This window comes from Neisseria sp. HMSC061B04, from assembly GCF_001836705.1.
Classification (GTDB): domain Bacteria; phylum Pseudomonadota; class Gammaproteobacteria; order Burkholderiales; family Neisseriaceae; genus Neisseria.
Map to the genome: position 1 here is coordinate 117,955 of NZ_KV830180.1, position 56,175 is coordinate 174,129.

The 56,175-nt window shown below is 49.5% G+C and carries 61 protein-coding genes and 1 tRNA gene (1 of these 62 only partly in view); 44 read left to right on the top strand and 18 right to left on the bottom strand.

The features are described from left to right. The 10 genes from HMPREF2661_RS11755 to HMPREF2661_RS11760 all read left to right on the top strand — a co-directional run. The coding region (locus HMPREF2661_RS11755) for a major capsid protein (protein ID WP_283140439.1) at positions 1-666 on the top strand (666 nt) is incomplete at its 5' end. A gap of 45 nt (positions 667-711) precedes the next feature. Further along, on the top strand, positions 712-978 hold the full coding sequence (locus tag HMPREF2661_RS03435; RefSeq protein WP_070822349.1) for a Gp49 family protein: 267 nt from the start codon (positions 712-714) through the stop codon (positions 976-978). Beyond that, positions 979-1,311 (top strand): capsid cement protein, encoded by a 333-nt coding sequence (locus tag HMPREF2661_RS03440; protein ID WP_063068500.1) that lies wholly within the window; start codon positions 979-981, stop codon positions 1,309-1,311. Positions 1,312-1,313: 2 nt separating this feature from the next. Further along, complete coding sequence (locus tag HMPREF2661_RS03445; protein ID WP_063068501.1) at positions 1,314-1,580, top strand: hypothetical protein; 267 nt, start codon at positions 1,314-1,316, stop codon at positions 1,578-1,580. Further along, positions 1,580-2,008 carry a gp436 family protein gene (locus tag HMPREF2661_RS03450; RefSeq protein ID WP_070822350.1) on the top strand — a complete coding sequence of 143 codons (429 nt, stop codon included), beginning with the start codon at positions 1,580-1,582 and terminating at the stop codon, positions 2,006-2,008. Before HMPREF2661_RS03445 ends, HMPREF2661_RS03450 begins: the two co-directional genes overlap by 1 nt. 2 nt (positions 2,009-2,010) lie before the next feature. Then, positions 2,011-2,514: a Gp37 family protein gene (locus HMPREF2661_RS03455; RefSeq protein WP_070646946.1), complete on the top strand. Its 504-nt coding sequence runs from the start codon at positions 2,011-2,013 to the stop codon at positions 2,512-2,514. Continuing rightward, on the top strand, positions 2,514-3,908 hold the full coding sequence (locus HMPREF2661_RS03460) for a phage tail sheath family protein (RefSeq protein WP_070822351.1): 1,395 nt from the start codon (positions 2,514-2,516) through the stop codon (positions 3,906-3,908). Before HMPREF2661_RS03455 ends, HMPREF2661_RS03460 begins: the two co-directional genes overlap by 1 nt. An 11-nt stretch (positions 3,909-3,919) precedes the next feature. Continuing rightward, the gene (locus HMPREF2661_RS03465) at positions 3,920-4,435 is read left to right on the top strand and encodes a phage major tail tube protein (protein ID WP_063068503.1); all 516 of its coding nucleotides are present in this window, start codon (positions 3,920-3,922) and stop codon (positions 4,433-4,435) included. Positions 4,436-4,537: 102 nt separating this feature from the next. Further along, positions 4,538-4,834: a phage tail assembly protein gene (locus tag HMPREF2661_RS03470; protein ID WP_049322394.1), complete on the top strand. Its 297-nt coding sequence runs from the start codon at positions 4,538-4,540 to the stop codon at positions 4,832-4,834. 22 nt (positions 4,835-4,856) lie between these two features. Continuing rightward, positions 4,857-4,997 carry a GpE family phage tail protein gene (locus tag HMPREF2661_RS11760; protein ID WP_234398622.1) on the top strand — a complete coding sequence of 47 codons (141 nt, stop codon included), beginning with the start codon at positions 4,857-4,859 and terminating at the stop codon, positions 4,995-4,997. Here HMPREF2661_RS11760 and HMPREF2661_RS03480 read toward each other — a convergent pair. Next, positions 4,994-5,200 (bottom strand): hypothetical protein, encoded by a 207-nt coding sequence (locus HMPREF2661_RS03480; protein WP_049322395.1) that lies wholly within the window; start codon positions 5,198-5,200, stop codon positions 4,994-4,996. The two genes, HMPREF2661_RS11760 and HMPREF2661_RS03480, sit on opposite strands and share 4 nt — an antisense overlap. A gap of 37 nt (positions 5,201-5,237) precedes the next feature. On the opposite strand from HMPREF2661_RS03480, the gene HMPREF2661_RS11765 reads away from it, so the two are divergent. The 15 genes from HMPREF2661_RS11765 (at position 5,238) to HMPREF2661_RS03550 (ending at position 18,305) form a co-directional block, all read left to right on the top strand. Then, positions 5,238-5,447 carry a hypothetical protein gene (locus tag HMPREF2661_RS11765; RefSeq protein WP_283140440.1) on the top strand — a complete coding sequence of 70 codons (210 nt, stop codon included), beginning with the start codon at positions 5,238-5,240 and terminating at the stop codon, positions 5,445-5,447. Positions 5,448-5,540: 93 nt separating this feature from the next. Next, positions 5,541-7,508, top strand: coding sequence for a phage tail tape measure protein (locus HMPREF2661_RS03485; protein WP_283140441.1), 1,968 nt, complete (start codon positions 5,541-5,543; stop codon positions 7,506-7,508). Continuing rightward, positions 7,508-8,404 (top strand): phage tail protein, encoded by an 897-nt coding sequence (locus tag HMPREF2661_RS03490; RefSeq protein ID WP_070822352.1) that lies wholly within the window; start codon positions 7,508-7,510, stop codon positions 8,402-8,404. The genes HMPREF2661_RS03485 and HMPREF2661_RS03490 overlap by 1 nt, the downstream gene beginning before the upstream one ends. Beyond that, positions 8,401-8,619 carry a tail protein X gene (locus tag HMPREF2661_RS03495; RefSeq protein WP_049322398.1) on the top strand — a complete coding sequence of 73 codons (219 nt, stop codon included), beginning with the start codon at positions 8,401-8,403 and terminating at the stop codon, positions 8,617-8,619. The genes HMPREF2661_RS03490 and HMPREF2661_RS03495 overlap by 4 nt, the downstream gene beginning before the upstream one ends. Before the next feature lie 27 nt (positions 8,620-8,646). Then, on the top strand, positions 8,647-9,741 hold the full coding sequence (locus HMPREF2661_RS03500; RefSeq protein WP_070822436.1) for a phage late control D family protein: 1,095 nt from the start codon (positions 8,647-8,649) through the stop codon (positions 9,739-9,741). Further along, on the top strand, positions 9,725-10,333 hold the full coding sequence (locus tag HMPREF2661_RS03505; protein ID WP_070822353.1) for a phage baseplate assembly protein V: 609 nt from the start codon (positions 9,725-9,727) through the stop codon (positions 10,331-10,333). Before HMPREF2661_RS03500 ends, HMPREF2661_RS03505 begins: the two co-directional genes overlap by 17 nt. Before the next feature lie 78 nt (positions 10,334-10,411). Continuing rightward, a complete protein-coding gene (locus HMPREF2661_RS03510; RefSeq protein ID WP_070822354.1) occupies positions 10,412-10,789 on the top strand; it encodes a GPW/gp25 family protein in 378 nt (125 codons plus the stop codon). Continuing rightward, positions 10,780-11,946 (top strand): baseplate assembly protein, encoded by a 1,167-nt coding sequence (locus HMPREF2661_RS03515; RefSeq protein ID WP_049322401.1) that lies wholly within the window; start codon positions 10,780-10,782, stop codon positions 11,944-11,946. The genes HMPREF2661_RS03510 and HMPREF2661_RS03515 overlap by 10 nt, the downstream gene beginning before the upstream one ends. After that, entirely contained in the window at positions 11,939-12,517 is a 579-nt protein-coding gene (locus HMPREF2661_RS03520; RefSeq protein WP_070822355.1) for a phage tail protein, read from the top strand. Before HMPREF2661_RS03515 ends, HMPREF2661_RS03520 begins: the two co-directional genes overlap by 8 nt. Positions 12,518-12,519: 2 nt before the next feature. Beyond that, positions 12,520-14,934 carry a tail fiber domain-containing protein gene (locus tag HMPREF2661_RS11400; RefSeq protein ID WP_234398621.1) on the top strand — a complete coding sequence of 805 codons (2,415 nt, stop codon included), beginning with the start codon at positions 12,520-12,522 and terminating at the stop codon, positions 14,932-14,934. Continuing rightward, a complete protein-coding gene (locus tag HMPREF2661_RS03535) occupies positions 14,931-15,554 on the top strand; it encodes a hypothetical protein (RefSeq protein ID WP_070822357.1) in 624 nt (207 codons plus the stop codon). The genes HMPREF2661_RS11400 and HMPREF2661_RS03535 overlap by 4 nt, the downstream gene beginning before the upstream one ends. A 2-nt stretch (positions 15,555-15,556) precedes the next feature. Then, complete coding sequence (locus HMPREF2661_RS03540) at positions 15,557-16,024, top strand: hypothetical protein (protein WP_070822359.1); 468 nt, start codon at positions 15,557-15,559, stop codon at positions 16,022-16,024. A gap of 1 nt (position 16,025) precedes the next feature. Then, positions 16,026-17,237 (top strand): PspA/IM30 family protein, encoded by a 1,212-nt coding sequence (locus HMPREF2661_RS03545; RefSeq protein WP_070822361.1) that lies wholly within the window; start codon positions 16,026-16,028, stop codon positions 17,235-17,237. A gap of 139 nt (positions 17,238-17,376) precedes the next feature. Continuing rightward, a complete protein-coding gene (locus HMPREF2661_RS11405; protein WP_107831888.1) occupies positions 17,377-17,484 on the top strand; it encodes a Com family DNA-binding transcriptional regulator in 108 nt (35 codons plus the stop codon). Positions 17,485-17,534: 50 nt separating this feature from the next. Next, positions 17,535-18,305, top strand: coding sequence for a DNA adenine methylase (locus tag HMPREF2661_RS03550; protein WP_063068511.1), 771 nt, complete (start codon positions 17,535-17,537; stop codon positions 18,303-18,305). Between the two features lie 293 nt (positions 18,306-18,598). Here the strand turns inward: HMPREF2661_RS03550 and HMPREF2661_RS03555 are convergent, their stop codons facing one another. From HMPREF2661_RS03555 to mltG, 3 genes are all read right to left on the bottom strand, one after another. After that, positions 18,599-19,879, bottom strand: coding sequence for a malic enzyme-like NAD(P)-binding protein (locus HMPREF2661_RS03555; protein WP_084824302.1), 1,281 nt, complete (start codon positions 19,877-19,879; stop codon positions 18,599-18,601). A gap of 265 nt (positions 19,880-20,144) precedes the next feature. Further along, entirely contained in the window at positions 20,145-20,771 is a 627-nt protein-coding gene (tmk, locus tag HMPREF2661_RS03560; RefSeq protein ID WP_049322891.1) for a dTMP kinase, read from the bottom strand. Between the two features lie 67 nt (positions 20,772-20,838). Then, a complete protein-coding gene (gene mltG, locus HMPREF2661_RS03565) occupies positions 20,839-21,834 on the bottom strand; it encodes an endolytic transglycosylase MltG (protein WP_003747285.1) in 996 nt (331 codons plus the stop codon). A 115-nt stretch (positions 21,835-21,949) separates the two neighbouring features. Here mltG and ampD point away from each other — a divergent pair, with 115 nt between their 5' ends. The 4 genes from ampD to galU all read left to right on the top strand — a co-directional run bounded on the left by ampD (position 21,950) and on the right by galU (position 27,559). Beyond that, positions 21,950-22,516 (top strand): 1,6-anhydro-N-acetylmuramyl-L-alanine amidase AmpD, encoded by a 567-nt coding sequence (gene ampD / locus HMPREF2661_RS03570; RefSeq protein ID WP_049322890.1) that lies wholly within the window; start codon positions 21,950-21,952, stop codon positions 22,514-22,516. Between the two features lie 177 nt (positions 22,517-22,693). Continuing rightward, a complete protein-coding gene (locus tag HMPREF2661_RS03575; RefSeq protein ID WP_049322889.1) occupies positions 22,694-23,962 on the top strand; it encodes a cell division protein ZipA C-terminal FtsZ-binding domain-containing protein in 1,269 nt (422 codons plus the stop codon). Positions 23,963-24,102: 140 nt separating this feature from the next. Continuing rightward, positions 24,103-26,571, top strand: coding sequence for an NAD-dependent DNA ligase LigA (ligA, locus tag HMPREF2661_RS03580; protein WP_070822363.1), 2,469 nt, complete (start codon positions 24,103-24,105; stop codon positions 26,569-26,571). Between the two features lie 124 nt (positions 26,572-26,695). Further along, entirely contained in the window at positions 26,696-27,559 is an 864-nt protein-coding gene (galU, locus tag HMPREF2661_RS03585; protein WP_070822365.1) for a UTP--glucose-1-phosphate uridylyltransferase GalU, read from the top strand. A 53-nt stretch (positions 27,560-27,612) separates the two neighbouring features. Here the strand turns inward: galU and HMPREF2661_RS03590 are convergent, their stop codons facing one another. Further along, complete coding sequence (locus HMPREF2661_RS03590) at positions 27,613-29,106, bottom strand: TrkH family potassium uptake protein (RefSeq protein WP_070822367.1); 1,494 nt, start codon at positions 29,104-29,106, stop codon at positions 27,613-27,615. Positions 29,107-29,281: 175 nt separating this feature from the next. Between HMPREF2661_RS03590 and HMPREF2661_RS03595 the strand changes: the two genes are divergently transcribed. The 3 genes from HMPREF2661_RS03595 (at position 29,282) to HMPREF2661_RS03605 (ending at position 30,316) form a co-directional block, all read left to right on the top strand. Continuing rightward, positions 29,282-29,557, top strand: a complete 276-nt coding sequence (locus HMPREF2661_RS03595; RefSeq protein WP_003747294.1) for a type B 50S ribosomal protein L31 — start codon at positions 29,282-29,284, stop codon at positions 29,555-29,557. After that, positions 29,557-29,682: a type B 50S ribosomal protein L36 gene (gene ykgO, locus HMPREF2661_RS03600; RefSeq protein ID WP_003685279.1), complete on the top strand. Its 126-nt coding sequence runs from the start codon at positions 29,557-29,559 to the stop codon at positions 29,680-29,682. Before HMPREF2661_RS03595 ends, ykgO begins: the two co-directional genes overlap by 1 nt. Before the next feature lie 241 nt (positions 29,683-29,923). Then, positions 29,924-30,316 (top strand): MliC family protein, encoded by a 393-nt coding sequence (locus HMPREF2661_RS03605; RefSeq protein ID WP_070822369.1) that lies wholly within the window; start codon positions 29,924-29,926, stop codon positions 30,314-30,316. Between the two features lie 218 nt (positions 30,317-30,534). Here HMPREF2661_RS03605 and HMPREF2661_RS03610 read toward each other — a convergent pair whose 3' ends face one another. The 4 genes from HMPREF2661_RS03610 to HMPREF2661_RS03625 form a co-directional block, all read right to left on the bottom strand. Further along, the gene (locus HMPREF2661_RS03610) at positions 30,535-30,909 is read right to left on the bottom strand and encodes a DUF5071 domain-containing protein (protein ID WP_070822440.1); all 375 of its coding nucleotides are present in this window, start codon (positions 30,907-30,909) and stop codon (positions 30,535-30,537) included. A 294-nt stretch (positions 30,910-31,203) separates the two neighbouring features. Next, positions 31,204-33,996 carry an isoleucine--tRNA ligase gene (ileS, locus tag HMPREF2661_RS03615; RefSeq protein WP_070822371.1) on the bottom strand — a complete coding sequence of 931 codons (2,793 nt, stop codon included), beginning with the start codon at positions 33,994-33,996 and terminating at the stop codon, positions 31,204-31,206. 138 nt (positions 33,997-34,134) lie between these two features. Beyond that, positions 34,135-35,061, bottom strand: a complete 927-nt coding sequence (gene ribF / locus HMPREF2661_RS03620) for a bifunctional riboflavin kinase/FAD synthetase (RefSeq protein WP_070822373.1) — start codon at positions 35,059-35,061, stop codon at positions 34,135-34,137. A gap of 123 nt (positions 35,062-35,184) precedes the next feature. Further along, complete coding sequence (locus tag HMPREF2661_RS03625; RefSeq protein WP_049322884.1) at positions 35,185-35,574, bottom strand: hypothetical protein; 390 nt, start codon at positions 35,572-35,574, stop codon at positions 35,185-35,187. Positions 35,575-35,734: 160 nt separating this feature from the next. Between HMPREF2661_RS03625 and HMPREF2661_RS03630 the strand changes: the two genes are divergently transcribed. The 4 genes from HMPREF2661_RS03630 to dapC all read left to right on the top strand — a co-directional run bounded on the left by HMPREF2661_RS03630 (position 35,735) and on the right by dapC (position 40,333). Then, positions 35,735-36,610, top strand: a complete 876-nt coding sequence (locus HMPREF2661_RS03630) for a YoaK family protein (protein WP_049322882.1) — start codon at positions 35,735-35,737, stop codon at positions 36,608-36,610. A gap of 219 nt (positions 36,611-36,829) precedes the next feature. Further along, positions 36,830-37,510, top strand: a complete 681-nt coding sequence (locus tag HMPREF2661_RS03635) for a YiaD family glycine zipper/OmpA-like lipoprotein (RefSeq protein ID WP_003747310.1) — start codon at positions 36,830-36,832, stop codon at positions 37,508-37,510. A gap of 340 nt (positions 37,511-37,850) precedes the next feature. Then, a complete protein-coding gene (locus tag HMPREF2661_RS03640; protein ID WP_070822374.1) occupies positions 37,851-39,023 on the top strand; it encodes an NAD(P)H-dependent flavin oxidoreductase in 1,173 nt (390 codons plus the stop codon). A gap of 122 nt (positions 39,024-39,145) precedes the next feature. Beyond that, on the top strand, positions 39,146-40,333 hold the full coding sequence (dapC, locus tag HMPREF2661_RS03645) for a succinyldiaminopimelate transaminase (protein ID WP_070822376.1): 1,188 nt from the start codon (positions 39,146-39,148) through the stop codon (positions 40,331-40,333). A gap of 63 nt (positions 40,334-40,396) precedes the next feature. Here dapC and HMPREF2661_RS03650 read toward each other — a convergent pair whose 3' ends face one another. The 7 genes from HMPREF2661_RS03650 to HMPREF2661_RS03680 form a co-directional block, all read right to left on the bottom strand. Further along, positions 40,397-40,567 (bottom strand): rubredoxin, encoded by a 171-nt coding sequence (locus HMPREF2661_RS03650; protein WP_003747315.1) that lies wholly within the window; start codon positions 40,565-40,567, stop codon positions 40,397-40,399. 84 nt (positions 40,568-40,651) lie between these two features. Beyond that, entirely contained in the window at positions 40,652-41,743 is a 1,092-nt protein-coding gene (locus HMPREF2661_RS03655; protein ID WP_070822378.1) for an acyl-CoA dehydrogenase family protein, read from the bottom strand. A gap of 80 nt (positions 41,744-41,823) precedes the next feature. Beyond that, a complete protein-coding gene (locus HMPREF2661_RS03660; protein ID WP_070813840.1) occupies positions 41,824-42,372 on the bottom strand; it encodes a carboxymuconolactone decarboxylase family protein in 549 nt (182 codons plus the stop codon). A gap of 149 nt (positions 42,373-42,521) precedes the next feature. After that, positions 42,522-42,944 (bottom strand): YidB family protein, encoded by a 423-nt coding sequence (locus HMPREF2661_RS03665; RefSeq protein ID WP_003684921.1) that lies wholly within the window; start codon positions 42,942-42,944, stop codon positions 42,522-42,524. A gap of 165 nt (positions 42,945-43,109) precedes the next feature. Then, a complete protein-coding gene (gene ruvX / locus HMPREF2661_RS03670; RefSeq protein WP_003680463.1) occupies positions 43,110-43,565 on the bottom strand; it encodes a Holliday junction resolvase RuvX in 456 nt (151 codons plus the stop codon). Next, on the bottom strand, positions 43,558-44,106 hold the full coding sequence (locus HMPREF2661_RS03675; protein WP_003680465.1) for a YqgE/AlgH family protein: 549 nt from the start codon (positions 44,104-44,106) through the stop codon (positions 43,558-43,560). Before HMPREF2661_RS03675 ends, ruvX begins: the two co-directional genes overlap by 8 nt. A 27-nt stretch (positions 44,107-44,133) precedes the next feature. Continuing rightward, positions 44,134-44,679 (bottom strand): CreA family protein, encoded by a 546-nt coding sequence (locus tag HMPREF2661_RS03680; protein ID WP_070813839.1) that lies wholly within the window; start codon positions 44,677-44,679, stop codon positions 44,134-44,136. 173 nt (positions 44,680-44,852) lie between these two features. On the opposite strand from HMPREF2661_RS03680, the gene HMPREF2661_RS03685 reads away from it, so the two are divergent. The 4 genes from HMPREF2661_RS03685 to HMPREF2661_RS03700 all read left to right on the top strand — a co-directional run bounded on the left by HMPREF2661_RS03685 (position 44,853) and on the right by HMPREF2661_RS03700 (position 50,877). Beyond that, a complete protein-coding gene (locus HMPREF2661_RS03685; protein WP_070822380.1) occupies positions 44,853-46,760 on the top strand; it encodes a peptidoglycan DD-metalloendopeptidase family protein in 1,908 nt (635 codons plus the stop codon). A 214-nt stretch (positions 46,761-46,974) separates the two neighbouring features. Further along, positions 46,975-48,447 carry a S41 family peptidase gene (locus HMPREF2661_RS03690; protein WP_070822382.1) on the top strand — a complete coding sequence of 491 codons (1,473 nt, stop codon included), beginning with the start codon at positions 46,975-46,977 and terminating at the stop codon, positions 48,445-48,447. A 95-nt stretch (positions 48,448-48,542) separates the two neighbouring features. Beyond that, entirely contained in the window at positions 48,543-49,919 is a 1,377-nt protein-coding gene (gene radA / locus HMPREF2661_RS03695) for a DNA repair protein RadA (RefSeq protein ID WP_070822384.1), read from the top strand. 151 nt (positions 49,920-50,070) lie between these two features. Beyond that, entirely contained in the window at positions 50,071-50,877 is an 807-nt protein-coding gene (locus HMPREF2661_RS03700) for a DUF4198 domain-containing protein (protein ID WP_003685136.1), read from the top strand. A gap of 55 nt (positions 50,878-50,932) precedes the next feature. Here HMPREF2661_RS03700 and HMPREF2661_RS03705 read toward each other — a convergent pair whose 3' ends face one another. Both HMPREF2661_RS03705 and HMPREF2661_RS03710 read right to left on the bottom strand, forming a co-directional pair. Then, positions 50,933-51,493, bottom strand: a complete 561-nt coding sequence (locus tag HMPREF2661_RS03705; protein ID WP_070822386.1) for a pseudouridine synthase — start codon at positions 51,491-51,493, stop codon at positions 50,933-50,935. Between the two features lie 80 nt (positions 51,494-51,573). Beyond that, positions 51,574-51,666: transfer RNA gene (locus HMPREF2661_RS03710), tRNA-Ser, on the bottom strand. A gap of 200 nt (positions 51,667-51,866) precedes the next feature. Here HMPREF2661_RS03710 and HMPREF2661_RS03715 point away from each other — a divergent pair. The 4 genes from HMPREF2661_RS03715 to HMPREF2661_RS03730 form a co-directional block, all read left to right on the top strand. Next, a complete protein-coding gene (locus HMPREF2661_RS03715; protein WP_234398620.1) occupies positions 51,867-52,379 on the top strand; it encodes a hypothetical protein in 513 nt (170 codons plus the stop codon). A gap of 48 nt (positions 52,380-52,427) precedes the next feature. Continuing rightward, complete coding sequence (locus HMPREF2661_RS03720) at positions 52,428-53,045, top strand: 4'-phosphopantetheinyl transferase family protein (RefSeq protein ID WP_070822388.1); 618 nt, start codon at positions 52,428-52,430, stop codon at positions 53,043-53,045. 93 nt (positions 53,046-53,138) lie between these two features. After that, positions 53,139-55,457, top strand: coding sequence for an MMPL family transporter (locus HMPREF2661_RS03725; protein WP_070822390.1), 2,319 nt, complete (start codon positions 53,139-53,141; stop codon positions 55,455-55,457). Positions 55,458-55,590: 133 nt separating this feature from the next. Then, on the top strand, positions 55,591-56,175 hold the start of the coding sequence (locus tag HMPREF2661_RS03730; RefSeq protein ID WP_070822392.1) for an NAD(P)/FAD-dependent oxidoreductase. 654 nt of this gene lie beyond the right edge of the window; 585 of the gene's 1,239 nt are visible here — the first part of the coding sequence; its start codon is at positions 55,591-55,593; its stop codon lies beyond the right edge, outside the window.

Consider the following 56,175-nt stretch of genomic DNA (forward strand, 5'->3'; position numbering starts at 1 on the left):
GTGGATTACCGTGAGCAAGCGGAATCGCTGTTTAACGAGCAAGCCAAAGCTACCCGTCGCGCTACCAAGGGTGTGCAACTGCGCCAAGAAATCGAAACGGCTGCTTTGCTGCAGGCGAAATCTGCTTATCAGAGTGGCCACACTAAAGATTTGGCGGCCACGAAAAAGTGGAGTGCCGATAATTCAGACCCGCTGGCCGATATTGAAAGTGCACGTGAAACCGTCCGTGCAGCTTGCGGTGTGCGCCCCGGCGTATTGGTAGTAGGTGCCAGCGTATTGTCTCAACTCAAGCGCAATAAGGCTCTCCTCGCCTCCCTGTCCGCCAATGACCGTAAATCTCTGTTGACTGTCGAGCAGTTGAAAAACCTGCTGGAACTGGATGACATCATTGTCGGTCAGGCTGTTTCATCTGTTGCAACCGGCAAACCCACCAAGGATGTTTGGGGTAAATTTGCCAGCCTGATTGTTCGACCCGATTTGGTTTCAGACGGCAATGACGAAGGCGAACCTGCATTCGGTTATACCTTCCGCCGCCGTGGCATGCCTGTGGTCGACCGTTATGAAGAAGTTGGCGGCAAAGTCGAATACGCCCGTTATACCGATATCCGCAAAGCGGCTGTGGTGGGTAGTGCGTGCGGTTTCTTGTTTGAAAACGCAGTAGATTAATTGACAAGGCCGTCTGGAGTGCCTAGACGGCTAGGGAGAAAAAATATGAGCTTAAAGATTACACCTCAAGAAATCGAAAACAAGATTGCTCAGGCTGATTATCACCGTGTGGGTGAGACAACTGCAATCGTTTGCTCGTTGACCCTGAAATCAGGTTTTGTCGTGATTGGTAAGGCGGCTTGTTTTAGCCACGATATTTTTGACGAACAGATGGGCTGTGAATTGGCATACCAGGATGCTATTCGCCATCTGTGGGAATTGGAAGCTTATCGTTTGAAAGAAAATGCAGTTATGCAGAAAGTAGAGGTTTAAATGGCTCAAACCAAACAAGTGGTACTGGTAACTACCATTACCGCAACAGGCGCGATTGTGAAAAACCGCTTTGTTAATTTTAAAGGCGCACAGGCTAAAGCCGGCGAGGCCGTTTTGGGTGTTGCTCCATATGATGTTGAAACTGGTGATACTGCTGCAGTCGATGTGGTCGGTATTGCTGTTGTCGAATCAGGTGGCGCAGTGGCTATCGGTGCCGAAGTAGGTGCGGACGCACAAGGCTGTGCAGTATCCGGTGCGGCAAAAATTGCCGGTACGGCTCTGACTGCTGCAACCGCCGCAGGTGAAACTGTTCGTGTATTGTTGAAAGGTTAATCATGGCTAAGGTTTATATCGCAAACACTGCATTGATTCTTGAAGACGAAGCCGGTAAGCAATTCCGTGTGGAAGCAGGTGAAGCAGTTGAGTTGACACCTGAACAATACGAATCAGTGGCCGCTCATGTGACGCCGACGGCAACTACAGGCGAAGAGCTGGATGCACAACAGGCAGAAGCTCAAGAGAAAACGCCGTCTGAATCTAATCCGACTGAAGATCCTGAGTCCAAAACCAAAACGCAACGCAAAACAAAGGCGGACGCGTAATGTACTACATCAACGCCGAGAATATGCTCAAGGCTATGAGTAAGCCGGAATTGGTGCAGTTGACCAACGATGAGCCGCGCGCGACTGACCCTGACTGGGATGTGGTCGATGAAGCGATTCGGTATGCCTGTGATTTGGTTGACGGCTACTTGCGCGGACGCTACCCGCTGCCGCTCAAGTCAGTGCCGACTGTGTTGCCGCCATTGTGTATCAACATTGCCCGCCATTTCCTGCACTCGCGCCGCATCAATCGGGCGGAGTTTCCGAAAACGTTGGAGACTGCCTACAACGCGACTCTGAAAACGTTAGAAGCCATCCGCGACGGAAAAATACATATCGGCGTTGATACTTTGGACAAAGAGGCGCAGCCGGAGCCAGGTGCGTATCACACGCGTGGCGGTTCGCGTATTGACATGATGGGGTATTGATTGTGAGTGCGACACGTCCTGTTATTGACGCGGTAGTTGAGCATTTGCAGACGGCCATTCCATGGGTCATCGTGGAAGCGTTCCCCGAAAGACCGTCTGAATACCAGTTTATCCACCCGACCGGTGCGATTTTGGTTGGCTACGGTGGCAGTAAGTTCACTGATTTGGAACATTTGGGCAACATTGCCCAGCAGCGCGACATGACACTGGTGTTAACCGTTATCGGCAGCAATCTGCACGGCGATGAAGGCACACTAGCAATTTTAGACGAAGCCCGGTTGGCGATTGTCGGTTTCCGCCCTCCAAACTGTCTGCCGTGTCATTTATTGCAAGAGCGTTTTTTAAACGAAGATGCCGGTGCATGGCAGTATGAGCTGACCGTTCAGACGGAAACTCAACAAGTCGAAGTTTGTAAGCCCAATACCAATCCCTTGCTCATTAAGGTGCATGGCCGCTTGAATGGAAATGCATTAAACCCTGATTTAAAACCTAAGGAGAATTCATAATGGCAGCAGCCTATCATCATGGTACGGAGACCATCCGTATTGACGGTGGTTCTAATCCTGTCTATACCGTTGACGGTGCGATTACGGCTATTGTCGGTACTGCACCAGTCGGTGCGGTCAACGAATTGACTGTGTGTCAAACCAAGAAAGACTTTGCACAATTTGGCGGTGAGCTGACCGGTAAAGGCTTTACATTGCCTGACGCGGCCAATATTTGGACACGTTATGCTTCTGGTGTGGCTTATGTGATTAACGTGTGCGATCCCGCACGCCATAAGACCCAAGTACAGAGCGAAGTATTGACCGTCGACAGCAATACCTTGACGGCCTATACCGCCAAACCTGCACTTCTGGCCGGTTATGCCCTGACTGACGGCGCAGCCGCACTGATCGAAGGCCAGCACTACACGATCAATGCGCTAACCGGCGAGATTGTGTATAAAACCAAACCGACCGCCCCGAAAATCAGTTACAGCTACGTAGACCCGACCAAAGTAACAGAGGCCGACATCATCGGTGCATATGTCGCAGCTACCGGAAAGCGCACGGGCTTGGAGCTGCTCTCAGAAGGCTACAATCGCCAAGGTGCAGATGCCAAAATCATTATTGTGCCGAATTACGACAAAACGGCTACCGTCGCCGCCAAAATGATTACTGTGGCCGACAACCTGAATGCAATTGCCTATATCAACGCACCTGAAGGCACGACCTTGAGCAAAGCTCTCGAAGGCCGTGGACCATTGGGTACGATTAATTTTCAGACATCAAGCGACCGTGCCGAGTTGTTTTTCCCGCATGTGATCGGTCTGTTGGGTATGGAATCACTGGCTACCCACGCTGCCGGTCTGCGCATGAAGACCGACGTTGAGCAGGGTTATTGGTTTAGCAAATCCAACCGCGAACTCTTGGGCGTAACCGGCGTGGAAATCGGTCTGACTGCTCGCGCCGACGACCCGCAGTCCGAAACCAACCGCCTCAATGAAAAAGGCATTACTACCGTCTTCAATAGCTATGGTACTGGGTATCGTATGTGGGGCAACCGTCTTGCCTGTTTCCCAACTACTTCTCACATCAAGAACTTTGAGGTAGCCCAACGTACCGGCGACTTGATTGATGAGTCCATCCGTCGCGCTGAGCTGCAATATGTCGACCGCCCGATTGACGAAGCCTTGCTCGACAGCCTGCTGGAAACCGTCCGTACCTACATGAGTACGTTGCCATCCATCGTCGGCTTCTCTCTGAGCTTGGACTACGACTACGATTTAGTCGACGCATTCAGCAAAGGCCAAGTCCCCATCGTATATTCCTACACACCGAAAATCCCGGCCGAACGTCTGACCAATACCTCGGTCATGACCCGAAAATATCTGGCCAACTTGGTCAGCGGCAATTAAGGAGCTGAAACATGGCGCAATTAAATGCAATATACAATGCCAACGTCTATATCGACGGCAATAATCTGTTGGGCAAGGCCTCTGAAATTACCGCGCCCGAAGTCGAGTACACCATGGATGAAGTCACCGGCTTGGGTCTTTTCGGCACCATCAAGCTGCCTAGCGGCATGGAAGCATTGGAATCCGAAATTAAATGGAACAGCTTCTATCCCGAAGTGGCTGCGCGTAGTAAAAATCCGTTTAAAGCGGTGCAGCTGATGATTCGTTCCAACCTGCAAACATTCGACGCAGCAGGTTTGCAGAAAGAAGTGCCGATGGTCACTACTATGACCGGCACATTCGGCAAAGATGCGTTGGGTGGCTTTAAACCAAAAGAAAAGGCAGAGTTTTCCAGCACCTTCCATGTAAATGAAGTACGCCAAGTCGCTGATGGTCGGGAGCTCTTCTACTACAACTCCTTCAATAATATTCTGCGCGTGGACGGCGTAGATGTATTAGCACAGATGCGTAAAAACATCGGTGCATAAGTATTAAAACACATTAAAAGCCGGTTCAGACGGCCTTTGGCAGAATTGCTGTATCTTTCTTGGGTACAGCAATTTTTTATTGATTTTCAAAAGGATTAAATGATGACTGAAGCACAAAAACTGCAAGAAAACTTGGGTGCAACCAAAACTGTAAAGCTTAAATATCCTGTACGTTTGGCGACGGGCGAAAACCTGACCGAACTGAAACTGCGCCGTCCGCGTGTGGGTGATTTGCGTGCTGTGGCGCACTTGAGCAGCGATGCCGAGCAGGAGTTGACGATTTTCGCGCGCATCACAGGTTTGGTACCTGAAGATTTGGACGAGCTGGATTTGTATGACTACAAACAGGTGCAAGACTGGTTTCGTCGCTCGCAAGAAGACGAAGCCGCTGCTGAGTAATGAAGAAGCTGATGAGCAGCTTTTGAATGCTGTTGCTGATTTGGCTTGGTGGTTTGGCTGGAGCGTACAAGAGGTGTATGCCATGCCGCTTGATGAGTTTGAAGACTGGCAAAAAGAAGCAGCCCGCCAAATCAAGGCGGGCTACAGGAAGTCTTTAATTTAGTTTCGGGTAAAAAATTTATAGAGAATACCCAAAAAGGCGATGAGTAATATTACTGGGATTAAAGTGAGCGGAGCGAAAATGCCGTAAGCAATCCCCATCGCCCAATTTCCTTTAATGCTACCGATTATGAATCCTAGAAGGATTGCTGCTGAAACCAGTTTTTCAGCTGGGAAATCGATAGCAAAATCAAAAAATTTATTCATTTTTAAATCCCTCAATATCTACTTAGGATAATAAATCATGTCCGCAGATTTGGCAATCGGTGTAAAGGTCGGTTTTGCTGCCGGTGCAGCGATTTCAGGTCTGAAAAATCTTAAAGGTTCAATCAAAAGTCTGAATGACGAACAACAACGCTTGTCTGCACGGCAACGTTTGATTGGTCAGACTTTGCAAAATCCGCTGCGGATGTCACGGCAACGCGTAAATGAATTACGGCGTGAATATACCTAACTTGGCACAGCTATCGATAAAGTTCGTAAAAAACAACTCAAACTTTCCAATATTGATACAAAACTTGGTCATCTGAAAGAACAGCGTGGAAAAATGCGCGAACAGGTAATGTCAGTTGTATCAATTGGTGCGACGGCTGTTGTCCCGGTCAAATTGGCCATGGACTTTGAATCTTCAATGGCTGATGTGAAAAAAGTCGTGGACTTTGATACACCACAGCAATTCAAGCAAATGGGCAATGATATTCTTGCCCTAACCCGCAAAATTCCAATGGCGGCAGAAGAATTGGCCGCTATTGCTGCTTCGGGCGGTCAACTTGGTATAGCTCGGAACGATATTATTGGCTTTACGGAAACGATTGCCAAGATGTCGGTTGCTTTTGATATGTCCGCAGATCAGGCCGGTGAAAGTATGGCTAAGCTGGCCAATGTCTATAAGATTCCTATTGAGCAGATTGGTAAGCTTGGCGATGCAATTAACCATTTATCCAATAATAGCCCCGCAAAAGCTTCAGATATTGTCAATGCATTAGGACGCGTCGGTGGTGTGGCCAAGCAGTTTGGATTGACTGAGCTACAGACTGCCTCTTTAGCAAATACTTTTATCAGTTTGGGCAAGTCTCCCGAGGTTGCCGGTACGGCAATTAATGGAATGCTGACCAAGTTGATGACTGCCGACAAACAAGGAAAAAAATTTCAAGCAACATTGCAGATGATGGGTCTGGAATCAAAAGATTTGAAAAAAGCGATTTCCGAAAATGGGGAACAAGCTTTACAGGATTTTTTGAAGACGTTGAATAAGCTTCCCAAAGAACAACAAATGGGTGCATTGGTTGATTTATTCGGATTGGAGTACGCGGATGACATCGCAGTCTTGGCTGGTAATGTAGATCTTTATGAGAAATCAATCAGAGCTTTAAAGGATACAGGAAAAGATGGCAAGTTGAGTTTCGAAGGTTCGATGAGTAAAGAGTTTGCTGCTCGCTCAGAGACTACAGCTGCCAATTGGGAAATCTTTAAAAACAGCTTGAAAGAGTTGGGGATTGTTATTGGCTCGACATTACTACCAGCGATTAATTCTTTAATGTCATCTATCGCGCCTATTATTCATAGTATTTCTGATTGGGCGGCTGCCAATCCTACATTGACCCGTACACTGATTGGTTTTATAGGTGGTTTGGCCTTATTTAAAACCACGCTCCTTGGCGGTATGTTTATCGTCAATATCTTCCGCACGGGGATTTTACAGATTACCGGCCTGTTCATGCGTTTAGGTATGTTCTTGATGGCCAATCCTATTGGTATCGCTATAGGTTTGTTAGCTGTTGCTGCATATTTGCTTTATGACAATTGGTCTGCTGTCGTTGGTGGCGCAAAGGCATTATGGCAAAGCTTGGTAACCTTTTTCAGCGGTTTATGGGCTCAAATTACTGCATTTTTTAATAGCGGTATTGGCAATATTGCTGCCACGATTCTCAACTTTTCTCCAATGGGATTGTTCTATCGTGTCTTTTCCGGAGTGTTGAGCTGGTTTGGGGTAACGCTACCATCGACATTCACTGGTTTCGGCCGCATGTTGATTCAAGGATTAATTAACGGCATTAAATCGGCGGCGGCAGCTGTATATAACACAATTGCATCTATCGGTAATTCGATTAAGGCAAAATTCCAGGCGGTAATGGATATCCATTCTCCAAGTCGTGAATTCCGCCGTTTTGGTGGCTTTATCACTCAAGTTTTGGACATCGGTATCCGTCGCACGGCCAGTCGGCCAATCGGTACTATCGGCACATGGGCAGGCCGTCTGAAAGACAGTTTTACGAACCGTGTCGGTCAGTTACGTGCTGATGTTGCTGCGCGTGTATCCGGCCATCGTGCAGATTTCGAGCAGGCGAGGCAAGCTGCGTCCGCCCCTGGCGGGGTGACCATCCATTTTAATCCGACCATCAACGCGCCAGGTGGTAACCCTGCACAAATTCAAACGGCCTTGCAAATGGGTTTGCGCGAATTTGAAATGCTGTTTCAACGTATGATGGCCGACCGTGAACGGAGGGCTTTCTGATGTATGCAATGTTGGGCGATGTACGGTTTGAAACCTTGCAAAGTTTTTCCAGCCTGGAAGCGCAGCACTCGGCCAAGTTTGCCAAGCATGAAGTGCTTAAGGGAAGACCACGCCTGCAGGCGATGGAAAATGAGCTGACCACGCTGAGATTTGGGTTAAAGCTGCATTGGATGTTGGGTAATCCCGACACGGCCTACAAGGGCTTACTGGCTGCTCTGGAGGCGCAGCAGGCAGTGTCGTTGGTTTATGGTTCAGGGCGATTTGTCGGTTGGTTTGTAATTGAAAGCCTGACCGAGCGCACATTGATTCAGGATAGCAAAGGCCGTACCGCCGCGCGTGAGCTGGATGTGGAGCTGACCGAGTTTGTCGGCGACCCAAATAATCCGCTGCCAACACCAGCGATTATCAGCGGCAAACAAAATCCATTACTGTCCCTGCTGCCCGAGTCGGTTCAGGCACAGGCGTCTGAGGTAATCAAAGCGGTTGAGACAGGAGTAAAAATTTATAGGGCTGCAGAAAGTGGCATTGAACAAGTGCAAGGCATTATTACAGCGGCGAAAGAGCTAAAAAATGATCCTGCCGGACTTTTGCACTTGGTCGGTGATGCACTTGGTGTTGCTGCGCCGGTTCTACAAAACTTGAACGGCATTGGAGAAGTGACGGCTGTTGTTGGTGACTTGACGAGCGCAACAAAACTGGCAGAGCAGCTCGGTATGGCTGGAAATGCACTTGGTAATACGGTTGCAAGCCTAAGATCGGGTTATGAGAGCGGTTCAGTCGGAAGTTGGTTGGATGCCGCCGGGTCATCCATTATGACGGCAACAGAGGCGATGGCGAATGGGGCGTCAGCAGTTGAAACTTTGACTGGATGGCTTGCAACACGGAGTGATTCATGAGTGCAGTTTTACGTTATATAACTAAAGACGGTGACCGCTGGGATTTGATTGCCCATAAGCACTACGGCAATGCGCTACTGATTGACGGCCTTATTGCGGCAAATCCGCATTTGCCGTTGGCTGAAGAGTTTGTCAGTGGTTTGACAGTATTTGTTCCAGTATTGGAAAGCAAACCTAAAAACAATCAGGCCGATTTACCGCCTTGGCTGCGTTAAGGCCGTCTGAAAAGGAAGACCATGAATATTTCGTCTTTATTGTCCGGCTTGGCCGTGCAAGGCGGTTCAGGCGGTACACACCCGGTAACCAAGCCGGATTTCACACTGAGCTACGAAAACAAAGACATCACCGGCGACATTGCACCGTATCTGATTTCCTTCGTTTATACAGATTATCTTGAGGGGCAATCTGATGAACTGCAGGTAGAATTTGAAGATACCGACGGCCGCTGGTTGCGTGGCTGGTATCCTGAGCAAGGCGATGCACTTTCGTTGAGTTTGGGCGACCAATTTACCGGTTTGGTGGCATTGGGCAGCTTTGAAATCGCTGAAATTGAGTATAACCATCCTCCGTCAACGGTAAGCATGAAGGCTTTGTCTGCAGGTATCAGTAAAGCAAGCCGTACCTTAAAAGGTCGTGCGTATGAAAATACCACGCTTGCAGAGATTGTTCGTCAAGTGGCAGGCCGTTTGAAATTGCAGCTTACCGGGCAAGTTAAAGACATCAAAATAAAACGCGTAACTCAGTATCAGGAACGCGACGTTGAGTTTTTAAGCCGGTTGGCCAAAGAGTATGGCCACACCTTCAAAATTGTCGGGGATAAGCTGGTGTTTGCCGATAATGCTGCCCTGAAAGAGCGTGAAGCCGTGGTGGTGTTGAGTCCGGAAGATATGATGAGAATTCGTCTACGTGACTTGATTAAAGGCGTGCCAACCCAGGTTGAGATGCGCGGTTATGACCCGAAAACCAAAAAAACGGTGTCTGCTAAGCGGAAAACAAAACCTTTACGCCCAAAATCTAAACGTGGCCACACTGGTGACACCTTGAAAATAGTGCCGAATAAAGGAGAGAGCCAAGCGCAGCTTAATGCTCGTGCCGATGCCAAACTGGCTGACGCACAAGACGATCAATGTGCCGGAAACATCACCTTGTTCGGCAACGCGCTGCTGGTTGCAGGGCAAACCGTTAGGCTGAAAAACATGGGTAAGTTTTCCGGTAAGTATTTGGTTAAACAAGCACGGCATGAATATCGCAGCAGTAGCGGCTATACGACCGAACTGGAGGTTAAGATGATTGAGTATATTGAAGACGAGGAGAAAGTAGATGTCTCAAACGCATGATTTTACGGCGACTCTACAATTTGGCATGGTATCGGCGGTAGATGAAGCCGGTCATAATCTGCGTGTTAAAATTCCTGCATTGGAAGATATGGAAACCGACTGGCTACCGATGAGCACACCAGCCGCCGGCGGTAATCAGTTTTACAGCTTGCCCGACGAAGGTGAGCAAGTTGTCTGCTTGCTGGACGCTCGCGGCGAAAACGGCTGTGTGATTGGCGCAATTTACAGCACGGCCGACAAGCCTCCTGCAAGCAGTAAAGACAAATGGATACGCCGATTTAAAAATGGCACTGTGATTGAGCATGACCGTGCCAGCGGGGATGTTTCTGTTCAGACTGACGGAGTGGTTAAAATTAAAGCTGGAGCCAAAGTGTCTATCGAAACTCCAGAAACGATGGTTAGCGGAAATACGACAGTCAATGGATTGTTGGCTTATACAGCTGGTCTGTCAGCAGTTAATTCAGGTGGTGGTGATGCTGCAAATATTGAGGGTACTATGGTAGTGAATGGTGAGATTATCCTCAATGGGATTCCTTTGTCCCAACATAAACATCCCGGGGACTCTGGTGGTAAAACTGGTTTACCTGAATAGTCTTTAATCCGTTTTAAAATCAGTTTTCGACGGCCTTTCATAAAATCCCTGTATTCATTACGGATACAGGGATTTCTTATGCAATTCGACACGCCGATTTCCAAACACTGGCAGCTCGCCCCCGGCGACAGCGGCTTGGCTCAGGGCGTGGACGATATTGATCTGTGTATTCATAACATTTTGTCTACGAGAAAAGGCTCGGATGTAACTCGTCCGGACTTTGGCAGCAACCATTTCGATTACATCGACACGCCGGAAGACGTGTTTGTGCCAAATATCGTACGTGAAGTCGTATTGGCTATTCAGACATGGGAAAAACGCGCCGGCGTCGAAGACGTAACCTTTAGCGGCCACGCCCCACACATCACCATGACCGTCCGCTGGCGTGTGGCTGATGATGTATCGGGCGAGGTCTATAGCACGGCTGTGAATTTGGAGAATGCAACGTGGATTTAAGCAATTTAAAGCGTGAAGACGTCAAGGTCGTAGATGATGATTTGCAGACGATTTTGGCCGATACCATTGCTAGATATGAGCGCGACAGTGGCAAAACCTTGCAACCGGCTCATATCGAACGTTTGCTGATTAATGTGTACGCCTACCGTGAAGCATTGACTCGTCAGCAGGTGAATGAAGCCTACCGCCAACAGCACGTGCGCTTTGCGACCGGTTTGATGTTGGATTTATGTGGCGACGATGTGGCCACGCCACGATTGGAGGCACAACCTGCTCTGACAACATTGCGATTTTCGTGTGATGCCAACTTGTCTGCAGAACAGGTTTTTATACCGGTTGGTACTCAAGTCAGCGTAGGTGAACTGACTTTTAAAACGACCACATCGGCAACTTTGTCATCCAGCCGTAATACGGTCGATTTACCGGCGCAATGCACAATAACCGGAACAGCCGGAAATGGCTGGACAATCGGTCAAATCAATACTTTGGTCAAGCCACTGCATGATGAGATTGATGTTGAGGTCAGCAATATTACTGTATCGTCCGGCGGAGTTGTTATTGAGAGTGACGACTCCTACCGAGAGCGTATTTTGCTTGCCTTTGAAGCATTTTCAGTCGGAGGACCGAGAAAGGCTTACGAGTATTACGCGCGCAGGGTTTCACAAGCGATTGTTGGTGTCCACGTCGGCAACGATGTTGATTCTTCCGGAAACGCGATTGGCGGCACAGTAGCCGTTACGTTGCTGACGACTGACGGACTGCCCGGCCAAGAATTGATTGACAAGGTATCAGCGGCATTGAGCGATGAGACGGTACGTCCACTCTGTGACACTGTGATCGTGCGTGCGCCAGAAGTGGTGGAATACAAAATTGATGCCCGCTTGGTGCTGTTCAAAGGAGCTGATTCGAAATCGGTCTTAGCTGCTGCCAGCGCGGCTTGGTCAGACTATGAAACCGCCCGCTATTCCAAGCTCGGCAAAGATGTTGTGCCTTTGGATATTCAGACGGCCTTGAAGGTAAGCGGCGTGTACAACGTCATTTTGTCCAATCAGTATGGCGAATTGCGCGACAGCGATGTCATTTTGATTGCACCTAATCAATGGGCGCGGTGCGTGTCATTTGGGCTGTCCGTCGATATGGAGCAGCAGGATGGCTAAGCTCAAATATGCCTTAATTATGGACCAAGACCCACGATTTACGCGTTTGGCTAATCTCAGTAATGGTTACAGACGACTCACACTCACTAAGCTCATTCCACGTTTGCTTGAGCAAGTAGATGATAAACACCTTGAGCTATTGGCCGAGAGCCGAAGCATGGTTGGCTCAGACGGTTATTGGTTGGCCAAAGACAATAAAACCCGTCGCAAGCTCATTAAAGATGCCGTATTTTTGCACCGCCGCAAAGGTACACCTTGGGCAGTACGTGAAATTTGCCGCCGTTTGGGTTTCGGCGAAATCGGTCTGATTGAAGGGCTTGGTGGCCAAATCTACGACGGCAGTATTAATCACAAAGGCATTTATATGTATGGCGACCACCGTTTGTGGGCGCATTACTCAATTACTTTCAGTCGACCTATTACCAATACAGAAGCCCGTCTGTTGCGGGAAACACTTCCGGCCTTTGCACCAGCACGCTGCGTGTTGGTGCGTTTGGACTATCAGGACACGCCGCTTTATTACAACGGCAAAGTCAATTTTGACGGCGATTACAATTTCGGAGCAGCTTAAAGATGGCAACAATACAAGAAAATAAAGTCACCCCAGAATGGGTGGACGATTTATATCAAATCGAAATGACCGACCCAGTTATGGGAGGGGCAGATGGTGTAGCGAATCGCCAGGCCAAGCAGTTGGGAGCGCGAACACAGTGGTTGAAGAAGAAGTATGAAAATCAAGAAGATGAATTTAATAAATATAAAAAATCCGTTGAATCAGCTACAGAGCTCAAAGCGGGGGTTACTAAACTAACTTCTGACATCGTGAGACATAAGGATGATGGTGGTTATGCAGTCACTCCTCAAGCTGTTGTGGATTACCTCGCTTCCCAAAGTGCATCAGTCAAAGATGTAAATGAATTAAGAAACTACGAAAGTAACAGTTTATATGTCAATGTGAGTGGTTATTACGCGTCTACCCCTGGTATTGGTGGTGGGCTGTTTGTCGCAGCCCCAAATGACAAAACCAGTGTCGACAATGGCGGTACCATTATCGTTGCCTCCAACGGTATGCGTTGGCACCGTCTGCATTTTGGTGCCTTAAGTTTACGTGATTTTGGATATGACTCCAACCGCAACAATGAAGTTGCCGCATTTAACGCTGCTGATACTGCTGGTTTAAATGTGGTGATGGATTGTTTAGGATTGACTATTGATGTTGGCAATAACTATCCGCATGGCAATAAATATACAAACGGAAAATTTAACATCAACGGAAAAATTGTTGATGTGCAATATCAGACACCCCGCACGGGCATTGGCCGTTTCATTACTGGTTCTGGTGCAGCGGCCAACCTCAAATCGAATGAATGGACTGGTGCAGGTTTAATCGTTATTGGCGAAGGCGCAATGGAGCGGATGGAAAAATGCGTTTCCTCAATCGCTATTGGCGACCGTGCGCAGGGCTTTTCGAAAGTAAGCAGGGACAATATTGCTATTGGGCCTGACAGCTTAATCAACGTACAAGCTGAAACAGAATGGTATGACCAGTCAAAAATGGCTGGTACCCGCAACATCGGCATTGGTGGTAATGCTGGCCGTGCAATCACAAGTGGCTTTTCAAATGTCGCGATTGGGCGAAATGCCGGGCAAGGATTAGGCGTAGGATCATCAAATATTGCACTTGGCGCAGGTGCGATGGCTGGTACTGCTCCAGTCGGATTATCGGGCGACATCGAAGTTTTCTGGCCATCCCAAACCTCAAAAACAATCGCAATCGGCGAAGCCGTACTGCAATCATATCAAGGCCGCTCAGCTCAAACTGCCATTGGCGGGAGCGCGGCGCGAAATACAAAAATGGCCGAAAAAGTTACCGTAATCGGCGCGGCGGCAATGGAGAACCTGGAAAGAAACCGCGCTCCAAATGGCGGAGATGTTGTCTGGACGGGAACCGAAGTAGGTACCTACGCTCAATCTGGAAAAAGTATTACGCTTACATTTCCCAACATTCGCGATGCGCAAGCGACTTATTGGGTTGGCATACGCCTTACATCAGGCACGGCGCAAACCTTACAAAACGACGTCGTACCGGCTCAGGTTGTATCGGTGAACGGCAATACATTCACCATTCAAAGCTCTAAAGAGCTGACCGCCACCGGCGCAGCTGAGCTGAAATACGTCTATTCTGCAAATTCAGCTGCTACTAAAAACGAAGAGTTGACCATCATCGGCTCAAACACGATGAATAAGGCTTTGACTGCAGGATATTCAACAATCATCGGCGCCGACGCTGCATTGACGGGAGAGAATTATCAAAAAACGACCGCAATCGGGGCGTCATCATTGCGAACAGGCACCCATATTTCAACCACCGCTATTGGGTATTGGACAATCCCTACGGCAAGCAGTGAGCAATGCGTTGTTATTGGTGATAGTGCCGGGTATCGAAATGTCCAAGGCGATATTTTAAAAGGCAAAATCACAAACTCCATCGCCATCGGCTATGGCGCGCGACTAAACGGTGACAACGAAATCCAAATTGGCACGACGGGGCAAACTTTATACGCGCCAACAGCCGTGAACATCCGCTCAGACGGCCGCGATAAAGCCGACGTCAAACCGCTGGAAAACGGCCTGAAATTTGTCATGAAATTAAAGCCGGTCACAGGCTACTACGACCGCCGCGATGCTTATGTTGACGAATTGTTTGCCGATTTCCCAGAAGAAGAACGCGCAGCCAAAGTGAGTGAATGGTGGAAGAACCCAACAAAAGACGGCCGCCATAAAGAAGACCGTTTGCAGCATTGGTTTATCGCCCAGGACATTGCCGCGCTGGAAGATGAATATGGCCGCCTGCCAATGGTAAATGAAAAGAACGATACATACACAATTGAATACGAAACGTTCATTCCAGTTTTGACTAAAGCCATTCAAGAAATGGCCGCAAGAATTGAAACATTAGAAACCGAAATCAAGGAATTGAAAAAATGACAAGATGTGTAATTGATTCAGACGGCCTGTTTGTCGAAGAGCAATATTTTGATGACGGTCGCCAAAGTATCGAAGCCGAATTACCGACGTTGAAAGAATTTCAAGCAGCAAGATGGACGGGAGAAAAATGGGAGATTATTCCCGATTATCGTGGCGTCTTGGTATTTACCAAAGATGGTGAGCAAATCTGGCAACAAATTGGCAGCCTGCCAGACGGCGTCAGCCTGACCCCGCCTGAATCGGCAAATATTGACGGCGTAAAATCCGGAAAACTCGTTGCATTAAATGCTGCCGCTCAGGCTTTTATTAACAAGCACGCCGGTATCGACAGCGTACCTGAATTTGAGTTTGCAAGTTGGTCAATTCAGGCTTCCGAAGCAAAAGCTTGGCAGCTAAATAAAAACGCGCCAACTCCGGTGCTTGACGGTATTGCCACAGCTCGCGGTATTCCCGCTGATGTGCTTAAGTCTGCTGCTTTACGTAAAACGCTGGCCTATGAGCAACTTGCCGCCCATGTGGCAGGCCAGCGCCAAGCACTGCAAAGCAAGATTGAGGCTGCTAAAAAACAATCTGATTTAGACAAAATCGAGATTGCATTCTCCTTGCCGGAGGCTGTCTGAAAATGGCAAAAGTCTATTTGTCTTTATATAAAGGCCGCAAGACGATAAAAACGCCCAAGGACTTGGCTTTCCGTATCATCGAATGGGTAATACGCAAAGTTACCGGCGGTCAATATTCTCACTGTGAAATTGCGGTGCCGGTAGCGTTTTCAGACGGCCTCTTTGATTGCTATTCATCATCTTTTCGTGATGGTGGTGTGCGCTGCAAACGTATGCAGCTTCCTGCCGAAAAGTGGGATTTGATTGCGCTGGATAATCAACAAATCGTCATGGAACGTCTGTTTTCTTTGTGGAGAAACACTAAGGGGAAACGCTATGATTTATTGGGTGTGTTATGCGTGACATCGTTTTTCCGTCGTTTTTTGAGGCAGTCGGCAGATAAATGGTTCTGTTCGGAATGGTGCGGGGAAGTAATGGGAGTGGCCGAGCCATCATTATGTTCGCCGGTTGACTTGAGAAAGGCCGTCTGAAATGCAGCCGAAAACAAAAAACTTCACTCTTTATCGCGGCGACACGCACTTGTTTAAGGTGAGATTGACCGCTGAATCAACTCCGTTGGATTTGTCTCAAACGCATTTTCAAATGGATATCGTGGCCGGGGATGGTTCGGTAGTTCGTCCTGAAATCAAGGTTGCGGACAATTTGGTTGTATTACTATTTCCGGCCGCCTTAACCCGTAGTTTAACCTGGCTTCGTGCATCTTATGACTTACGTGCGGTTTGCGGAAATGTGGTTAAAACCTATCTGCAAGGCGAGATTCAAGTTAAACCGAGTGTAACGAATGTTGTTGTTGATTTGTCGGATGATGAGCCGGCCGCAGAGACAGTTAATGTTGATGTCAGCGGTCAGGCAATTATTGTGTTGCCGTCAGCTGGTAGCACAACTGATTCTGCGGTTATTGACGGTTTATTGGCCAAGATTCAGCAGCTTGAGGTAGCCGTTAAGGAGGCCGATGAGAGCTCTGAAATCGCAGCATTGTCTGAACAATTGGCCGTTGCTCAAGCGGCAATTAAGTCTGCTGGTTCATTAGAAGGCCGTCTGAAGTTATTGGAAAGTAGCAGTGCGAATATTTCTGAACAGGCGGTGGAACTGGCGAAACAAAAGGCTGAGCTGGATAAGGCATTGAATAAACTGGTTGAGTCTGATGCAACAGTTTCTGCTTTGAAGAGTCAATTGGAGATCTTGCGTATCCAGTTTGATTCAGCCAAGGGCAGTGATGAGATTGAAGCCCTACATCTGAAAATTTCTAAAGTAATGGCCGACTTGGAAGTTGCAAAGCAGTCCGCCTCCGCAGCAGAAGAAAGTGAGGAGTTGGCTGCGTTACAAAAGAAAATCGAAGACCTACAGACATTATCGGAAACACAGAGCAGTATTACTGCTGAAATTGCAGAACTCAGAAGACTTCTCGGTTTACGTAAATGTGAAAAGATTCATTTGACCCAAGATTTATGGGCAGATGGCGGATATACATGGTTGGAGGCTAAGTTCAAGAATACTTACAATGATCCAAAGGTATATCTGGCTCTTGAACATAAAACGATGGTCGTCTTGTTCCTCAATCATAACTTTGGGGCAAAAACTGACCGTAGCGTCAGGATTCGCACTAATTATGACAAGCCTAAGATTGACGTTGATTACTCTGTCTTCTTATATGTAGAAGAATGGAGCGATTCAACCAGTTAAAAGAGAAACGGCTGCGCGGCGGTGTCCTCCCACCGTTCTCCGCGCCAGCCTCAGCAGTCCAGACCTGCGTTAGCCTTTTTTACCGTACCTCGCGCGAGGCACGGTGATTCTATCACTAACGATAAGGGAACTGTGAAAAATGAAATGCCGTTGCAAAAATTGTTTTAAACTTTTGGCTGTTGGCCGTGGCTGCTTTGAAATTAAGTGCCCACGCTGCAAATTGCTGAATCAATTTAAAACGGAGTAATTCAAATCTGAGTGCCTTTGAGTACCTATGCTTATATATAAGGAGTAGTTATGACTCAAAAGCCTCTGCCTATCGTCCCATGGATGGGTGGCAAACGCCGTTTGGCAAAACATTTGTTACCCATGTTCCCCGAGCATACTTGTTACGTTGAGCTGTTTGCCGGTGGTGCAGCATTATTCTTTATGCGACCGCAACCAGCAAAGGTTGAAGTATTGAATGACTTGAATGGTCAACTTATCAATCTATATCGTGTTGTACAGCACCATTTTGATGAATTTGTGCGCCAATTCCAATGGACACTAACCAGCCGAGAAGTATTTGCAAGACTCCAATCAACACCTCCTGACTGCATGACCGATATTCAGCGTGCCGCACGTTTTTTCTATCTGCAACATAATGCCTTTGGAGGCAAAATTTGCGATCAGCACTTTGGAACAGCTACAACTGGTAAGGCATGGAATGCAGCTCAAATTGCAGATAAACTTCAAGTTGCTCGTAATCGGTTGAGTGGCGTATATGTGGAAAATGAATCATGGGAGCGTTGTTTTCAACGGTACGACCGAGAGCATACATTTTTCTACGCAGACCCACCGTATTGGCAAACTGCAGGTTATGATCGTTCATTTGATTGGTCTCAGTATGAGCTGCTGGCCAAAATGATGCGCGAATGCAAGGGTAAAGTCATGCTCTCTATCAACGACCACCCAGATATCCGTGAATTGTTTAAAGGCTTCCGAATTACCGAACTGAACCTGGTATATTCTATTAGTCGAGATAAAACACAAAAAACAAGTGGAGAGCTAGTTATCTGCAATTGGTAAAAAGCGACGGTATCGTCGCGTTATAGAAAAAATCCTGCCTAAGATTGGCAGGATTTGAAAATAGCTTTCACATTATGAAATAAAAGAACATTTCATTTTTCTCAAAAAATCGTCTGATTTATCTCGGCGCGCTTCAAGCAATTTATATTTCCACGCCCATTTTGAATCGGCAGCTTGCCATGTTCATCATTTCAGCCGTTTCATTAAACCCTCTATAAAATATGCGACAAACAAAAATGCCGTCTGAAATACAACTTTCAGACGGCATTTTCAATCAAATACTACTTACCGGATTACAATTTCAAACCGGCCAGTTTAGCAGCATACGCATCCAAATCGGCGATTGGACGGGTAGCCACGCCACTTTCCATTGCCGCTTTAGCAGTAGCTGTAGCAACGCGAGGCAACAGGCGGGAATCGAATGGGGTAGGAATCAGGTATTCCGCACCGAATTCAAATTTCTTACCGTAAGCAGCAACCACTTCTTCAGTTACCTCTTCCATCGCCAAATCAGCCAAAGCGTACACGCAGGCACGTTTCATTTCTTCGTTGATGGTGGTCGCGCCGACATCCAATGCGCCACGGAAGATAAATGGGAAGCACAATACGTTGTTCACTTGGTTCGGGAAGTCTGAACGGCCGGTACCGATGACCACATCCGGACGGGTTTCTTTTGCCAATGGAGGCAGGATTTCCGGATTCGGGTTTGCCATGGCGAACACGATTGGTTTTTCGTTCATGGTGTTCAGCATTTCAGGCGTCAGCAGGTTTGCACCGGACAGACCCAAGAAGATGTCTTTACCTTTAACGGCATCGGCCAATACGCGTTGGCCGTTGTCTTCAATGGCGTAGAACTGTTTGGACTCGTCCATACGGTCTTTGTCTTCGCGGGTTTTGTAAATCACGCCTTTGGAGTCGCAAACGGTCACGTTTTCGCGTTTCAGACCCAAATCCAGCAATTGGTTCAAGCAGGCAATCGCGGCCGCACCTGCGCCGGAGCACACCAAAGTCGCTTCTTCAATTTTACGGCCGGTATGACGCAAAGCGTTCAACACAGCGGCGGCGGTGGTGATAGCGGTACCGTGTTGGTCGTCGTGGAATACGGGGATTTTGCAGCGTTTGCGCAATTCGCGTTCGATGTAGAAGCACTCGGGCGCTTTGATGTCTTCAAGGTTGATACCGCCGAAAGTCGGTTCCAAAGAAGCGATGATGTCCACCAGTTTTTGCGGGTCTTTTTCATCGATTTCGATATCGAATACGTCAACACCGGCGAATTTTTTGAACAATACGCCTTTGCCTTCCATAACAGGTTTGCCGGCCAATGCGCCGATGTTGCCCAAACCCAACACTGCGGTACCGTTGGAAATCACGGCAACCAAATTGCCTTTGGCGGTGTATTTGTAGGCATTTTGCGGATCGGCATGGATTTCCATACAAGGAGCGGCTACGCCCGGAGAGTACGCCAACGCCAAGTCTTTAGAAGTAGCCAGAGATTTGGTTGGGGTAACGGAGATTTTGCCCGGCACGGGGAATTCGTGGAACTGCAGGGCGGCTTCTTTTAATGAATTTTCCATTTGTCGATCCTGTTTGCGAGAGAGAGAGATTTTACAGCGAACAAGTCTGAAACGGGCTGCTTCAGACATTTAAACTTCTAAAGTCGGTTTGTTAACAGACCGGCTTTGTAAGAGGCCGTAATTTTATCATGTTCTTTTGGTGGCGCATACCGATATTTATTACATTTGTTTTGATATTTCGTTTTAATCGGTTTTATGTCTAAAAACTTCTGTAATAATATTTCTTCGCCACACTACCTGCTTTCAGACGGCATTTTATTTAAACTTAAACATTCAATCCAAAATGACTGTCTAGCGCGGTTTCAATCTGATTTTTTACCGCGTCCAGACTTTGGCTGCTGTCGATGACGGCATAGCGTTCCGGCTGTTCGTTAGCACGTTGCAGATACACTTCCCGCACCCGATTGAAAAACTCGGCTGCTTCTTGCTCAAAGCGGTCTTTCTCGCGCGTTTGGTTGATGCGCGCCATCGATACTTCCAAAGGCACATCCAACAGCAAGGTCAAATCGGGACGGAAATCACCCTGCACCCAATGCTCAAGCGTGGCAATATCTTGCAAGGGAACGCCGCGTCCGCCGCCTTGATAGGCAAACGTTGCATCGGTAAAGCGGTCAGAAACGACATGTGTGCCGTTTTTCAGGGCAGGAAGAATGACGGTTTCCAAGTGTTGCTGTCTGGCGGCAAACATCAACAGGGTTTCGGTGCGCAGGCTTACTTGGGTGGCAGGGTTGAGCAGGATTTCGCGCAATGCTTCTCCGGCAGGCGTGCCTCCCGGTTCGCGCGTAAACAATACGGGCAGTTTGTGTTTCTCAAACCATGCTTTCATTACGGCGAGGTTGGTGGATTTGCCTGCGCCGTCTATGCCGTCAAGGGTAATAAATCTGGGTTTCATATGGATATCGTTAATCTAAAGGCCGTCTGAAACAGGGATTATAAATGTTTCAGACGGCCTATTCGGTTTATTTCTTCAAAATATATTTGCGTACGGCGGCGTTATGCTCAGAAAGATTATGGCTGAACTCGCTCAGGCCCGTACCATCCATTTTTGAGACGAAATACAGATATTTTTCATTAGACGGATGACCCGCCGCCTCAAGCGCGGCCTTGCCGGGAAGCGCAATCGGCGTCGGCGTCAAACCGCTGCGCGTATAAGTATTGTAAGGCGTATCGCGTTGTAGGTCGGCTTTACGGATTCTGCCCTTATACGCATCGCCCATACCATAGATGACAGTCGGGTCGGTTTGCAGGCGCATGCCGATATTAAGGCGGTTGACGAATACGGCGGCCACATGGGCGCGGTCGTCTTCGTGCGCGGTTTCTTTTTCAATCAGACTCGCCATAATCAGCATTTCGTACGGATTTTTATAAGGCAGGCCGCTTTGACGGTCGTCCCATGCTTCTTGTAGGTTTTCCCGCATTTTACGGTAGGCGATTTTATAAATTTGAAGATCGCTGCCGCCGGCATCAATTTCGTAACTATCCGGGAAAAACTGTCCTTCAGGATTGCTGCTCAAGGCATCAGGTGCCACTTCGGCCATCAGTTTTTCATCGCTCCAGCCGCGCGTATCATGGGCAATATCGGCAGTGTTGTCGATAATACGGCGCATTTGTGCAAACCGCGCACCCTCTAGAATTTGCACGCTGACCGAATCAGGACGGCCTTTTTTAATGCGTTTTAAAATGTCCCAAGCCGATACTTTGGCAGACAGACGGTAAGAGCCGGCATTGAGTTGGTTGTGCACGCCCATCACATATGCGGCGGCTACCAATACATAACGGTTATAAACAATGCCGTCTTGAGCCAGCTTGCGGCTGACGGAAGAGATACCTTGATTCTTAGCAACGGTAATACGGTATGGTTTGCCGTTGTTTTTCGGAACAAACAACAATGCGGCAACCACGGCGGCAAATGCCGTCAAAAATACGGCCAGCCATTTCAACAATTTTTTCAACATGGTAGGATTCTTGGTTTGTGAACGTGTCGGGCGACAGTATAACCGAAAACAAGCATATTAAGCCTGTCGCATTCCCCAACGTATGTTTTCCTATCCCGAAAGGCCGTCTGAAACCATGAATTCTCCTTCAAAAAACACTTGGCAAAACGGCCGTTGGCTGAATGCACGCCAAACTCATTCGCCCAATTTTAGCCCGCGCGAACCGGATGAAGACGTCTCTTTGGTTGTCCTCCACAATATCTCCCTTCCTCCTTTTGAGTACAACACGGGGGCGGTGGAAAAATTGTTTACCAACCAAATCAACCCTGACGAGCATCCTTTCTTCAGCATCATCCACACCTTGCGCGTTTCCAGCCATTTTTTCATCAGCCGTGAGGGCGAAACCGTCCAATTCGTTTCCTGCAACGACATGGCCTATCATGCCGGCGTATCGTCGTTTCAAGGCAGAGAAAAATGCAACGCCTTTTCCATCGGTATTGAATTGGAAGGCTGCGATTTCGAGCCTTTTACCGAAGCACAATACACCAGCCTGCAAGCCTTGTTGACCGCCATTTCCGAGCATTATCCGATTCAGGCCGTTACCGGTCATCAGGACATCGCGCCGGACAGGAAAACCGATCCTGGACATTTCTTCGATTGGCCTCGCCTTCAAAAAGCAGGTTTCCCCGTCCGACACGGATAACTTTCAGACGGCCTGAACACTGATTGGCAGACATAATGCTGTCACAACCGTTTATTTTCGTTATAATTCAGCTATTCATTCGGACGCATAAAGTCCGGCTCCAACGAACTGCCCGCGCAGCAAGATTCCGCACCCTGAAAAAGACGGAATGCTGCCTTTTTAAAAAGTGATTACTCCATGATTTTCATCGTCTTAGCCCTCGCCGCCCTTTTGGCGGTCATCGGTTACAACATGTACCAGGAAAACCAATACCGCAAACAAGTGCGCGAACAATTCGGCCATTCCGATAAAGATGCACTTTTGACCAGCAAAACGAAACACGTCCGCGACAGTAAAGAAACCGGCGGCCAAGGTTTGTTTATCAAGAAAAACAAAAAAAATGAAGAGGCATTGCGCAACCTGCAGGAACAAGATGAAATCTACGCGGCCAAAGCCAAACTGGCCCACCCTGCCCAACTGAAAACCGATGTCGAGCTGACTGTGGAAGACGACTTCTCCACAGAAGAAAAAGTCCAACACACCGTTATCGGCTTGAACAACGAAATTACCGTAAGCCCAGCCGAAGCCACTTCCACTCCGGTAGAAACCGCAGCCGAACCCGTGGCACAAGTACCATTGATCAGTCTGGACGAATTATCTCAAGTCGAGCTGCCTTGGTTTGATCCCCGCTTCGACTACATGGCCTATATCTCCCTGAAACAAGCCCAAGAATTGCATGCCCTGCCGCGCCTTTCCGCTACCCACCGCTTCCAAATCATCGGTTGCACCATGGACGACCATTTCCGCGTTGCCGAGCCGATTCCAGGAGTTTACTACCAAGGCTTCGTCATGGGCCTGCAAGCTGTCAGCCGCAACGGTTTGGCCGCACGTGAAGAGTTGCAACACTTCGACCAACAGGTTGATGCCTTTGCCCAACTGATGGACGGCAAAGTTTTGCATACCGACTTGGACGCGTTCACCGAAGTCGCACAAGCCCTCGACCAATTCTGTGCGCGTGTTGACCAAACCATCGCCATTCACTTGGTTTCCCATTCCAACATCAGCGGCGTAGAATTGCGTGCCGCCGTGGAAGAAACCGGTTTCAAATTGGGCGAAGACGGCGCGTTCCACTTCGGCGACAACAACAACCCTCAATTGTTCTCCATCCATACTTTGGACAACAAACCGTTTACCAATCCTTTGCTGGACAACCAAGCCTACCGCGGCTTCAGCATGCTGCTGGATATTCCGCACGTTCCGGCCGGCGAAAAAACTTTCGACAAATTCATGGACTTGGCAGTCAAACTTTCCGGCCAACTCAGCTTGGATTTGGTTAACGACCAAATGGAAGAAGTTTCCACCCAATGGCTCAAAGACGTACGCAACTACGTTTTGGCCCGTCAGGAAGAAATGCTTAAAGTCGGCCTCAAACCCGGCAGCAAACAAGCCCTGCGCCTGTTCTCTTAAACTTCCCCAATCAAAAAGCGGATATGCAATGACGGCATATCCGCTTTTTTCAGGTAAAATCCCTTCATCTTCAATATTCATCAATTTTCAGACGGCCTCTCTATCATCAGGCCGTCTGAAAACTCTATTCCGATTACACAATGAATCCGACTGAACAACGTATCAAATACCTGACCGACCTCCTCAACCGCTACGCCTACGAATACTACACCCTAGATGCGCCCAGCGTACCCGATGCCGAATACGACAAATTGTTCCGCGAGCTTGAAGCATTGGAGCGAAACTACCCCGAGCTCAAACTGCCCGACAGCCCAACCCAGCGCGTCGGCGGCGAACCTCTGGCAGGCTTTGCCGAAGTGCGCCACGAAGTACCGATGCTGTCGCTGACCAACGCCTTCTCGCCACAAGATGAAAACGGCGTGTTCGACCATGCCGAAATGTATGCTTTCGATGAGCGCGTGCGTGGAGGTTTGAACGGCAAAAAACCGGAATACGTTATCGAGCCTAAATTTGACGGTCTGGCCATCAGCCTGCTCTACCGCGACGGCGTATTGATTCAAGCGGCAACCCGTGGCGATGGAACAACAGGCGAAGACGTTACCCAAAACGTCAAAACCGTATCCAACATTCCCCTGCGCCTGCATGGAGAAAATATTCCCGATCTTATCGAAATTCGCGGCGAAGTACTGATGCTCAAAGCCGATTTTGCCGCTTTAAACGAACGACAGGCTGAAAACGGACAAAAACCTTTCGCCAATCCGCGCAATGCCGCCGCCGGTAGTTTACGCCAACTCGACTCGCGCATTACGGCACAGCGCAAACTGCATTTCTTTCCCTATTCCATCGCCCGACAACAAAGCGGTTTTATCGCAGAAGAACACCTGCAAGAACTGAGCTACTGTAAAGAGCTTGGCTTCAGCCTGCCTGACGGTAATTTCGGCTGCTTCCCAAATATCGACGAAGTATTGGCGTTTTACGAGCAAATGCAGCAAAAACGCCCTACTCTACCCTATGAAATCGACGGCATGGTCGTCAAAGTCAACAGCTTGATGCAACAGCGCGAACTCGGCTTCATCTCACGCGCACCACGATGGGCCATTGCCCACAAATTCCCTGCCGAAGAAGCATTGACCATTGTCGAAGCCATTGATGTACAAATCGGGCGCACCGGCGCAGTAACTCCCGTCGCCCGCCTGCAACCTGTATTCGTCGGCGGTGTTACCGTTACCAATGCTACACTGCACAATCAAGATGAAGTGTCTCGAAAAGACGTACGCGTTGGCGATACCGTTGTCGTACGCCGCGCCGGAGACGTGATTCCCGAGGTAGTCCGCGTGATTTTCGAACGCCGCCCAATGCAAGAGGCTAACGTTACCGTTTCAGACGGCCTGCAAGACGATTTGTTTGCCGAAACACCTTCTGAAACCCGAGCCGAACCGCTACATAAACCCTACCGCCTGCCCACTCATTGCCCTATCTGCCGCAGCGAAATCGAACGTGAAGAAGGCGAAGCGGTTGCCCGATGCAGCGGCGGTATGCTTTGCCAAGCACAACGCGCGCAAGGTTTAATCCACTTCGCCTCACGCAAAGCCATGGACATCGACGGACTCGGTCAAAAACAAATCGAGCAGCTGGTCGCCCAAGACCTCGTCCGCCATTTCGCCGACCTCTACCGCCTCGATATTCCAACCCTGCAAAAAATGAAGGAAATGGCGGACAAAGCATCAGCTAGTGAAAAAGAACCATCAAACAGTGAGATTGGAGACTTTGAAGGCGAGACCGGCAATGCCATGCTTGCTAAAAACAATAAAAAACAGCCGACCAAATGGGCTGAAAACATCCTTGCAGGCATAGAAGCCAGCAAAACGCCCGAACTTGCGCGCTTCCTTTTTGCCCTCGGCATCCGTCACGTCGGCGAACGTACCGCTAAAACACTGGCGCAGGCATTCGGTACGCTCGAACACGTCCGCCACGCACCCGAACCCATCCTCGCCTGCCTGCCCGATATCGGCACGGTGGTTGCCCGATCCATCGCCCACTTTTTTGCCCAAGAAGCGCAACAGGCGATGATAGACGAGCTGCTGGCAGTAGGTGTTGCCCCGCAAGGCCAGGCTGTCACCATCCCACCGCTGCGCCATGCCGAGCCGCAACGCTGGATTGCCCGCCTGCCCAATTTTAAAATCAGCGAAACCAAAGCACTGGCCTTATGGGAGCTTGCCGGACAAAGCATAGAAGGTTTGCAAAGCGATAAAGCGTTGCCTGCCGATTGGCAAGCCTGGCGCAGCAAACCGCAAAACGCAGCCCTACTTGAAAATATGAAAACTTTCTTTGCTCAAACGCTGTCTAATCTTCAAGATGAAACTATTTCAGACGGCATTAATGAGGCCGTAGCAGGTAAAACCTTTGTATTGACAGGGACTTTACCCACGCTCAAACGCGACCAAGCCCAAGCCTTGATCGAGGCCGCAGGCGGTAAAGTTTCCGGCAGCGTATCCAAAAAAACCGACTACGTTGTCGCCGGAGAAGCAGCTGGCAGTAAATTGGAAAAAGCCCAAACGCTGGGCATAGCCGTATTGAGCGAAGAAGAATTGCTGTCGTTGCTGGGATAAGACAGTATCCATGATCAATCCACCTTTTAAAACCGACTGATACTTTATCATGTGGTATCATCACTACATACGACTACACCTTTACACTTTTGGGGTATAACCCTTAATCAAATAGGATAATAATATGAAACCCATTAAAAAATGCGTCTTTCCCGTTGCCGGTATGGGCACCCGTTTCCTGCCTGCAACCAAAGCCAGCCCCAAAGAAATGCTGCCTATTGTGGATAAGCCTCTGATTCAATATGCAGTTGAAGAAGCGGTTGAAGCCGGCTGTACCGAAATGGTATTCATCACCGGCCGTAACAAACGCAGCATCGAAGACCACTTCGACAAAGCATACGAGTTGGAAACCGAATTGGAATTGCGTCAAAAAGACAAACTGCTGGCGCATGTTCGCGATATCCTGCCTTCCAACATTACCTGCATGTACATCCGTCAAACCGAAGCATTGGGTTTGGGCCATGCCGTATTGTGCGCGCAGGCAGCCGTTGGTAACGAGCCTTTTGCCGTTATTTTGGCAGACGATTTGATTGATACGCCTAAAGGCGCGCTAAAACAAATGGTTGACGTGTACAACCAAAGCGGCAACAGCGTTTTAGGCGTTGAAACCATCGATCCTTCCCAAACCGGTTCTTACGGTATCGTCGAAGTCGAGCAGCTGAAAAACTATCAACGTATTATCAACATCGTTGAAAAACCCAAACCGGAAGAAGCGCCTTCCAACCTCGCCGTTGTCGGCCGCTACATCCTGCCCCCGCGTATTTTTGACTTGTTGACCAACCTGCCGCGCGGTGCCGGCGGTGAAATCCAACTGACCGACGGTATCGCCCGCCTGCTTGATCATGAGTTTGTGTTGGCTCACGCATTTGAAGGCAAGCGCTATGACTGCGGCAGCAAATTGGGTTACCTTGAAGCGACTGTAGCTTACGGTTTGAAACACCCTGAAACCGGCGAACAATTTAAAGAACTGCTCAAGCAATACGCTTAAATTCAGCCATTATAAAAAGGCCGTCTGAAATTTCAGACGGCCTTTTTCTACACTTATTTCTTCCAATATGCCGGAGTAAACAAAATTAAAACGGTAAAAATTTCCAAACGTCCCAACAGCATCACTGCCGCACACAGCCATTTCTGCACATCGCTCAGCGCGGCATAATTATGCGACGGACCGACTGCACCCAAGCCCGGACCGGCATTGGTAATACAGGCAATGACTGCCGTGAAGGCGGATAAAAAGTCCAAGCCTGCGGCCATCAGTAAAAAGCTGAATACGATGACCGTCATAAAATAAATAAAAATGAACGACATAACGGTCAGCGCCATACGATCCGGAATGGAGTTGTTGTTGACCTTTACCGTACGAACCGCACGCGGGTGCAGCAAAATCAACATCTCGCGCAAGCTGAATTTGAACAACACCAAAGCGCGCACATTTTTAATACCGCCGCCCATAGAGCCTGAGCTTGCCAAGACATTCGACAGGAAAAACATCCACAACGACACAATCAGCGGCCATTGTGCAAAGTCGGCATTGGAGAAACCGCTGGCTAATCCGATGGACACAAAGTTGAAGCTGACAAAACGCAAAGCTTCGCCAAGGCTTTGGTACACGTCCTGCTGCCACAGATACAATGCCGAAATCAAAATACTGCCCGACAAAACCAGCAGCATGGTGCGGCATTCTTCATCCTTCCAATACACCCGCCAAGAGCGGTTGCCCAGCGCAGTAAAATGGCTGGCAAAATTGATACCGCCCCAGACAGTAAAAAACATCAACGTCCACTCGACTGCTACAGAATCAAAATAGGCAACGCTGTCATCATGCGTTGAAAAACCGCCTAAAGCCACAGCCGACATTGCATGACACAAGGCATCAAACCAGCCCATACCGGCAATATGCAAGGATACAAAGGCTGCAGCAGTTGTCAGCGCATAGGCAAACCACAGCCGTTTGGCCACTTGCGAAATACGGGGAGCCATTTTGCTTTCCTTATCCATACCCGGAATTTCCGCTTTGAAGAGCTGCGTCCCCCCCACGCCCAACATCGGCAAAATTGCCACAGCCAACACGATAATACCCATACCGCCGAGCCAGTTGAGCATGTGCCGCCAAAAGTTTACCGATGGCGCCAGCGTATCCAAGCCGGAAATCACTGTTGCCCCCGTTGTCGTCAGCCCCGACATCGCTTCAAAAAATGCATCGGTAAAACTCATGGACGGCATATAGAAATAAATCGGCATCGCCGCCACGACAGCAAAAGCCAGCCACAGCATCAGTACCAAGGTAAATCCGTCGCGCGGCCGCAATTCACGGTTGAAACGCAGTGTCAGCACCCACGTTACGCACGACACCAGCAATACGGTCAACGCCGTATAGGCAAATACGAAAAACGCGCTGTCGTGATAAAAATACGACATCAGTGTCGGCATGGCCAACAGCAATGAAAACAACAGCCCCAGCTTGGACAATACATGGACAATCGGCATCACCTTGCTTACCGCACTGCCCAATCTGAAACCCTTATGCAGATACATTATATTCCTATCATCAGAAAACAAAATGTTTCAGACGGCCTCATAAAAAAGGCCGTCTGAAACCGCATATTTTATCAAAATGCCGCAATCCCGTGATAAAGAAAAACAAAAAACACTTGCCTGCTCTTTTTATAGGAGTATAATGTTATACCATAACATTTACTGGAGAAAAAAAATGAAACCCGATATCCACCCGGACAACTATCGTACCGTCCTGTTTTACGACAGCGGCGCAGACCAAGGATGGCTTATCCGTTCATGCGCCAATACCCACGGCAAAACCATGGTTTGGAAAGACGGCATAGAGTATCCCCTCTTTTCGCTTGATACTTCTTCCGCTTCCCACCCCGTGTACACAGGCAAACAACGCAATGTCAATATCGAAGGCCGCGCCAGCAAGTTCAACCAACGTTACCAATCCATGATGTCTTCCTTCAGAAAGGATAAATGATGCAAGTCCTCTCATCCCTGAAAACTGCAAAAAAACGACACCGCGACTGCCAAATTGTCCGCCGAAAAGGCAAAGTGTACGTTATTTGCAAGAGCAACCCCCGTTTTAAAGCACGCCAGCGTTAAGCGGCCCAACCCATATTTCAATGTAACTCTCTGAATTTTCCGCACTTTCGTTTACCTCTAGCGCAAGTGCGGCTTTTTTTCAAACGGCATTAATCATTCATATCAAAACTACAACGAATCCTGCCATACTCCCAAAAACAGGAAGAAAAAGTAAATAATGGTTATCCCTATTGTGAAGCCATAAAGATATTTATAACATGCCGCTACATTCTCCCTTCAACACTGACCATAGGAGTCAAAAATGAAAGTAAAAGCCCTGCTTGCAATTGCCGCCGCCATGAGCCTCGCTGCCTGCGCCGCACCCGAAGCCCATCAACATGACCATGGTCACCGTCACGAGCACAATCATGACCACGGCCGTGCACACGATCATGATGCCCGTGTTCAATCATTCAGCTGCGAAAACGGCCTGTCTGTACAAATCCGCAACCTGAGCACCGATCAAGTTGAATTGCGCCTTGACGACAAAGTTGCCACCCTGTCTTCTGCCGTTGCAGGTTCAGGCGAACGCTATGTTGCCAACCAAGGCTTGTTCGGCAAAGGTGCCGAATGGCATCAAAAAGGCAGCGAAGCATTCTTCGGCTTCACTGACCCATACGGCAACAAAGTAGAAACTTCTTGCTCTGCCCGCTAATTTCTACTTAGCAATAGAATAGCTAAAAGCCGTCTGAAAACTTTTTCAGACGGCTTTTTATATCGGATAAAACGAAAGAGAAATATAGTTTCCGTTTAATGAAAAAATGCAAAGATGAGACTATTTGAAGGTTCAAAATACATCAAATAAGTAAGACCCTTTGAAAGGTACCTTCTCCGACAAAACATTATTTCAAAATCATTAAATATGTATCTAACTTAATTTAAAACTTTTTCCAAGATTTCTTTAAGATTCTCATCATCTTCATCCAATGTTAATTTTTCTGAAATATTATGAAGACAATGTTCCAAATCAATAGCTAAGGTTACTTGATTTTGATAGGATAATTTTGGATAAAGTTCAAGTAAAACCCAATAAATGCATATACTATCATTCGAGTAAAAAATATTAGAAATGAAAGGGAGTAATGTATCTTGTCTTTCTATAAAAATTTCAACAATTTCACTAAAAATAGGAAAGTTGGCATCTCCCAACCACCCAGAGAGCCATTCTCCCGTCTCAATTAATTCTTCATCGTTGCACTCCTTGATCCTTTTGCAAGCCTTGATGTCAAACTTATCTTTAGGGCGCATATGATACCTCATTGTTTTATTAAGACTTACGAATACAAAATTGTAATGATTGATCTCAATTCTAGACAAATGATTATTCGTCATTCCTATATCCTCAACAAATTCTCCCTGACGTAAGAATTATTTTTGTGCAATTAAACTCCTACCCTGCAATAACTTGAAACCCTATCCTGCATTTTACCTAAATCACAAATCCCAAATTACCCTTCAAAATCTATTCGCTATACGAAAACAAAGGCCGTCTGAAAACCTATTTCCAAAGTTTTCAGACGGCCTTTATCTTAGACCAAACAATTAAGCGTAATGTCTGTCTTCGCCTTTACCGTCAACGTTGTCGGCACAACGTTTGCAGATAGTTTCATGGCCTGCAACTGCGCCCACATCGTGAGTATAGTGCCAGCAGCGTTCGCATTTTTCGCCGTCGCTGGCTTTGGCAGTAACGGCAAGTTCATCACCGACTTTCACTTCGGCTTTAGACACCAGCAAAGCAAAACGTAATTCTTCGCCCAAAGTGTTCAGATAGTCGGCAATTTCTTCCGGAGCCGTAATTTCGGCTTCTGCTTGCAATGAAGAACCAACGGTTTTGTCTGTACGCAAAGGCTCGATGGCGGCAGTTACTGCTTCGCGTGCTTCGCGGATTGCCGTCCATTTTTTCACCAGTTCGGTTTCGGCTTTTTCGTTGATGGGTGGGAACTCATGCCATGTGTGGAAGAGGACGCTGTCTTCTTCGCCGCCGCCGATGATGTCCCATGCTTCTTCGCCGGTGAAGCACAAAATCGGTGCAATCAAGAGAACCAGGCTACGTGTGATGTGGTACAGGGCGGTTTGCGCGCTGCGGCGGGCGTGGCTGTCGGCTTTGGTGGTGTAGAGGCGGTCTTTCAGGATGTCGAGGTAGAACGCGCCCAAGTCTTCCGAGCAGAAAGAAACAATGTCTTTTACGGCGAAGTGGAAGGCGTAGCGCGGATAGAAGTCGCCCGCCAGACGCTCTTGCAGCTGACGTGCCAATACCAAGGCATAGCGGTCGATTTCCACCATGTCTGCCTGTTGCACGGCATCTTCAATAGGATTGAAGTCGCTGAGGTTGGCAAACAGGAAGCTCAAGGTATTGCGAATACGGCGGTAGCTTTCGGTAACGCGTTTGAGGATTTCTTTGGAAATCGCCAATTCGCCGCTGTAATCGGTGGATGCCGCCCACAGGCGCAGGATATCCGCGCCGAATTCGTTATAAACTTCTTGCGGCGCGACGACGTTGCCGATGGATTTCGACATTTTGCGGCCGTTTTGGTCAACCACGAAACCGTGGGTCAGAAGCTGTTTGTACGGGGCGCGGCCCATTGATGAGGCGCAACCGGTCAGCATGGAAGATTGGAACCAGCCGCGGTGTTGGTCGCTGCCTTCGAGGTAGAGGTCGGCAGGCCAGTCCAATTCTTTGCGCTGTTTCAAGACGGAATAATGGGTCGAACCGGAGTCGAACCATACGTCCATCGTATCAGAAAGTTTGTCGTAGTTTTCGCAATCTTCCGCGCTCAACAATTCGCTTTTATCGAGTGAGAACCATGCTTCGATGCCTTTTTCTTCGATGCGTTGTGCTACTTTCTCCAAAAGCTCGGCAGAGTTAGGATGCAGCTCGCCTGTTTCTTTGTGGACGAAGAAGGTCATCGGCGTGCCCCAATAGCGTTGGCGCGAAACGACCCAGTCAGGGCGGCCTTCGATCATGGCTTCGAGGCGCGCGCGACCCCAAGACGGGAAGAATTCGGTGTCGTCCACGGCCTTGATGGCTTTGTCGCGCAGGGTTTTGCCGTCGCTTCCGGCTTTGTCCATACCGATAAACCATTGGCCTGTCGCGCGGTAAATCAGCGGGGTTTTGTGGCGCCAGCAGTGGGCATAGCTGTGTTCGATTTTGTTGCTTGCCAAGAGGTTGCCGGTTTCTTCCAGCCATTGCAGGATGACGGGATTTGCTTCCCAAACGCTCATGCCTGCGACGCGCGGCGTTTCACTGATGTATCGGCCTTCGGCGTTTACAGGGTTGTAAAGCTCGATGCCGTATTTGTTGCAGACGGCGTAGTCTTCCAGACCATGCGCAGGCGCAGTGTGCACCAAGCCAGTACCGGCGTCGGTGGTAACGTGTTCGCCGTTGAGCATGAGGATATCGCGTTCGAGGAACGGATGGTTCATGTGCAGGTTTTCCAGCTTGTCGCCGGTGGTTTCTGCCAATACTTTCAGGTCGTCTGAAACGAAGCCGTAGCGTTTGAGCGCGTCTTCTGCCAAATCTTTCGCCAATACCAATTTGCCTTTAGGCGTATCAATCAGTTGATAGACCACGTCTGCGCCGGCTGAAACAGCTTGGCTCGCAGGCAGCGTCCAAGGCGTGGTTGTCCAGATGACGGCAAACGCTTTGCCTTCGATACCTGGAAAACCGAATGCGGCGGCAAGCGCGGCATTGTCTTTAAACGGATAGGCAACGTCAATCGCAGGCGATACTTTGTCTTTGTATTCCACTTCCGCTTCGGCCAATGAAGAGCCGCAGTCCAAGCAGAACTGAACCGGTTTCGCACCGCGGTAGAGATAACCCGATTTGTAGATTTCACCTAGCATACGCACGGTATCAGCTTCGGTTTTGAAATCCATGGTCAGGTAAGGATTGTCCCAATCGCCCAACACGCCCAAGCGGATAAAGTCTTTTTTCTGACGGGCAATCTGTTCGGCGGCGTATTCGCGGCACAATTCGCGGAAACGGGCTTTAGGCATGTCTTTGCCATGCAGTTTTTCTACCATCACTTCGATAGGCAAACCGTGGCAGTCCCAACCCGGTACATAAGGCGCGTCAAAACCGGCTTGGGTTTTGCTGCGGATAATGATGTCTTTGAGAATTTTATTGACGGCATGGCCGATGTGGATGTCGCCGTTGGCATACGGAGGACCGTCGTGCAGGATGAATTTCGGACGGCCTTTGGCGATTTTGCGCAGTTTTTGGTAGCGTTTTTGCTCGTACCAGCTTTTCAGCCATGCAGGCTCGCGCTTGGCAAGGTTGCCGCGCATTGGAAACGGGCTCTCGAGCAGGTTTACGGTTTTACTGTAATCGGTCATTTTCTAATCTCTATTGTTGCGGTATTTCGGTTTCAGACGGCCTGATTGCTCATTTTAAAAAGAAAAGGCCGTCTGAAAGAATTCGAAGGACTTATTGTAGCCCAATTGTCTTGATTTTATAAGCGTATAGAAGCGTTTCTATGCTTTCCAAACCTTTGCATCTTCCATATCTTGCAAAATTTGGGTTTTCAATGCTTCGATACTTTCAAATTTTTTCTCGTCACGCAGTTTGTGCAGGAAGCGGACGAAGATGCGCTGGCCGTACAAATCGCCGTTGAAATCGAACAGGTGGACTTCCAACTTTTGCGAACGGTTGTTGCTGACAGTAGGGTTAAAACCAAAGCTGGCCACGCCCCGGCGCGTACCGAATGCGCCGTCAGCTTCGACGACAAATACGCCGCTTAACGCATAATGATACGGGGGAAGCTGGACGTTGGCGGTAGGCGCGTTGATGGTGCGGCCGAGTTTTTGTCCGTGTTTGACCTTGCCGCTTAACACGTAATCGTGCCCCAACAGTTTTTTGGCGTATTCCAACTTACCGTCTGAAAGGGCTTGGCGGACGGCGGTACTGCTGGTGCGGATGTCTTCAACGATAACGGACGGTGTGCACTCGGTTTGCATATCGGGCTGTTGTGCCAAAAGTTCAAAACAGCCTTCCCGACCCGCACCGAAACGGAAATCATCGCCAATCAGCAAATAACGTGTATTGAGCGTTTTTCGCAAAAGCCGGTCGATAAACGCTTGTGCGCTCATCTCGGAGAAAGTTTGGTTAAAGCGCAAAACCCAAACGGCATCCACGCAGCCGGTTTCACGCAAAAGACGCAATTTGGTACGCAGCGGACTGATGCGGTAAGGCAGCTTTTTCCCGGCTTTACGCGCAAAAAACTCTTTGGGCTGAGGCTCAAAAATAACAACGACAACAGGCAGACCGCGCCGGTCTGCCTCTCGTTTGAGTTTTTGCAGGATATGTTTGTGCCCGAGGTGTACGCCGTCGAAGTTGCCGATGGTTACGGCGGCTCCTTGCGGAAATTGGGGCGGATGTCGCTGTCCAAGCCAGATGTTCATGGGTGGTGGGTAGTGTGTTTGAATAGGCGGCTATTGTAAACGTTATTGCCGTTTCAATAAACCTTAGGCCGTCTGAAACCAATAAATATATGCTTTCAGACGGCCCTGAGGTTTGTTAATACCTTACCACCACCAAGGATAACGGCCAAACGGATAGCCCCAATCGTCGTAATAGCGATAGTAACGTGCTTCGCGCAACTGCTCTTGGGAAATATAGTTTTGCCATGCCATTTTGTAGCAGGCTTGGAACATCGGGTCGGAAACTTTGTCGATATATTTGATGCGGAAGGCTTTTTGTTCCGCGGTTGCCACACCGGGTTTGCCTTCTTCTTCAAATTTGCGGCGGATCAGCGCGGCTGTTTCCTGATCGCATTGTGCGGCAAGATTGACTTGAAGATCCTGCTCATAGCGTTTCTGCGCTTGGGCGCGTGCGGCTTTTTGCTCGGGCGTGGTGGCGCAGGCGGCCAGCAATGCAACGACGCCAAACAATAAGGTCAGACGGAGAGGATTCATCGGATGTTTCCTTATGTTTATATCTTTCTATTAATGTACGCCCTCATTGTTTAATGGGCAAGTGTGGCAACTTAGGAACACTTTAGATTATTTGTTCTTATCGGCAGACAGTTGCATATAAAATACACCCTGTATGAATGTTTAACTCCAAACCCACTCAATGAACGCTGACAAACCGCCCCACTCCTACCGATTGCGCCACCACAGGCAACACACGCCTCCGTTTTGGCAGGCGGATCGCCCGTATCTGCACGAACACAATATTTCCGATGCCCGTTTCAGACGGCTGGGCTACATCATGGCCTTTCTTGCCGGTGCGATTAATGCGGGGGGATTCTTTGCATTTGCGCGCTATATTTCCCACGTAACCGGCTCCATGTCTCTTTTGGCTGATGTGCTGTATCTCCAAGACTGGTGGTCTGCCGCGGTGACTTTTATCAGTGTATTGTGTTTTGTTGCCGGTGCCGCGCATTCGGGTTGGGTGATTTTATGGACGCAACAGATGCGTTTCCGTGGCAGCTTTGGGTTTTCCATGTGGCTGGAAGCAGTTTATCTGTTGATATTCGGTTGGTTCGGTATTGCTGCGATGGAATGGGATTTTGGCGGATCTGATTTTATTATGCCGTCTTTAGCATTATTTTTATTGTGTTTTATTATGGGTATGCACAATACGGTTATCACGCTTCTTTCCGGCGGCGCCATCCGTTCCACCCACATGACCGGCACGGCGACCGACTTGGGCATTGAAATCTCACGCGCGCTTTATTACTCCAAACAGCATCATCCGCGCCTGCCGCACGTCCGCGTCAACAAACCGAAAATGTGGCTTTTGAGCGGCTTGATGCTGTCGTTTTTGCTGGGCGGTGTGGTTGGCGCATGGGGTTATCATCTGGTCGGCCATCATTTCGCCCTGCCCGTTTCCGCCGTTTTGCTCATACTGGGTGCGGGTTCGGTGGGATATGACGTCAAGGTCAGATTGAAATGGACATTCGTCAACTGGTATCGCCGCAAGCAGAAAAAACGGAAGAAACTGTAAAAAACTTTGCTGGTTATTTCGTGGCAAAACGGCCAAGCTGCCAGAAAAATGCAGAAATGCTTCAGAATTATGTTAACTGGCAAATATTTTCGTAATATCGGGTTAAACCCATTCTTTTGCGTTTCGGATATTGGGTATCATAAATCCGTAATTACCCACGCGGTTTTTATTCATTTTTTTTCAGACGGCCCGAGCCGTCATCTAAAAAGAGGATACGACATGAAATTCTTGAAACCCCTGACCGTTATTGCTACTGCAATTCCTTTGGCGCTCACCGGCTGTGTGACCGATCCTGTTACCGGCCAACAGTCCGCCAGCAAAACCGCCATGTACGGTTTGGGCGGTGCGGCCGTTTGCGGCATCGTCGGTGCGCTGACCCACGGCGGCAAAGGCGCGCGTAACTCCGCATTGGCTTGTGGTGCAGTAGGTGCCGGTATCGGCGGCTACATGGACTACCAAGAGAAAAAACTGCGTCAAAGCCTGGCAAACACCAACATCGAAGTCGAACGCCAAGGCAACCAAATCAAGCTGGTTATGCCTGAAAACGTAACCTTCGCCACCGGCAGCGCCGCCCTGAGCGGCCAAGCTCAAAGCGCTTTGTCTGCCGCTGCGCAAACTTTGGTTCAATATCCTGATACGACTTTGACCATCAACGGCCACACCGACAACACCGGTAACGACGCCATTAACGAGCCATTGTCTCGCAACCGCGCCGAATCTGTTGCCACCTTCCTGCAATCCCGCGGCGTAAGCAGCACCCGTTTGAGCACTTTCGGTTACGGTTCCCGCCAACCCATCGCTTCTAACGCCACTGTTGAAGGCCGCGCACAAAACCGCCGCGTTGAAATCTTGATCAACCCTGACCAACGCGCCATCGATGCCGCTAAAAAACAAATGTAATCCGACCTCTGTCTGATTCCCATACTTAAGGCCGTCTGAAATTTCAGACGGCCTTTTTCTTTGTAGATTTTGTTTGCAATTTCTCCTCCTCAATTCAATCCATCATAAAATTTATTCCTTTATTAACAAGACTTTTCAATTTTTTCTTTAAAAAAACTGTATTAATACTCTAATTTTTACACTAACTTAGAGTATAATTCCTAAAATTTTAAAAACACGCCTCATGCCGTCTGAAAAACGGCGGCGAAAAACACACTTATTGATATACACATCAGCCCGTTATCCAATCCATTTCATAGGATTTCAGACGGCACCATCCAGAATCTATGAAGGAGCATCCATGCAAAACAACTTTGACCCATTGATTATCCGTGGCAAATCACTGATTCCCGTTGTACAAGGCGGCATGGGTGTAGGCGTTTCCGCATCAAAACTCTCCAGCGCGGTTGCACGTGAAAACGGCGTGGGTACCATCGCCAGCGTCGATTTGCGCCACTTGCATGAAGATTTGTTGGCCGAATCGAAAATCAATTCCAGCGAAGAAAAATACACCCGCCTCAACTGCATCGCGCTTGACCGCGAAATCAAAAAAGCCAAAGCCGATTCAGAAGGCAAAGGCATGATTGCCGTCAACGTCATGAAAGCCGTCAAAGACCATGCCGCCTATGTCCGCCAGGCCTGCGAATCCGGTGCAGACGCGATTGTAATGGGCGCAGGTTTGCCTTTGGACTTGCCGGAAATGGCCGAAGGCTACCACAAAGATGTCGCCCTTTTCCCTATCTTGTCCGAATCACGCGGTATCAATATCGTTTTGAAACGTTGGATGAAAAAAGGCGTTTTGCCCGATGCCATCGTTATCGAACACCCTGCCCACGCGGCCGGCCACTTGGGTGCGGCAACCGTTGACGGCGTGAACGATGCCAAATTCGAGTTCAAACGTGTCATTGAAGAGACATTTGAAGTATTCAAAAACTTAGGTTTGGAAAGCGAAAAAATCCCGTTGGTACTCGCCGGCGGTATGGCAAACTTTGAAAAAGTCAAAACAGCCTTGAAAAACTGGGGCGCATCTGCCGTCCAAATCGGTACCGCATTTGCCGTAACCGAAGAAGGCGATGCCCACATCAACTTCAAAAAAACCCTGGCCGGTGCGGAAACCGAAAAAGTGGTTGAATTCATGTCTGTCGCCGGTTTGCCTGCACGCGGCGTGCGCACCAAATTCCTCGACAGCTACATCAAACGCGAAGCTAAATTGCAAGCCAACGCCAAAAACGATCCGCGCCGTTGCACCCAAGGCCTGAACTGCCTGACCAGCTGCGGTTTGCGCGACGGTTTGGCCAAAGCCGGTCAATTCTGTATCGACATCCAACTTTCCGCCGCATTCCGCGGCGAAGTCGATAAAGGCCTGTTTTTCCGCGGTAAAGACCCGCTGCCGTTTGGCAATGCCATCCGTACGGTTCAAGAAACCATTCAATATCTCTTAAACGGTTACTTGCCTGCCGTCCCTGCCAAATAAACGCGTCAACACTCAAAAGGCCGTCTGAAAAACATTCAAACCCTGTTTTCAGACGGCCTTTTTGTCCCAATCCATCTAAAAAATGCTAAGATTATCGCCTGAATTTATCCAGCAGAAACATCATGAATCCATTATTGAACCACCTCAAACCCTATCCTTTCGCCCGCTTGCGTGAAGCCATGCAAGGCATTGACGCACCTGTAGGCATAACGCCCATTCATCTGCAAATCGGTGAGCCGAAACACCCGACGCCCAAAGTCATCACCGACGCGCTGACCGCCTCCCTGCACGAACTGGAAAAATATCCGCTGACCGCAGGCCTGCCCGAACTGCGTCAAGCCTGCGCCGAATGGGTTGCCCGCCGTTATGATGGTTTGAGCCTCAATCCCGACAATGAAATCCTGCCCGTATTGGGCAGCCGGGAAGCATTGTTCTCCTTCATCCAAACCGTTTTGAATCCGGCTTCAGACGGCCCCAAACCGGTCGTTATCAGCCCTAATCCGTTCTATCAAATTTACGAAGGCGCAACTATATTGGGCGGCGGCGAAATCCATTTTGCCAACTGTCCTGCACCCAGCTTCAACCCCGATTGGAGCAGCCTGCCCGAAGACGTATGGCGGCGTACCAAAGTCCTGATTGTCTGCTCGCCCAACAATCCGAGCGGCAGCGTCCTGCAATTAGAAGACTGGAAAGAAATTTTTGATTTGCAAGACAAATACGGCTTCATTATTGCCTCTGACGAATGCTATTCCGAAATTTATTTTGACGACAACAAACCGATCGGCGGCTTGCAGGCTGCGGCGCAATTAGGTCGCGGCACGCACAACATTATTATGTTTACCAGCCTGTCCAAACGCTCCAACGTCCCCGGTTTGCGTTCCGGCTTTGTCGCAGGCGATGCCGAGTTGCTCAAAAACTTCCTACTCTACCGCACCTACCACGGCAGCGCGATGAGCATTCCCGTCCAACGCGCCAGCATTGCCGCTTGGAACGACGAAGAACACGTCATTGCCAACCGCCGCCTCTACCAAGAAAAATTCGACCGCGTCATTCCGATTTTGCAACAGGTATTCGATGTCAAACTGCCTGACGCATCGTTCTACATTTGGCTGAAAGTTCCCGACGGCGACGACTTGGCATTCACGCGCAACCTGTGGCAGAAAGCCGCCATCCAAGTGTTACCCGGCCGCTTCCTTGCCCGCGATACCGAGCAAGGCAATCCGGGCGAAGGCTACGTCCGCATCGCTTTGGTTGCCGACGTGGAAAGCTGTGTCAAAGCAGCTGAAACCATTGTTTCGCTCTACCGCTGACGATTAAGCAAACAAAGGCCGTCTGAAACTTCAGACGGCCTTTTTATTAAATAATCGGATAATTTATATGGTGAAGTCCAGAAGGTAGAAATCTTCTTTACCTACGCCGCATTCAGGGCATTTCCAGTCGTCGGGGATGTCTTCGAACTTGGTACCTGCCGGCAGGCCGTGTTCGGGGTCGCCGACATCTTCATCGTAAATCCAGCCGCAAGGGCCGCACATATATTGAGCCATTTGGTGTTCCTTCCATTTTGAAAGGCTGTCTGAAACCGTATTTTCAGACGGCCTTTTGTGTGTCTTATTGTTGGTATTTTGAATTTATTGCGCTGCTTCCAAAGCGGCAATTTCTTTGCGCAGGTGTTTGATGGCCGGTGTTACGATGGCGACGAACATGGCCTCGCGGACGCGGCGTTGCGCCGGGCTGCGCATCAGATAGCCTTTCGCGCCTGCATGCAATGCGGCAGATTGAGTGGCGTTCAATGCCAATACGGCAGCCGCTTCACGCAGTTTCAAGGTTGCCAGCGTATCGGGTTTATTGTTCCACGCTTCACCGGCAAGACGTTCGGTTTCCGCCCATGCGCCGTCCAAAGCGGCTTTCAAATCATTGTAGCTGTGGTCGAGGTATGAGTTCACTTCCGCGTTCACCACATTGGCCATACGGATAATGCCGAGCGCACCATCAATCACACCGGCGCCGATACCCATTTGCAGTAGAATGAAACCGGCTTTAATGGTCGGGATATAAGACTGGAACTGTTCAGGCGCAGCAATCACATCTTCATCGGGAATAAACACGTCTTTAAAATTCAGGCTGTAAGTGCGCGTGCCTTCCAAACCGCAGAACTCAGGGCAGTTTTGCAGGGTAACGCCTTCCCATTGGCCGCCGGTGATAAACATCACATAGCTGTCGCCGATTTGGGCGGTATTTGCCCAAATGTGGTCTTCGCCGATATTGGATACCCAAGGCAAAGCGCCGTTGATTTTGTAGCCGCCTTCGACGCGCTCGGCTTGCAGGTTGTGTTTTTCGATACCGGCAAGGTGTTTGACGGTATTGGACATGCCCGTACCGGCCAAAACTTTGCCCTGCAGAATATCGGCCAAATATTTGTCTTTAACCGCTTGGTTTGGCGATTGGTGCAGATACCACGCGCAAGCCGCCTGACACCATGCGCTGAACGAAGTCGCGCCGCATTCTTTACCGATTTCGCGCAATACGGCGATTTGCGTTGCCAAACCCAAACCGTTGCCGCCTTCTTCAACCGTACCGGCCGCGGCAAAACCGCCGATTTTGCCCAATTCCAGCATAAATTCTTTCGGGTACAGGCCTTTGCGGTCGATGTCGTCCACCAATGGTTTTAATTTGCTTTTAACGAGTTCGGCAACATTGTTCAGTAAAGCTTCGCGTGTCATTTTTTTTCCTCTGGATATTTTGGCGATATTGAGTTCTTTTAAGAAAGGCCGTCTGAATTTTCAGACGGCCTTTGATGGGATTAGGCAAATGCCTGCAATTCAGGGTTGATTTCGGTTTTGGCAAGGTTGTTGACGTAGTTGCACAAGGTTGCCAAAGCAACGCCCATAACGACTTCAACGGCTTGCTGTTGGTTGTAACCGGCATCGAAGAATGCTTTCAGCTCGTCGTCGGATACCGCGCCTTTTTTCGCCATAACGGCTTGGGTGAATGTTGCCAAAGCACCCAGTTTGGCATCGTCAAACTCGCCTGCAGCCAATGCGCGTGCGGCTTTGATGGATTGTTCGGACAGCAGTTTTTTCAAGGTAGCCAGTTTGGTGTGGCCGGCAACGCAGAAACCGCATTCGTTAGTACGGGCGGCAATGATTTGAATAACTTCAACTTCGCCGTCAGTCAGGCTGTTGGCCGCATTCAGCTTACCAACTTCTTGATAAAACGCCAAAGCTTCAGGCGCATTGGCCAAAACGCCGATCAGGTTAGGAATAAAGCCGTTGTTTTTCAATACGGCTTCAATGCGTGGTTTAGCAGCTTCAGGAGCGGTTTCAACTGTGTGTATGGTCAAGCGAGACATGTGTATAACCTTCTTATCTGGTGAAATGGAGTGCCCATCATAAGCCATCCGCCTCCATCAGAAAAAGACTTATTGGTTATTTGCCACGAACCAAAAGTTATAAGGCCGTCTGAACGGATTCAGACGGCCTTATCAAATGATTCAACTCATTATTTCATAAAGTTTTTCAGCAGCATAGAAGCGATGTCGTCCAAGCCGAAACCATCCGCATCTTGAGCCGTGCCGTTAGGCGTGGCTTTATCGACCAAGTCAGGCAATACTTTTGCCAACAAATCGCCTGCTTGACCGGCATCCACGCCGAATTTTTGCGCGATTTGGTTTACCGTATCGCTGCCCAACGCATTTTGCAGGTCGCTGCCGGACACAGGCAGGTTGCTGGATTGGTTGGAAACCCAGCTACTCAGGGCATCGCCCAAACCGCCTTGTTGCAGTTGGTTGATCAGATTGCCCACGCCGCCTTGCTGTTTCACCAAATCCATCGCCATATCGGTCAGAGAACCTTGTGCGCCGTTTTCGCTGTTGCCACCCAACATTTGAGTAGCCGCATTCAAAAGATTGTCCATGAGTGCCATGACTTTTTCCTTGTATTTGTGTCTAAAAAAAAGAAAACGGAGTGTAGCAAAATTTGCACTGAAAAAAATCAGGCTTAACCAAACTAAACTTCTTTTATCCCAAAGCCGTAACAAAACAAAAGCCGTCTGAAACCCGGTTTCAGACGGCCTTTATAATGAATAATGCTATTCTTCGCGGCCATTGAAATACTCGGCCGCTCCACCTTCAAAAAACCCTTGCAAAATCGCCTGCGCCGCTACTTGGTCAAGTACGGATTTTTGTTTTCGGCCAAACACTTGGGCTTCAGCAAGCAAGCTTTCCGCGTATAGGGAAGACATCCTTTCGTCCACCCAATAAACCGGCAAGTTAAAACGTCCGTGCAAACGGCGGCCAAACTTGCGGCTCAAACGGGTCAGCTCATGCTCCGTGCCGTCGGTATGCGTCGGCAGGCCGACCACAAAATACTTGGGCTGCCATTCTTTGACCAGCTTGGCAATGGCCTCGAATTTTTCATCATTGCTGTTGCCGGTTACCGTCGCCAGCGGATGGGTCATGCCCAACTCGGCATCCCCCTGCGCCACGCCGATACGCGCCTCGCCGAAGTCAAAGGCCAAAACCGTGCCTTTTGGTGCATCAGGCATGGCCGACTCCTGAAACCAAGGCGTTCGGATTGACGCCCAATTTTTCAAAAGCGGCGGCATAACGGAGTTCGTAAGGGACATCAAAAAGAATATGCTCGTCTGCAGGGACGGTCAACCAAACATTTTCCGCCAGCTCGCGCTCCAACTGCCCTTTGCCCCATTTTGAATAACCAATACTGATCAAAGCCTTGTCCACCGCGCCTTCTTTAGACAAGTTTTCAATCACATCGCGCGAAGAAGTCAGCGCGACGTTATCGGTTACCACCATGCTGTTTTGCCAGCGGCCGATCGGCGTATGCACGACATAACCGCGCTCAATCTGAACCGGCCCGCCCATCATCACGTTTTCATGTTGCAGGCGCAACGGGATATTGCGGTCGGCGGCGGCGAAAATCATGTCCATGGTAATCGGCGAAGGCTTGTTGATGACGATGCCCAGCGCACCTTCTTCATCGTGTTCGCACACATAAATGACAGTATCCGTAAAAAACGGATCGTCCATATGAGGCATGGCAATCAGGAAATGGTTGGCTAAATTCATATTCTTTTAATCTATAAGCTGATTTTATTATTTTTGTCCGTCGGCAACCGGCGCATCCACCACGCACGCACCGTAAACCGCGCCGCCTACCGGTACCGGCGCATTGGTTTTCGCATGGGCAAAACACGATACCGCGCTCAAAGAGTTTTTCGGCGAACCTTGAACGATTTTATCGCTGTATACCAAATAAGCAAAAGACTTACGTTTCGGGTCGTAGTAGCGGATAATCTGCTGGCTCTTAAATGCTATGCTGGCACTGCGTTTGAACACTTGTCGCGGTTTCAAAACCGCAGCCTCGTTATAACGGATGACTTCCGCACTTTGTACACAGGAAACGGATGCGTCGCTGGCATCTTCTTCCAGATTGACCGTTTCTTTCAAACCGCCTTTTTTCGCGTACGAAATATAACAGGCAACCCCTTGCACATCAGGATCGTCAAAACCTTCCACTTCAATACGGTCGTTTTTACCCAGCATATGAAACACCGTACTGGCGCGTCCGATTTTATCGGTATTGTCACCGCAAGCCGCCAAAACCATGGCACCTAACACTACTAATAAATATTTTTTCATAATATCCCGTCGATGCAGACTGTCAATTTCCAGGCAGACTAAAGCCCGTCCGCCTACTCTATCGTTACTATATAAGAGCGTTCGTCCATATTGCAACCCGATATTATTTTCAGACGGCCTGACAGACAGTATAATCCGTCCTATTGTTCCTACTTTGATAGCAAGATCGAACCATGCGTTACAAACCCCTCATTCTCGCCCTGTTGCTCAGTTTCTCCCTGCCAACCTATGCTGCCAAAGACGCGCCGAAAGAAAAAGCGGCCGCTGTCAAAAAAGCTGCGCCCGTGAAAAAAGAGAAAGAAGCCACTAAGGCAGATGTCAAAAAAGAAACCTCAAAAAAACAAGCGGTAAAAGAAAAAGAGGAAGACAAAAAAGCGGTTAAAGCCAAAGCCTCCAAAGAGAAGGAAACCGCCGACAAAAACGAACGCGCTTCAGCCAAAAACAAACCGGCTAAAGCCGCCGAGGCCGCGGCCGACAATAAAAAGGCCAACCGCAAAGCCGAAGAGCCTAAAGAAACAGCCAAAGACAAAAAAGCCGCAGCCGCAAAACCCGGCAAAGCCAAAGAACAAGACAAAAAACCTGTTGAAGATAAAAAAGATAGCAAAGCCAAAGAACCTGTAAAAAAAGCAGAACCTAAAGAAACCAAAACCAAAGAGCCTGCTAAAAAAGCGACTGAGGATAAAAAAGAGCGTCAATCCAAAGAGCCAGCAAAAAAAGCAGCCGAAGACAAAAAGGCTGACGCTAAAGAAACCAAAGCCAAAGAGCCTGCCAAAAAAGCTGTTGAAGATAAAAAAGACACAAAAGCCAAAGAGCAAAACAAAAAAGACGAGCCTAAAGCTGAGCCTAAAGCCGTCTCTTCAGCCGACAACGATTTCAAAGCAGCCGTGACTGCCGCCGCCAACGAGATGGAAAGCAAGAAATCCTTTGCCAAACGCAACGAGGGTTTCATTATCCATGTCAATGCCACGCTCAAACAGCTGCAACAAACACGCAACAACCTCTCCGGCATCAACCGCAAACAACGCGACGCTTGGGAAAAATTCCAAAAACTCAATGCCGATGCCAACCAGTTGAAAGCCGAAGTTTCCAACACGCGCGCCCAAATTTCGCGCTTTGTGTCCGGCAACTATAAAAACAGCCAGCCCAACGCGGTCGCCCTCTTCCTGAAAAACGCCGATGCCGGTCAAAAAACCCGCTTCCTGCGTTACACGCGTTATATCAACAACGCCAACGACCAAGTCATGAGAGACTTGGAAAAACAACAAAAAGAGCTGGCGGCGCAAGAGCAAAAAATCAACAATGAATTGGCTTACCTGAAAAAACTGCAAGCCAACATCCAAGCTTCGTTGCATCAACAAGGCGTAACCAATACCGCCGAACAAGCCGAAAGCCGCCGTCAAAACGCGCAAATGGCCAAAGAAGCGCAAAAGAAAATCAACCACAGAGAAAACGAGCAACGCCTCAACAATCTCTTGAAAGATTTGGAAAAACGCAAAGCCGAGCAACGCAAAGCCGAAGCAGAAGCGCGTAAAAAAGCCGCCGAAGCCCGTTTGGCCGCTGCCGAAAAAGCACGCAAAGAGCAGGCTGCCGCCCAACAAAAAGCCGAAGCCGAACGCGCCGCCATGTCCACGCTGACTGACGAAGACATGAAACTGCAAGCCCCAAATACCCAAGGCTTGACCGTCAGCAACGCCAACAGCTTCAGCCGTATGCAAGGCCGTCTGAAAAAACCGGTCAACGGCACATTGGCAGGCCTGTTCGGTCAAGACCGCGGCGATGGCGAAGTTTGGAAAGGCGTGTTCTACAATACCGTTCCGGCTCCGGTCAGCAGCATTGCCTCAGGCACGGTTACTTTTGCCGGCGAGCTTGAAGGCTACGGCAAAGTAGTCGTCCTCGACCACGGCGACGGCTATGTCAGCATTTACTCCGGCCTGAGCGAAATCGACATTGCCCAAAACTACGCCGTCAATGCCGGCAGCAAGATTGGTACCAGCGGCACTTTGCCGTCGGGCGAAACCGGCCTTTACCTTGAAGTCCGCTACAACGGACAAGTCATGAATCCGCTTTCATGGATTAACTGATGCTTCAGACGGCCTGAGTGAATTTTCCCTCCAGGCCGTCTGAATTTTCATCATAAACTACAATAAAACACGATTTTCACGCCTGTTCAGCACATTAAACAACAAACTTTTACCTTAAACTTATTGTTCCGAGCGTTTAAATCACATAAAGTCAACGGGTTCAGAGAAAACAAAAAACACTTTGCTTACCGTACACGAAAAGAAAGTCAAACGAATGTCAACAAAATCCACTTTGAAAAAAGTTGCAATCTACACTCTCGGCGCATTTAGCGGCATCGCCCTCAGTCTGAGTGTACAAAGTTTTGCCGCCGAAAAAGACAAAAAAGACAACGAGGCCCTGCCCGTGCAGACCATCCGCACCATGGCAGAAGTGTACGGCCAAATCAAAGCCAACTATTACCAAGACAAGCCCGACGCCGAGCTTTTTGAAGGCGCAATGAAAGGCATGGTGTCCGATCTCGATCCCCATTCCGAGTACATGGACAAAAAAGGGTATGCCGAAATGAAAGAATCCACCAGCGGCGAATTCGGCGGCCTGGGCATGGAAATCGGACAAGAAGACGGCTTCGTCAAAGTCGTTGCCCCGATTGAAGACACTCCGGCAGAACGCGCCGGCGTAAAAAGCGGCGACTTCATCGTCAAAATCGACAATACCTCTACCCGCGGCCTGACCGTCAGCGAAGCCGTCAAAAAAATGCGTGGCAAACCGGGTACCAAAATCACCCTGACCCTTTCACGCAAAAATGCCGACAAACCCATCGTCGTCAACCTGACCCGCGCCATCATCAAAGTCAAAAGCGTGCGCCATCACCTGCTTGAAAAAGACTACGGCTACATCCGCGTCTCCCAATTCCAAGAGCGCACCGTTGCTGCGCTCAACGAAGCCGCACAAGCCCTTGTCAAAGAAAACAAAGGCCCGCTCAAAGGCATCATCCTCGACTTGCGCGACGACCCGGGCGGCCTGCTCAATGGCGCAGTCGGCGTATCCGCAGCCTTCCTGCAACCTGACGTAACCGTTGTCAGCACCAAAGGCCGTAACAAAAAAGAAGGCATGGTTCTCAAAGCAACTGCCGAAGACTACATCACCACCAGCGGCAAAGACCCGTTGGCCGGATTGCCTGCCGAGTTGAAAACCATTCCTATGACCGTCCTGATTAACGCAGGCTCTGCCTCCGCTTCCGAAATCGTTGCCGGCGCATTGCAAGACCACAAACGTGCCGTCGTCGTCGGCACACAAAGTTTCGGCAAAGGCTCGGTGCAAACCCTGATTCCGCTTTCTGGCGGCAGCGCAGTCAAACTGACCACCGCGCTGTACTACACGCCGAACGACCGCTCGATTCAAGCGCAAGGCATTGTCCCCGACGTTGAAGTTAAAGACAAAGACCGCGCCTTTGAAAGCCGCGAAGCCGATTTGGTCGGCCATATCGGCAATCCGCTGGGCGGCCAAGACGTTAACAGCAGCAACGAAACGCCTGCCAATACAGAAACCAAAGCCGATAAAGATAAGTCTAAAAAAGACAAAGACGAAGACATCTCCAGCCGCCGCATTCCCAATCCGGCCAAAGACGATCAGCTCCGCAAAGCCTTGGACTTGGTGAAAAATCCAACCGAATGGCAAAAATCTTTGGGCTTGGCAGCGAAAAAACCTGCACCGAAAAAAGATGCTGATAAAGACAGTAAGAAATAAACCTATTATTTCTCAATAAAAAAGGTCGTCTGAAAACGATATGATTGTTTTCAGACGACCTTTTCACACATCAAATATTCCACAGGGAAAACACCATGGCAAAAGCCCCCAAAACCATCTACCAATGTTCCGAATGCGGCGGTACTTCCCCGAAATGGCAGGGTAAATGCCCGCATTGCGGCGAGTGGAACATGCTTCAGGAAAGCCTGGCCGCGCCCGAACCGAAAAACGCCCGTTTCCAATCTTGGGCGGCGGACACTTCGACCGTCCAATCCCTCTCCGCCGTTACCGCGACCGAAGTGCCGCGTAATCCGACCGGCATGGGCGAGCTTGACCGCGTATTGGGCGGTGGTTTGGTCGATGGCGCGGTCATCCTGCTCGGCGGCGACCCCGGCATCGGCAAATCCACGCTGCTGTTGCAAACCATCGCCAAAATGGCGCAAAGCCGCAAAGTGCTGTACGTTTCCGGCGAAGAATCCGCCCAACAAGTCGCCCTGCGCGCGCAACGTTTGGAGCTGCCCACCGAAGGCGTAAACCTGCTTGCCGAAATCCGCATGGAAGCGATTCAGACGGCCTTGAAACAGCATCAGCCCGAAGTCGTCGTCATCGACTCCATCCAAACCATGTATTCCGACCAAATCACCTCCGCTCCAGGCTCCGTGTCGCAGGTGCGCGAATGCGCCGCCCAACTGACGCGCATGGCGAAACAGATGGGCATCGCCATGATACTGGTCGGACACGTTACCAAAGACGGCGCGATTGCCGGCCCGCGCGTACTGGAACACATGGTCGATACCGTGCTGTATTTCGAGGGCGACCAACATTCCAACTACCGTATGATACGCGCCATCAAAAACCGCTTCGGCGCGGCAAACGAACTGGGCGTGTTCGCCATGACCGAAAACGGTTTGAAAGGCGTATCCAATCCGTCCGCCATCTTCCTCGCCAGCTACCGCGACGACACGCCCGGCTCGTGCGTTTTGGTCACGCAGGAAGGCAGTCGCCCGCTTTTGGTCGAAATTCAGGCATTGGTCGATGACGCACACGGTTTTACCCCCAAACGCCTCACCGTCGGCCTCGAACAAAACCGCCTCTCCATGCTGCTCGCAGTCCTCAACCGCCACGGTGGCATTGCCTGCTTCGACCAAGACGTGTTCCTCAACGCCGTCGGCGGCGTCAAAATCGGCGAACCTGCCGCCGACCTCGCCGTCATCCTCGCCATGCTCTCCAGCTTCCGCAACCGCCCCATGCCTGAAAAAACCGTCGTATTCGGCGAAATCGGTTTAAGCGGCGAAGTCCGCCCTGTTGCACGCGGACAAGAGCGGCTCAAAGAAGCGGAAAAACTCGGCTTCAAACGCGCCATCGTCCCCAAAGCCAATATGCCGCGCAATGCCAAAGAGTTTCCGAACCTGAAAATCTACGGCGTCAGCAGTTTGCAGGAAGCAATTGATGTTTGTCGTGACGGGGACTAAACCGTTTCAATAATCCGACTCAAAAAACAATCATCTAAAAGGCCGTCTGAAAGTTTTCAGACGGCCTCTCTTTAAATTTAAATAATTTTGTTATATTATAACGAACGAATTTATTCTATCTTTTCTACACATCGAAAATCGGAGAGAAATCATGAAAAAAACCGCTTTGCTTATCGCATCTGCCTTCCTATTCAGCACTGCCGCACACGCCCATCGCGTTTGGGTTGAAACCGCCCACACACATGGCGGCGAATACCTTGAAGCCGAATTGGGCTATGGCGAATTCCCGGAGCTCGAGCCCATCGCCAAAGACCGCCTGCACATTTTCAGCAAACCCATGCAACTGGTGACTGAAAAAGGCAAAGAAAACATGATTCAAAAAGGCACATACAATTACCAATACCGCAGCAAACTGCCGGTCAAAGACGGCAGCTACCTCGTTACAGCCGAGTACCAACCGACTTTCTGGTCTAAAAACAGCGCGGGTTGGAAGCAGGCAAGCATCAAAGAAATGCCTGATGCAAGCTATTGCGAACAAACCCGTATGTTCGGTAAAAACATCGTCAATGTCGGCCACGAAAGCGCAGATACCGCCATCATCACCAAGCAAGTCGGCCAACATTTGGAAATCGTACCTTTGGACAACCCTGCCAACGTCCACGTCGGCGAACGCTTCAAAGTCCGCGTCCTCTTCAATGGCGAGCCGCTGCCGAACGCCACCGTTACCGCCACATTTGACGGCTTCGACACCAGCGACCGCAGCAAAACCCATAAAACCGAAGCCCAAGCCTTCTCCGATACCACCGATGACAAAGGCGAAGTCAGCATCATTCCATTGCGCCAAGGTTTCTGGAAAGCCAGCGTAGAACACAAAGCCGATTTCCCCGATCAAAGCGTGTGCCAAAAACAGGCGAACTACACCACTTTGACTTTCCAAATCGGTCATTCACATCATTGATTTTTCCATAACAAAAGGCCGTCTGAATAGTTCAGACGGCCTTTATTCATCCTATTTAAGGACGATGCGGCGCAAACCGCCATTGTCCCAATTCCAAATTCAAATCAAACAGATTCAGACGGCCTATTGCCACGCGGACCAAGCGTAAACACGGAAAGCCTGCTTTCGCCGTCATCCTTCGCACCTGGCGGTTTTTCCCTTCCGAAATTTTGATTTCCACCCAAAAATCAGGTACGGACTTGCGCACGCGAATCGGCGGCACGCGCGGCCATAAAACATCCGCTTCGCCCTCTTCCAATACCCTGACCTCGGCCGGACGGGTCACAAAATCGCCCAAGTCTACGCCACGGCGCAATAAATCCAATTTGGCTTCGTCAGGAGAACCCTCCACCTGCGCCCAATAAGTTTTGATCTGCTTGAATTTCGGGTCGGCAATCTGCGCCTGCAAACGGCCATTATTGGTCAACAGCAGCAAACCCTCGCTGTCCGTATCCAAACGTCCGGCCGGATAGAATCCCGGTTTCTCGACAAAATCCTTAAGGCACGGATGTTTTTCATGTGCAGAAAACTGGCAAATCACGCCATAAGGCTTGTTTAGAATAATCAAATCGTTCATTTCACACTTTCAGACGGCCTTAGATTCCAAGAAATTCCGGATAATAAAAAAGACACCGTATAAACGGTGTCTTTCATATTTGGCGGAGTAAGAGGGATTCGAACCCTCGATGCAGGTTGACCCCACATGCTTCCTTAGCAGGGAAGTGCCTTCAGCCTCTCAGCCATTACTCCTAAGGAAGACCGCAATATACGCCCTCTGCCCTCCTTCGTCAAGCATTACCGCCTCAAACTTTCTTAACGCCATGAAATCATTTAAATAAAAATATAATATTTTTTGCACCATCCTATTTTTATACGGCTTTCATATATGTTAAAATGATTTTGTTTTCTGTAAACCTTTTTTCACACCCCTTAATTATAAAGGAGTTCGTATGTTACGTTTTTCTGCTTTGGTTGCCGTATCTGCCCTGATGCTTGCCGCCTGCTCACAATCCGGCAATTCCCAACCATCTGCTTCCTCCTCTCAAACTTCTACTCAAAAAACAACTGCCGCCGGTTCCGCCTGCCGCAGCATGGGTGAAGGCCATAAAGTCAATGGCAAAGGTCAAAACGATATTTATATGTGTAAAGTCGATGTGGCTTTGAACTCTGCCGAAGCCAAATCCGCTTTGGACTCCAGCATCCGCGTTCACTACGGCAGCACATCCGGTGCGACTTTGACTTCCCGTCAAATCTCCAACTCAGTCGGCAAAACCCCTGATGAAACCTGCCAACGCGCATTCTTAAGCGCAGTTAAACGCTTCCAAAGCACTGCGCATCGCAAAAAAGCCAAATCCGTTCATCTGGTTAGCTACTTTGACAAAGTAACCAAAGGCGGTAACGAGTACGAATGCCACATCGCTACATTCAACAGCCGTGTGGTTTTGAAAGGCAGCTTCCACTAATGTCAAAAATGCCAGACTTCAATATGAAGTTTGGCATTTTTCTATTTTATGGATACGACACCCCTTCACTGCCTGCTGGCCGATCCGTCTTTTGCCGCCTGCTACGACCATGCTTCTCTAAACGCAGCCGATTCACAACGTTTGGCTGCCACGCCGCAACTGGCGCAGCGTCAAGACTGGCAAGTCAGCCGCGCATTAAAACAGCAAACCGATTTACCGACTGTATCACTGAGCCACAGCCAAGGCTTTGCCGCTTTATTGTGTGCGCCTCATCCCTTAACAGCCGGTATCGATATCGAATTTATCCGCCCGCGCGATTTCAAAGCGCTGTCGGCTTTGGTCTGCACGCAGGAAGAGCAAGACTACTTGGAAACGGCAAACTGGCCGTCTGAAACGTTTTACCGATTGTGGTGTTTCAAGGAAGCCTTGATTAAAGCGGCGAATTTGGATTTCCCGTCAGACATGAAATCGGTCGGCTATGTTTTCGATTCAGGACAACCCGTCGGTTTACGCGCCGGAAAGCAAACCGATTGGCGCGGCACAAGCGCGATTTTGGCGGATACGATGGCACTTGCCTGCGTTTGGCAGGGAAAAGCCGTCGCTCTGCAATGGCAGTTTTTCGGTTCGCTCCAACCCAATGATTTAATCGACCGGCAAACCATCTAATAACTGACAAAATAATAATAATCTGATTTAATTTACTGTACTTTTACTGATTCCACACACCAACAGCAGCATTTGCAAAAGGCCGTCTGAACGATGAATCTTCGCCTCCTAAACCGCCTCTATACTGCCCTTATCCTGTTTCTTACCCTGTTTTTGGTTTATGCCTTTGCTTCACAAGCGCGTATCCAAACCGATTTGACTGCACTGTTGCCAAGCGAGCAGCAACCCGATGCCTTACTGACGGCCGCGGATAAAGCCGCAGAAGCACAGCTCAATTCGCAAGTCATTCTGCTTGCCGGTAGTACCGATGCCGAAACCGCTTTTCAGACGGCCTCACAAATTGCCGATGCATGGCGCAAGAGCGGCGTATTTGAACAAGTCGACAGCAGCATGACGCCGAATTTGGACAAGGTGCGGGCGGATATGCAGAAACTGAGTTTGGCCGTTTTGCCGAAAGACGAAATACGCCTGCTGTTTGAGCAGCCGCAAGCCTATTTTCAAGCGCGTGCAGAAGCCGCGGCCAATCCGTTTGCCGCCCCCTCCCCTTTGTCTTTAGAACAAGACTGGCTGGGCTTCGGACGCTTTGTTGCCGACAAAGCCAATCCGCAAAGCCGTTTGCAGTGGGACATGGACAACGGCATGCTGTTTGCCGAAGAACAAGGCAAAACTTGGGTATTTTTACGCGGACGGCTCGCCGGCGGCGATCAATTTTCCGGCAACGACGCCCTCTTGCCGCTGATGGCGCAAAGCCGTCAAATCGCTTCGGAAAACGGCGCAGAAACCTTAAGCGCAGGTGGCGCATTGTTCGCCGCCGTATCCAAAGCAGCCGCAGAAAAAGAAAGCCGGCTGATGAGCATGGTCGGGCTTGGGCTGACCTTTGCGCTGCTGTTGTGGGTCTTCCGCAGTGGCCGCGTATTTTTGCTGTCCTTACCGTTGGCAGCCGGCATGTTGACCGGATTGGCGGTTGCATTATTAACCTTCGGTGAAGTGCATATCCTGACCATCGTCATCGGCACCAGCTTGGTAGGTATGTTGGTGGATTTCCCGTTGCACTGGCTTGCGCCGTCGGTATTCGGGCCGTCTGAAAAGACCGTTTGGCAGGCCGAATCGGCAATAAAACATGTCTTGCCGAGCTTTGCCGTCAGCCTGACAATTACCGTCTTGGGCTACGCGCTGCTGTGGTTCACCCCTTTGCCTGTACTACGCCAAACCGCCGTATTTTCAGGCTTTGCCTTATTTGGCGCGTTTGGTGCCACCGTTTTATGGCTGCCGCCGCTGTTTCGCCGCTACCGTGCCAAAACCGTGCCTTTTGCCGCATTAACCGAAAAGCTCTATTCCTTGTCAGGCCGTCTGAAAAACCGCCTGCACAAACGCGGCTGGTTAATCGTGGGCGGAATTTTGCTGGCAGTCGGATTGTGGCGCAGCGACTGGCGTGACGACATCCGTCAATGGGTCAATATGCCGACCGCGATGTTGACAGAAGTACAACAAATCGGCCGGTTGAGCGGTACGGATTTTGGCGGCAAATATTTGGTGGCCGAAGCACAAAGCGAAGATGCCCTGTTGAAGAAAACCGCCGAACTCGGCCACGCCCTGCAGCCCTTAATCGCACAAGGCAAACTATCCGGCATCCAATCGCCCGACCAATTCATCCTGCCGACAACGGAACAGCAAAAACTGCAAAACCGCCTGCGCGAATTGACCAAATTGCCTGATAGCTGGAAACCGCTTACCGAAATCGGTATTCCGCGCAAAACCGTGCGCGATGCCTTGCTGCAAGCCGCCGATACGCAACCATTGTCGCTTTCAGACGGCCTGAATACCGATTTGGCAGAAGCTTGGCGTTCCTTGTATTTGGGCGAAGTGGAACCAGGCCGTTTTGCTGCCGTCGTGCGTTTGAACGGCATGACCGATGAAGCCGCCGTACGCGCCGCAGTGCAACACGTCTCCGACGTACATTGGGCAGACAAACGCGCCCACTTAAACGAGCTTTTCCACCACACACGCAATCAGGCCGCATGGTTGAAACTGGCTTCCTATGCCTTGGCATGGCTGCTTTTATGGAAAATGTTCGGTTTCAAACGCGGCAGCAAAATCCTTGCCGTGCCGCTGGTCGCCGCCATCTGCACCGTTGCCGTACTCGGTTTGGCCGGCATTCCCGTCAGCCTGTTTGCCATGTTCGGCCTGCTTTTAGTGTCCGCCATCGGCGTGGACTATGCCGTCTATGCCGCCACCGCACACCACAGCGCGCCGGCAAAATTAGGCGGCATGCTGCTTGCCGCCGCGACGACAGCCATTTCCTTTGCCCTGCTCGCCATCAGCAGCACGCCCGCCGTTGCCGCATTCGGCATGACGGTTACCATCGGCGTAGCATTCAATATTTGGCTGGCAGGCACATTATTGAAAAATTAGACATAAGATGAAGACGATTAAATTAAGGCGATATTTTGTTTCAACTTCTATCGTCACGTTGTAAGAGGCCGTCTGAAAAACTTCAGACGCTGGTTTAAACATTATTTATCATTAAAATCAAAGGTATTTTAAAATGTCCGTAGAATTTGACGTTGCCGTTATCGGCGCAGGCCCTTCGGGTTCGGTTGCTTCCGCTTTGCTGAACAAACAAGGCTTTAAAGTTTGCGTATTGGAAAAACAACATTTCCCGCGCTTTGTCATCGGCGAAAGCCTGTTGCCGCATTGCATGGAAATGTTGGAAGAAGCCGGTTTTGCCGACGCAGTACATGCCGAGCCCAGCTTTCAATTTAAAGACGGTGCTGCGTTTTCATGGGGCAGCCGTTACACAGATTTCAACTTTACTGAAAAATTTTCAGACGGCCCCGGTACTATTTATCAAGTGCGCCGCGGCATCTTCGACAAAATCCTGATTGATGAAGCGGCAAAACAAGGCATCGATGTCCGCTTCGGACACAGCGTAACCGCGTTTGACAACAGCGGCGATGTGGCACGTTTGAGCGTTGCTACTGATACAGGCGAAAACTATGAACTGACCGCCAAATTCGTCTTAGATGCCAGCGGTTACGGTCGCGTCCTGCCCCGCCTTTTGAACTTGGAAAGCCCGTCCGAGCTGCCTCCGCGCCAAGCCCACTTCACGCATATCGACGACAACATCACC

Bases quoted from the DNA above. Each gene is read 5' to 3' on its own strand.
- HMPREF2661_RS03435 (WP_070822349.1), top strand. From the start codon at position 712: ATGAGCTTAAAGATTACACCTCAAGAAATCGAAAACAAGATTGCTCAG.
- HMPREF2661_RS03440 (WP_063068500.1), top strand. From the start codon at position 979: ATGGCTCAAACCAAACAAGTGGTACTGGTAACTACCATTACCGCAACA.
- HMPREF2661_RS03445 (WP_063068501.1), top strand. From the start codon at position 1,314: ATGGCTAAGGTTTATATCGCAAACACTGCATTGATTCTTGAAGACGAA.
- HMPREF2661_RS03450 (WP_070822350.1), top strand. From the start codon at position 1,580: ATGTACTACATCAACGCCGAGAATATGCTCAAGGCTATGAGTAAGCCG.
- HMPREF2661_RS03460 (WP_070822351.1), top strand. From the start codon at position 2,514: ATGGCAGCAGCCTATCATCATGGTACGGAGACCATCCGTATTGACGGT.
- HMPREF2661_RS03465 (WP_063068503.1), top strand. From the start codon at position 3,920: ATGGCGCAATTAAATGCAATATACAATGCCAACGTCTATATCGACGGC.
- HMPREF2661_RS03470 (WP_049322394.1), top strand. From the start codon at position 4,538: ATGACTGAAGCACAAAAACTGCAAGAAAACTTGGGTGCAACCAAAACT.
- HMPREF2661_RS03480 (WP_049322395.1), bottom strand. From the start codon at position 5,200: ATGAATAAATTTTTTGATTTTGCTATCGATTTCCCAGCTGAAAAACTG.
- HMPREF2661_RS11765 (WP_283140440.1), top strand. From the start codon at position 5,238: ATGTCCGCAGATTTGGCAATCGGTGTAAAGGTCGGTTTTGCTGCCGGT.
- HMPREF2661_RS03485 (WP_283140441.1), top strand. From the start codon at position 5,541: ATGCGCGAACAGGTAATGTCAGTTGTATCAATTGGTGCGACGGCTGTT.
- HMPREF2661_RS03490 (WP_070822352.1), top strand. From the start codon at position 7,508: ATGTATGCAATGTTGGGCGATGTACGGTTTGAAACCTTGCAAAGTTTT.
- HMPREF2661_RS03495 (WP_049322398.1), top strand. From the start codon at position 8,401: ATGAGTGCAGTTTTACGTTATATAACTAAAGACGGTGACCGCTGGGAT.
- HMPREF2661_RS03505 (WP_070822353.1), top strand. From the start codon at position 9,725: ATGTCTCAAACGCATGATTTTACGGCGACTCTACAATTTGGCATGGTA.
- HMPREF2661_RS03510 (WP_070822354.1), top strand. From the start codon at position 10,412: ATGCAATTCGACACGCCGATTTCCAAACACTGGCAGCTCGCCCCCGGC.
- HMPREF2661_RS03520 (WP_070822355.1), top strand. From the start codon at position 11,939: ATGGCTAAGCTCAAATATGCCTTAATTATGGACCAAGACCCACGATTT.
- HMPREF2661_RS11400 (WP_234398621.1), top strand. From the start codon at position 12,520: ATGGCAACAATACAAGAAAATAAAGTCACCCCAGAATGGGTGGACGAT.
- HMPREF2661_RS03535 (WP_070822357.1), top strand. From the start codon at position 14,931: ATGACAAGATGTGTAATTGATTCAGACGGCCTGTTTGTCGAAGAGCAA.
- HMPREF2661_RS03540 (WP_070822359.1), top strand. From the start codon at position 15,557: ATGGCAAAAGTCTATTTGTCTTTATATAAAGGCCGCAAGACGATAAAA.
- HMPREF2661_RS03545 (WP_070822361.1), top strand. From the start codon at position 16,026: ATGCAGCCGAAAACAAAAAACTTCACTCTTTATCGCGGCGACACGCAC.
- HMPREF2661_RS11405 (WP_107831888.1), top strand. From the start codon at position 17,377: ATGAAATGCCGTTGCAAAAATTGTTTTAAACTTTTGGCTGTTGGCCGT.
- HMPREF2661_RS03550 (WP_063068511.1), top strand. From the start codon at position 17,535: ATGACTCAAAAGCCTCTGCCTATCGTCCCATGGATGGGTGGCAAACGC.
- HMPREF2661_RS03555 (WP_084824302.1), bottom strand. From the start codon at position 19,879: ATGGAAAATTCATTAAAAGAAGCCGCCCTGCAGTTCCACGAATTCCCC.
- tmk (WP_049322891.1), bottom strand. From the start codon at position 20,771: ATGAAACCCAGATTTATTACCCTTGACGGCATAGACGGCGCAGGCAAA.
- mltG (WP_003747285.1), bottom strand. From the start codon at position 21,834: ATGTTGAAAAAATTGTTGAAATGGCTGGCCGTATTTTTGACGGCATTT.
- ampD (WP_049322890.1), top strand. From the start codon at position 21,950: ATGAATTCTCCTTCAAAAAACACTTGGCAAAACGGCCGTTGGCTGAAT.
- HMPREF2661_RS03575 (WP_049322889.1), top strand. From the start codon at position 22,694: ATGATTTTCATCGTCTTAGCCCTCGCCGCCCTTTTGGCGGTCATCGGT.
- ligA (WP_070822363.1), top strand. From the start codon at position 24,103: ATGAATCCGACTGAACAACGTATCAAATACCTGACCGACCTCCTCAAC.
- galU (WP_070822365.1), top strand. From the start codon at position 26,696: ATGAAACCCATTAAAAAATGCGTCTTTCCCGTTGCCGGTATGGGCACC.
- HMPREF2661_RS03590 (WP_070822367.1), bottom strand. From the start codon at position 29,106: ATGTATCTGCATAAGGGTTTCAGATTGGGCAGTGCGGTAAGCAAGGTG.
- HMPREF2661_RS03595 (WP_003747294.1), top strand. From the start codon at position 29,282: ATGAAACCCGATATCCACCCGGACAACTATCGTACCGTCCTGTTTTAC.
- ykgO (WP_003685279.1), top strand. From the start codon at position 29,557: ATGCAAGTCCTCTCATCCCTGAAAACTGCAAAAAAACGACACCGCGAC.
- HMPREF2661_RS03605 (WP_070822369.1), top strand. From the start codon at position 29,924: ATGAAAGTAAAAGCCCTGCTTGCAATTGCCGCCGCCATGAGCCTCGCT.
- HMPREF2661_RS03610 (WP_070822440.1), bottom strand. From the start codon at position 30,909: ATGCGCCCTAAAGATAAGTTTGACATCAAGGCTTGCAAAAGGATCAAG.
- ileS (WP_070822371.1), bottom strand. From the start codon at position 33,996: ATGACCGATTACAGTAAAACCGTAAACCTGCTCGAGAGCCCGTTTCCA.
- ribF (WP_070822373.1), bottom strand. From the start codon at position 35,061: ATGAACATCTGGCTTGGACAGCGACATCCGCCCCAATTTCCGCAAGGA.
- HMPREF2661_RS03625 (WP_049322884.1), bottom strand. From the start codon at position 35,574: ATGAATCCTCTCCGTCTGACCTTATTGTTTGGCGTCGTTGCATTGCTG.
- HMPREF2661_RS03630 (WP_049322882.1), top strand. From the start codon at position 35,735: ATGAACGCTGACAAACCGCCCCACTCCTACCGATTGCGCCACCACAGG.
- HMPREF2661_RS03635 (WP_003747310.1), top strand. From the start codon at position 36,830: ATGAAATTCTTGAAACCCCTGACCGTTATTGCTACTGCAATTCCTTTG.
- HMPREF2661_RS03640 (WP_070822374.1), top strand. From the start codon at position 37,851: ATGCAAAACAACTTTGACCCATTGATTATCCGTGGCAAATCACTGATT.
- dapC (WP_070822376.1), top strand. From the start codon at position 39,146: ATGAATCCATTATTGAACCACCTCAAACCCTATCCTTTCGCCCGCTTG.
- HMPREF2661_RS03650 (WP_003747315.1), bottom strand. From the start codon at position 40,567: ATGGCTCAATATATGTGCGGCCCTTGCGGCTGGATTTACGATGAAGAT.
- HMPREF2661_RS03655 (WP_070822378.1), bottom strand. From the start codon at position 41,743: ATGACACGCGAAGCTTTACTGAACAATGTTGCCGAACTCGTTAAAAGC.
- HMPREF2661_RS03660 (WP_070813840.1), bottom strand. From the start codon at position 42,372: ATGTCTCGCTTGACCATACACACAGTTGAAACCGCTCCTGAAGCTGCT.
- HMPREF2661_RS03665 (WP_003684921.1), bottom strand. From the start codon at position 42,944: ATGGCACTCATGGACAATCTTTTGAATGCGGCTACTCAAATGTTGGGT.
- ruvX (WP_003680463.1), bottom strand. From the start codon at position 43,565: ATGCCTGATGCACCAAAAGGCACGGTTTTGGCCTTTGACTTCGGCGAG.
- HMPREF2661_RS03675 (WP_003680465.1), bottom strand. From the start codon at position 44,106: ATGAATTTAGCCAACCATTTCCTGATTGCCATGCCTCATATGGACGAT.
- HMPREF2661_RS03680 (WP_070813839.1), bottom strand. From the start codon at position 44,679: ATGAAAAAATATTTATTAGTAGTGTTAGGTGCCATGGTTTTGGCGGCT.
- HMPREF2661_RS03685 (WP_070822380.1), top strand. From the start codon at position 44,853: ATGCGTTACAAACCCCTCATTCTCGCCCTGTTGCTCAGTTTCTCCCTG.
- HMPREF2661_RS03690 (WP_070822382.1), top strand. From the start codon at position 46,975: ATGTCAACAAAATCCACTTTGAAAAAAGTTGCAATCTACACTCTCGGC.
- radA (WP_070822384.1), top strand. From the start codon at position 48,543: ATGGCAAAAGCCCCCAAAACCATCTACCAATGTTCCGAATGCGGCGGT.
- HMPREF2661_RS03700 (WP_003685136.1), top strand. From the start codon at position 50,071: ATGAAAAAAACCGCTTTGCTTATCGCATCTGCCTTCCTATTCAGCACT.
- HMPREF2661_RS03705 (WP_070822386.1), bottom strand. From the start codon at position 51,493: ATGAACGATTTGATTATTCTAAACAAGCCTTATGGCGTGATTTGCCAG.
- HMPREF2661_RS03715 (WP_234398620.1), top strand. From the start codon at position 51,867: ATGTTACGTTTTTCTGCTTTGGTTGCCGTATCTGCCCTGATGCTTGCC.
- HMPREF2661_RS03720 (WP_070822388.1), top strand. From the start codon at position 52,428: ATGGATACGACACCCCTTCACTGCCTGCTGGCCGATCCGTCTTTTGCC.
- HMPREF2661_RS03725 (WP_070822390.1), top strand. From the start codon at position 53,139: ATGAATCTTCGCCTCCTAAACCGCCTCTATACTGCCCTTATCCTGTTT.